Here is a 45037-nt window from a genome sequence, read left to right as displayed (position 1 = left end):
GGGGGGGGGGCGGGGTGGGGGGTGTCCGTCCTCGGAACGTCGCGGAATCGGTTTCTTGGGAAACTGGCGGTGTTGACGCGACAACCGCTGCGGGCGGACACCCCCGACCCGTCCCCTTCGCGCCGTACGCGGGTGCCGCGACCCGTCCCCTTCGCGCCGTACGCAGGTGCGGCGACCCGGGCCCTTTGTGTGCCGTGGGTGGGTGCGGCGATCCGGTCCCTGTGTGCCATGGGCGGGTGTGGGCGGGAGGAACTGGTTATCCACAGGTACCCACATGGCAGGTTCTGGCCAGTAATCTCGGCGTTCATGGAGCAGAGGCATCTCGGCCGCACCGGCCTGCGTGTGTCCCGCATCGGGCTCGGCACCCTGACCTGGGGACGGGACACCGATGAGCATGACGCCGCGGACCTCTTGAAGACCTTCTGGGAAGCCGGCGGGAGTCTTGTCGACACGGCGGATGTGTACGGCGACGGGGAGGCCGAGTATCTGCTCGGACGTCTCATAGAAGGGCTGGTGCCTCGTCGGGACCTGGTCATCTCCACGAAGGCCGGCAGCGTGCCGGATCCCGACCGTCGGTTCGACGGGTCGCGCGGGCATCTGCTCGCCGCGCTGGACGCCTCGCTGGCCCGGCTGGGAACGGACTACGTCGATGTGTGGCACATCCACGCCTTCGATCCGGACACGCCGATGGAGGAGAGCCTGCAAGCGCTGGATCTGGCGGTCAGCAGCGGGCGGGCCCGGTATGTCGGGGTGTCGAACTTCTGTGGCTGGCAGCTCGCCAAGGCGGCGACGTGGCAGATGTCGGCGCCGGGTACCCGGACCCGGCTGGCCAGTACGCAGCTGGAGTACTCGTTGCTCCAGCGCGGTGTCGAGCGGGAGGTGCTGCCCGCCGCGCTGGACCTCGGGATCGGCATGCTTCCCTCGTCGCCGCTCGGGCGTGGGGTGCTCACCGGCAAGTACCGGCACTCGACGCCAGCCGACTCGCGGGGCGCCTCGGAGCATCTGGCGCCGTTCGTCGCGCCGTATCTCGACGACACGGCGACGCGGATCGTGGACGCCGTGACGACGGCGGCGGACGGGCTCGCTGTGACGCCGCTCCAGGTGGCCCTCGCCTGGATCCGGGACCGGCCAGGAGTGGCCGCGCCGATCGTGGGCGCGCGCAACGCGCAGCAGCTCACGGCGGCGTTGTCAGTGGAGGCCCTTAGTCTTCCTGACGAGATCTGCCGGGCGCTCGACGATGTGTCGGCGCCTGTGCACCGCTATCCCGATCACGACTGGAGCACGCTGTGAGCACGGAGCCGGAGCCCGCTGAGGACCTGGAGGAGGGCGTCACGGGTAAGACACCGGATGCCGCGGACGCTGGTGAGGACGCGGGTCAGGTGTCGGAGGCCGCGGCCGAGCTCGCCGCTCAGCGGCTGGAGCGGGAGCGGATCGCGAAGCGGAAGGCCGAGAAGGCGCCGATCGCCGCCGGGACGAAGCTCAGTGGCCCGGCCGCCGATCTGCTCGCGGCCGTGCGGGCCGTGGAGAGTGGTGAGAAGCCGGTGGTGACGGCTGCGGCGGTTGTCGAGGAGCCGGTGCCTCGTGGATACGTGCCGGGGCCGAAGCCGCAGGTCCGCGTGGAGGCTGCCGTCCCGGCGGCGGATGTCGTTGAGGCCGTGCGGGGTGTGCTGGTCCAGGGGGGTGCGCCGGACGGGCTCGCGGCTCAGGTCGCGGCGGTGCTCGGCGAGGGCGCCGGTGAACGGCTGCGGGCGGACCCCTGGCAACTGTTGCGGGTCGGCGGGGTGCGGCCCGAGCAGGCCGACGGGTTCGCGCGGGCACTGCTGGGCGCGGAGTGCGGGCCGGACGACGAGCGGCGCGGGCGGGCCGTCACGGTGTGGCTGCTGGAGCAGGCCGCCCTGGCGGGGCACACCGTCCTGGAGATGCCCGCCCTGGTCGCGGCGCTCTCCCAGCGGGGCGTGCCGGATCCGGACGCGGCCATCCAGGAGACCCTCGCCGAGGGCGACGCCCTGGCCTTCCAGGACGCCCTGGAGGAGCCTGGAGCGTCTGTCCGGGGGGACAACGAGGAGAACGAGGAGGACGAGGAAGAGGAGCGGCCGGTCCGTGTCCTCGTGGGGCTCGAGCGGTACGCCCTCGCGGAGGAGAGCCTCGCCGATGGTCTGGCCCGGCTGATCAACTCCGTGCCGAAGAAGGATGGTTCGGACGGGGAGTGGGAAGACGAGGAGTGGGAGCGGATCGCGGAATCGGTCGGCGGGTCAGCCGGAGAGCTGATCCGTGCGGTGGCCGGTCATGGGCTCGTGCTGCACACCGGCGGCGAGGCCTCGCTGGCCGAGCCCGCGGCGCTGCTGCGCGCTGCGGGGGAGCTCGGGCTGCGGGCCTGGGCCGCCGCCCATGGTCCGCTGGGGCGTGACCGGTTCGCGTCCCTGTCGGGCGGGGTGGCGGGGCGGGAGGAGTCGTCCGGTGTCGTGACTGTCGCGGGGCTGCTGTCCGGTGCCGAGGGGCCTGGGCGGGACGCCGAGGGCGCGTTCGACCTCGATCTGCTCGTCGTCCTGGACGCGCCTCAGCTGGACGTCGAGACGGCGGCCCTGCTGTCGGAGTCGCTGGCGGACGGTGCCCGGCTGGTGTTGGCCGGGGATCCCGCGGTGCTGTGGTCCGTCGGTCCCGGGCGGGTGTTCGCGGACCTGCTGGCCGCCCGGGTCTGCCCGCAGGTCGCCTCGCGGCGGCCGGATCCCGGGCCGCTGGGCGAGCTGGTGTCCGGCATCGGGATCGGTGAGCTGAACCAGGTCGAGGCCCCGGGCAAGGAGGTCGTGATCGTGCCGGCGCGGGACGCGGGTGAGGCCGTGCACCGGACCGTGCAGCTCGTCGCGGACTCGGTGCCGAGGGCCATCGGCGTGCCTGCCGAGGACACTCAGGTGATCACTCCGGGCCACGGCGGTGCGGCCGGCACCCGCGCGCTGAACGTGGTTCTCAAGGAGCGGCTCAACCCGGGCCCGGGCCGCTTCGGCGGTTTCGACCCCGGCGACCGGATCGCCTACTCCCCCACGCCCGGGCGTACGGTGCCCGGCCACGTGGTCAAGGCCGACGCCGACGGGCTGCACCTGTCGTGCGCCGGCGAGACGGTCGTCGTACCGAAGGAGCGGGTGGAGCAGGATCTGCGGCACGGGTGGGCGCTGACCGCGCATCAGGCGGTGGGAGGCCGGTGGCCGGCGGTGGTCGTGGTGCTGCCCGGTGACGCGGCGCAGGCGCTCAGCCGACCGTGGGTCTACACGGCGTTCGGGCGGGCGGAGCGGCATCTGTCCGTGGTGCACGGCGCGGAACAGGCTCTGCCCAGGGCGGTCGCCGAGGTCCTCGCCAAGCCTCGTACCACTCGGCTGCCCGTTCTGCTGGCGCCGCAGGTTCCGGTGGCCGGCTGAGCAGGTGGCCGACTGAGCACGATGGCAGCAGAAGGGCGGCGGTCCTGGAGGGTCAGCCTCCGGGGTCCGCCGCCCTGGTTCTCAGACGTCGTCCTCGCCTGTGGGGGCGCTCAGCGGTCAGCGTCCAGGGGTTCCAGGTCTTCGTCCTCGTCCAGGTCCGCGTCGAGGTCGTCGGGCTCGTCGTCGGGTTCGTCGTCGATCTCGTCGTCGAAGACCGCGCTGACGTCGAAGCGGCAGACCACTCGCTGGGCGTCGGCCTGCTCGAACGGGGCCTCCAGCCACTCGCCGGGCTCGGGCGCTTCGTCGGCGGCCGTCACCCAGAGGGTGGAGTCGCCCTCCTCCAGGCCGAACTCCTTGTGCCGGGAAGCGATCTCGTCCGGTTCGAACTCGCCGAACAGCAGCCCCAGGGCTCCATGGACCGTGCCGGATGCCCCCGCGCCGCTGCCGGCCTCCTCGTCCGCCGCCTCGATCCGCTGGGCCTGTGCCAGCAGTCGCTGCGGCTCTACGACGGCGTAGTCGCGGCGAATCAGCACACTGAGGGCGCTCGGTTCCTCGGGGCCCGTGTACGGCGGGAGCGAGTCGTCCGCTCCGGGGATCTCGAAGGGTGTGACCTCGTCGTATCGGTCGTAGAGCAGTTCGTCGTAGGTTTCGGCGGCCGCGGCCAGCTCGTTGAACGCCTCGTAGACGGCCGGGTCGTCCTCCCCCGACCTGCGTTCGACCGCGGCCAGGTGGCGGTCGAGCGCGGTCTTGACCGCCTCGGCGGCGGCTCGTACCTCGGCAGCGGTGGGCTGCGCAGCATCAGACATAGTGCAGACGCTATCCGTACCGGGCCCCAGCCCGCACAATAGATGCGATGCCGGAATACGAATTTGTCGACGTCTACGTACCGCGCGGGGTCTCCCGCAAGGACGCCACACGTCTGCTGACGGACCATGCCGAGTACGGTCACTGGGAGTTGGACCGCCTGAGCCTGATGCGCGACGGCAGCCGCAGGGTGCGGTTGCGGCGGAGGATCATCCGTCAGGTCCGCGCCACCTGGTGAGCTGAGGCGACGGAAACGGTGCGGGCCCCACCGAGGCAGGGCCCGCTCCGTCGTGCGCACCGCCGGGGAGAGATCGCGGTGCTGGTCTCCCCTCCGCGCGGCTTGTGTGTGTCTACGCGGAGGCGCGGGCCTTCCGGTAGATCAGGGTGCCTGCCAGCAGCGCACCCGCGCCCATCGGCAGGGCGAGGCCCATCGGCAGGTCGCTGCCGGTGTGCGCGAGCTGGGCGGTGCCGCCCACCGGCTGGGTCGATACGAACCGGGCTCCGGGCTGGTTGCCGTGCGTGGAGCCGACCTGCGTCCCGCCGTGCTGGGTGTTCGGGGCGTGCGGGGTGTTGGGGTTGGTGTTCGGGGCACTGGGGCGGCTGGGCTCCACCGGGCCGTTCGAGTCGCCCGGGTGACCGGGGTGGCCCGGAATGCCCGGGTGGCCCGGAGTGCCCGGGTGGCCCGGGTGCTGGGAACCGCTGGGCGGGGTCGTCCTGTCGCCGCCGCCCGGAGGCGTGCCCGGGTGTCCGCCGCCGACACCGTCGCCGTTCTCGCACTCGCCGGCCGCGGTGGCGTTGCCGATCCCGATGAGGCTGACGTTGTTGCCGCAGACATTCACCGGTGCGTCGATCGGCACCTCGACGTGATTGCCGGATCCGACGCCCGGCGAGCCACCGGTGTGACCGCCGGCGTGCGAGCCGCCAGGCCCGTCATGACCGCCGTGGCCGCCATAGCCGCCGTGGCCGGAGTGACCGCCATGGCCTCCATGACCGGAGTGACCGCCATGGCCTCCGTACCCGCCCGAGTCGTCACCGTAGCCGCCCGAGTCGTCGCCGTGACCGCCCGAGTCGTCGCCGTGACCGCCCGAGTCGTCGCCGTAGCCGCCCGAGTCTCCGCCCCCGGTCCGGACGTCGGTGTTGACGCACTTGTTGCCCATCGCCGGGTTGAGGAGCCCGACGACGTTGACCGTGTTGCCGCAGACGTTCACCGGTGCGTGCAGCGGCGCCTGCACCGAGTTGCCCGACAGCACGCCGGGCGAGCCGACGCTCGACCCGCTCGCGCCCGAGCCGGCGTGCGCGGCACCGCCGGTGGCGGCGATCACACCGGTCGCGGCGGCCACGGTCATCAGGCCCTTGCGGGTGACCTGTCGCATTACTGAATCCCTGCCTTCGACATTGTCCCGGAATCTCGACGTTCAGAAAGAACGCATAACCGTGAGGGGCTGTTTATGGCCGGTCGGCCTCGGGGCACAGGGCGTGCGCTCCGAGGCCGACCGGCTCAGCCCCTCACGGGGCGACGCACAACGTCACTTGTTGATGCAGGTGTTGCCGAACGCGGGGTTCAGCAGCCCGATCACCGAGACAGTGTTGCCACAGGCGTTCACCGGGACGTGGACCGGAACCTGGACGACGTTGCCGGACAGGACGCCCGGGGAGTGCACGGCTGCACCCTGGGCACCGGAGTCGGCAACGGCCATGCCCGCACCCGCGAGAACCAGACCACCGGTGACAGCGGCGGCAGTGAAGATGTTCTTGATCATTATTCCTCCTCGTTGGCAATGCGATCCCATTAGCGGATCGCATCACCTGTAACGAGGAAGGAGTAATCGAGCTACGAGCCTATCGTCGCATTCACTCTTCTCAGTCGATTCCGTACGGGCGCCCGAATGCTGAAGTTTCGTTTCAGTGGGCGAATTCAGGACGCATCGATGAACCTGTCGAGCACCCGCACGCCGAACTTGAGCCCCTCCACCGGGACGCGCTCGTCGACTCCGTGGAACATGCCCGCGAAGTCCAGCTCGGGCGGCAGCTGGAGAGGTGCGAAGCCGAAGCCCCGGATGCCCAGGTCGTCGAAGGACTTGGCGTCCGTCCCGCCGGAGAGCATGTAGGGGACCGCCTGCGCGGTCGGGTCCTCGGCCAGCAGCGAGGACTGCATCGCCTCCACCAGCGCCCCGTCGAAGGTGGTCTCCAGGGCCTTGTCGGAGTGCACGTCCTCGCGTCGCACGTTCGGACCGAGGAGGCGGTCGAGGTCGGCGAGGAACTCCTCCTCGTGCCCCGGCAGGAACCGTCCGTCGACGTGCGCGGTGGCTTCGCCCGGGATGACGTTGACCTTGTAACCGGCGCCCAGCTGGGTGGGGTTGGCCGTGTTGCTGAGGGTCGCGCCGATGAGCTTGGCGATGCCGCCGAGCCGGGCCAGGGTCGACTCCATGTCCTCCGGGTCGAGGGGGGTGCCGAGCGCGTCGCCGAGTTCGTCGAGGAAGGCCCGGGTGGTCTTGGTGACCCGCACCGGGAAGGTGTGCCGGCCGAGCCGGGCGACGGCCTCCGACAGTTCGGTGATGGCGTTGTCCCGGTGGATCATCGACCCGTGTCCGGCGGTGCCGGCCACGGTCAGCTTCATCCAGTGCATGCCCTTCTCGGCCGTCTGGATCAGATAGAGCCGCCGCTGCTCGCTCACGGTGAACGAGAACCCGCCGACCTCGCTGATCGCCTCGGTGACGCCGTCGAAGAGGGCGGGGTGGTTCTTGACGAGGTGCTTGGCGCCGTACGTGCCGCCCGCCTCCTCGTCGGCGAGGAAGGCGAGGACGATGTCGCGCGGGGGCCTGCGCCCGCTGCGCAGCCGGTCGCGGACGACCGCCAGCGTCATCGCGTCCATGTCCTTCATGTCGACCGCGCCGCGCCCCCACACGCACCCGTCCGCGATCTCGCCGGAGAAGGGGTGGTGGGTCCAGTCGTCGGCGTTGGCCGGTACGACGTCGGTGTGGCCGTGGATGAGCAACGCGGGCCGGGACGGGTCCTCGCCCTCGATCCGGGCCACCGTCGAGGCGCGCCCCGGGTGCGATTCGAAGATCTCCGGTTCGAGCCCCACCTCGGCGAGCTTCTCGGCGACGTACTCGGCCGCCCTGCGCTCACCGGGTCCCGAGTGGTCGCCGTAGTTGCTGGTGTCGATCTGGATCAGTTCGCGGCAGAGGTCCACGACCTCGTCCTCGCCGGTGACGCCCCTGGCGCTGTCCGTCTCGCTCACGCTGCTTCCTCCCGCACTGTCGCCGCTGGTGGTCCCTGTCATCCTCCCCCTCTCCCCGGTCACACCCCAAGGGCGCTCCCGGCCCGTCACACCCCGTTCACGCACGGAGGGGGGTGCGCTCCGTGAGCCGGGGGGTGATCAGGGGCCTGTCGGAGCCTGGTAATGTTTCCTCTGTCGCCGCGGGGTCACCCCGCATGCGACGTACACCTTGTCCGGGTGGCGGAATGGCAGACGCGCTAGCTTGAGGTGCTAGTGCCCTTTATCGGGCGTGGGGGTTCAAGTCCCCCCTCGGACACTGACGGAAGCACCTCCCGAAGACCCCTGTTGACCAGGGGTCTTCTGCTTTTCTGGGGTCCCGTCCCCGCTCCTGGCCACGTCGCCGCTGGCGGGGCAGCCGGTGGGGCAGCCGACGACTGTGCGCGATCTCTCCTTCGGGCACGAACCTGCTGGTCAGCGCCGTTCGCCAAACTGCCCGGCCGCCTCGAACGGCCGACCCGGGTGGCCGTTCTGGGCGGTCGAACCTAGCTTCGTACTAAAATTTCCGGCTTGTTACGTGAGCTGGACCGGACAATCCCAGGCAGACCTGCGGACCCGCCGGCGCCCCGGGCTTCCGGGAACGAGACGCGAGGACCCGATGGCAGCCACACACGAGAGCAGCGCTCTCGGTCTGCTCGACGAAGAGATCCGCGAACGGTTCGGCGACACGGCACGTTTTTCCGGGGGTCCGGCGGCCTCCCCGCGCACGCTCGTCGACGTCTTCGACGCTTCCGTACGCTCGTATCCGAACGAACTCGCCCTGGACGACGGCACGACGCAGCTCACCTACCGCGCACTGGCCGCGGAGGTGGAGAGGCTGCGGCGGCGGCTCGCGCACGTCGGGGTGGGTCTCGGTGACCGCGTGGGCGTCCGGGTGCCGTCCGGGACCAATGACCTCTACGTGGCGGTCCTCGCCGTGCTGGCCGCGGGTGCCGCCTATGTGCCCGTGGACGCGGAGGACCCGGACGAGCGGGCCGAGTTGGTGTTCGGGGAGGCGGCGGTGCGGGCCGTCGTCGGGGGCGGGCACGAACTGACCGTGCACGGCCGGTCCGAGGCTCCCGCCGCGCGTCCCGGTGTCGAGCACGACGCCTGGATCATCTTCACCTCCGGGTCCACCGGGAAGCCCAAGGGTGTCGCCGTCAGCCACCGCAGCGCCGCCGCCTTCGTGGACGCCGAGGCCGCGCTGTTCCTCACCGAGGACCCGATCGGGCCCGGGGACCGGGTCATGGCGGGGTTGTCGGTCGCGTTCGACGCGTCCTGCGAGGAGATGTGGCTGGCCTGGCGGTACGGGGCCTGTCTGGTGCCGGTGCCGCGCGCCCAGGTCAGGAGTGGAGCCGACCTCGGGCCCTGGCTGGTCGAGCAGGAGATCACCGTGGTGTCGACGGTGCCGACGCTGGCCGCGCTGTGGGAGCCCGAGACCCTCAACGACGTACGGCTGCTGATCTTCGGTGGTGAGGCGTGCCCGCCCGAGCTGACGCAGCGGCTGGTGACGGAGGGGCGCGAGGTGTGGAACACCTATGGGCCCACCGAGGCGACCGTGGTGGCATGTGCCTCGCTGCTGAGCGGCGAGGAGCCGATCCGGATCGGGCTGCCGCTGGACGGCTGGGAGCTGGCGGTCGTCGACGACGCCGGGGAGCCGGTGCCGATGGGCTCCAGCGGTCAGCTGGTGATCGGCGGGGTCGGCCTCGCCCGGTACCTCGACGCCGACAAGGACGCGGAGAAGTACGCGCCGCTCAAGTCCCTGGGCTGGGAGCGGGCGTACCGCAGCGGTGACTTGGTCAAGGCGGAGCCCCAGGGACTGGTGTTCCTCGGGCGGGCCGACGAGCAGATCAAGCTCGGCGGGCGGCGCATCGAGCTCGGCGAGGTGGACGCGGCGCTGCAGGCGCTGCCCGGTGTCGCCGGGGCCGCCGCCGCGGTACGGACCGCCCGCAGCGGCAATCAGCTCCTGGTCGGGTATGTCGTCACCCAGGACGGCTGGGACCACGCGACCGCCGTCGAGAGGCTGCGCGCGGAACTGCCCGCGGCCCTCGTACCGCTGCTCGCGCCGGTCGCCGAGCTGCCGACCCGGACCAGCGGCAAGGTCGACCGGAACGCCCTGCCGTGGCCGCTGAAGGAACTGGGGGGCAACGGTCCCGTCGAGCAGCTCTACGGCACCGAGGCCTGGCTGGCCGAGCAGTGGAGCGAGGTGCTCGGCATCCCCGTGACGAGCGCGCGGGACGACTTCTTCGCCATCGGCGGCGGCAGTCTCGCCGCGGCCCAGCTGACCACCCGGCTGCGCACCCGCTACCCGAGCGCCGCCGTCCTCGACATCTACCAGCAGCCGGTGCTGCGAAAGCTGGCCCGGCACCTGGCGGAATCGGCCCAGGACGACGGCGCCGCGCGGGTCGTCGCTCCGGTTCCGGTGCGCGCCCAGGTGGCCCAACTCCTCCTGTTGCTCCCCCTGTTCACCGTGCTCGGGCTGCGCTGGAGCGTCGTGCTGGCCGCGTTCGGGAACCTGCTGCCCGGGTACTCCTGGCTGCCGACCGGCCCGTGGTGGCTCGTCGGCGGCGGGGCACTGCTGTTCTTCAGCCCGCCGGGGCGCCTCGCGATCGCCGCGGGCGGGGCGCGGCTGCTCCTCAAGGGGGTCAGGCCGGGGCGGTATGCGCGCGGTGGCGACGTGCACCTGCGGTTGTGGGCCGCCGAACGGCTGGCCGAGTTCAGCGGGGCGACCTCGCTGACCGGGTCGTGGCTGGAGCGGTACGCGCGGGCGCTGGGCGCCAAGGTCGGACCGGAGGTGGATCTGCATTCGCTGCCGCCGGTCACCGGCATGCTCAAGCTGGGCCGGGGCGCGGCGGTGGAGTCCGAGGTGGACCTGTCCGGCTGGTGGCTGGACGGCGACCGGCTGGAGATCGGCCCGGTCAAGGTGGGCGCGCACGCCGTGGTCGGCACCCGCAGCATCCTCTTCCCGGGGGCCCGGGTGGGCAAGCGGGCCGAGGTGGCGCCGGGTTCCGCGGTCACCGCTCAGATTCCGACCGGGCAGCGGTGGGCGGGTGCCCCCGCGGTCAAGCTCGGCAAGGCCAAGCGGAACTGGCCCAAGGAGCGGCCGGCGCGGGGCACGTACTGGCGGGTGATGTACGGCCTGTCGGGCTTCGCGCTCGGTGCGCTGCCGGTGCTGGCGGGCGCGGCCGCGCTCCTGGTGGGCCGCTGGTTCGTCACACCGGAGGTGACGGCCTCGGGTGTCGCGCTCGGCCTCGTGCCGGCGACCCTCGCCTTCGGGCTGGCGTACGCGCTGCTGCTCCTGGTCGCGGTACGGCTGCTCAGTCTGGGCCTGCGCGAGGGCACGCATCCCACGCACAGCCGGACCGGCTGGCAGGCGTGGACGGTCACCCAGTTGATGGACCGCTCGCGGGAGATGTTGTTCCCGCTGTACGCCGGGCTCATCACGCCGGTGTGGTTGCGGCTGCTGGGGATGCGGATCGGGCGGGGTGCGGAGGTGTCGACGGTGCTGGCGCTGCCCAGCCTGACGACGGTCGGTGAGGGCGCGTTCCTGGCCGACGACACGCTGACCGCGCCGTACGAGCTCGGTGGCGGCTGGATGCGGATCGGACGGGCGGAGATCGGACGGCGGGCCTTCCTCGGGAACTCGGGGATGACCGCGCCGGGACGGTCCGTGCCGGACGGCGGGCTGGTGGGGGTGCTGTCGGCCACGCCGAAGAAGGCGAAGAAGGGCAGCTCGTACCTGGGGCTGCCGCCGATGAAGCTGCCGCGTGCGGTGTCCGGCGGCGACCAGAGCCGGACGTACGACCCACCGGCCCGGCTGCTGTGGGCGCGTGGGCTGGTGGAGCTGTGCCGGCTGGTGCCGGTGTTCTGCTCGGCGGCGCTGGCCGTGCTGACGGTCGCCGCGCTGTGCGCGCTCGGGTCGGCCGGCGTGCTGGGCGGGTGGGCGCCGCTGCTGTCGGGGCTGGTGCTGCTCGGGGCGGGGTTCGTGGCGGGACTGGTGTCCGTCGTGGCGAAGTGGGTGCTCGTGGGGCGGCACCGCAGCGGGGAGCATCCGCTGTGGAGTTCCTACGTGTGGCGCAACGAGCTGGCGGACACCTTCGTGGAGGTGCTGGCGGTGCCGTGGCTGGCGGGTTCGGTGCCCGGTACGCCGGTGCTGACGGCGTGGCTGCGTGGGCTGGGGGCGCGGATCGGCCGGGGTGTGTGGGTGGAGAGCTACTGGCTGCCCGAGACCGACCTGGTGACGCTTGAGGACGCGGCGACCGTGAACCGGGGCTGTGTGCTGCAGACGCACCTCTTCCACGACCGGATCTTGCGGACGGATACTGTGGTCCTCCGTGAGGGCGCCACCTTGGGCCCTGGCGGAATCGTCCTGCCGGGCAGCACCATCGGCGCCCGTACGACGCTGGGGCCGGCGTCGCTGGTGATGGCGGCGGAGTCCGTTCCGGACGACACCCGCTGGCTGGGCAACCCGATCGAGTCATGGCGTTCCTGAGCGCGGACCGGCCGGGGTCGGGCGCTGTCCGGCGGATCAGCGCGCGTGCAGGGCGGCGTCCGGCGAACGCCGGTGAGCGGTGGCGAACGCGCGTGCCGGTCCCCGCTCCTGCGGCATGATCTACGGGACAGGTTTTCCGTACGGCACACCGGCACCACGTCCGAGCACAGCGCAGGGAGCAGACGCAGCAGTGACCGTTCAGCAGTCAGTGGGTCCGGACCCGTACTTCCCGGCGAACGGCGATGCACGCTACCGGGTGCACCGCTACGAACTCGCGCTGGACTACCGCCCGGCTCCCAACCGGCTGTCGGGGACGGCGCGGATCAACGCCATCGCGGGACGGTCGCCGCTGGCCGAGTTCCAGCTGAACCTGGCCGACTTCAAGATCGGCCGGGTCCGGGTGGACGGCCGGCAGCCGCACTACACGCACCGGGGCGGCAGGCTGCGGGTCCGTCCGGCCAAGCCCGTGCGGCCCGGCGCCGCCTTCACGGTGGAGGTGCACTGGTCGGGGAACCCCACGCCGGTGAACAGTCCCTGGGGCGGGCTCGGCTGGGAGGAGTTGGAGGACGGGGCGCTGGTGGCGAGCCAGCCGATCGGGGCGCCGTCCTGGTACCCGTGCAACGACCGGCCCGCCGACAAGGCGTCGTACCAGATCTCGGTCACGACTCCGTCGGCGTACGCGGTGGTGGCGGGCGGGCGGCTGCTGACCCGGACGACGAAGGCCTCGACGACCACCTGGGTGTACGAGCAGGCGGCGCCCACGTCCAGCTATCTGGTCGGGCTGTCGATCGGCAAGTACCAGACGGTGCTGCTGGGCGATCCGGGGCCGGGCGGGGTGCCGCAGCACGGGCACATTCCGGCGCACCTGCTGCCGGAGTTCTCGCGGGACTTCGCGCGCCAGCCCCAGATGATGGACCTCTTCCAGGAGCTGTTCGGTCCGTACCCGTTCGACGAATACGCGGTGGTGGTGACGGAGGAGGAGCTCGATGTCCCGGTCGAGGCACAGGGGCTGTCGCTGTTCGGCGCCAACCATGTGGACGGGGCGCGGGGGTCGGAGCGGCTGGTGGCACACGAGCTGGCGCACCAGTGGTTCGGCAACAGTGTGTCGATCGCCGACTGGCGGCACATCTGGCTGAACGAGGGGTTCGCCAAGTACGCCGAGTGGCTGTGGTCGGAGCGGTCGGGTGGCCGTACGGCTCATCAACTCGCCGCGGCGGCCCACCGGTTGCTGGCGGGCCGGCCCCAGGACCTGCGGCTGGCCGATCCGGGGCGCAAGTCGATGTTCGACGACCGGCTCTACCAGCGGGGCGGGCTGGCCCTGCACGCGGTGCGGTGCGCGACCGGCGACGAGGCGTTCTTCCGGATACTGCGCGGGTGGGCGACGCAGCACCGGGGCGGGGTGGTGAGCACGACGACGTTCACGGCGCACGTGGCCCGTTTCGCTCCGGAGCCGCTGGACGAGGTGTTCGAGGCGTGGGTGTACGGCACCGCGCTGCCGCCGTTGCCGGTGCCGGGCGCGCGAATACCGGCCCGTCCGACGCATCCGCCGACCAACGCCGGGCCCGCGTAGGGACGCCCCAGCGACGGTCCGGTGGCCTCGCGTAGTGGGGGCGGCGGCACAATGGGCGCATGTCCCGACGCAGTTCCCGCCCCGCCCGACCCGCCCGCTTGGCCGGTACCTGCCCCTGCGGGGGGCCCGAGCCGTACGACGCGTGCTGCGGACGGTTCCACGCGGGCGCGGCCGCTCCCACCGCCGAGGCGCTGATGCGGTCCCGCTACTGCGCCTTCGTGAAGGGTGACTCGGCGTATCTGCTGCGGACCTGGCATCCGCGGACCCGGCCCGCGCGCATCGACCTCGATCCGGGGCAGCGGTGGACGGGGCTGGAGATCCTGGGGGCGACGGAGGGGTCCGCGTTCCACACCACGGGGACCGTGACCTTCCGGGCCTCGTTCCGGGGCGGATCGCTGCACGAGCGGAGCCGGTTCGAGCGGGTGGAGGGGGCCTGGGTGTACGTGGACGGGGAGTTCCTCGACCAGTAGGAGACCGGTGGCGGACCGACCGGCGGCCGTCGCGGCCGACTGGGGGGGGGCAGTCGCTGACCGGTTGACGGCCGGTCGGGCTACGGCGCCAGTATGTCCAGTTCGTGGAGCGCGCCCACTGTGATCTGGCGGGTCAGTTCCTCCGCGCGCCACGCGTCGCCCTCCCGGACCGCCTCGGCGACCTGGACGTGCAGGGTGACGGCCGCCGGGTCGGGGTCCTCGAACATGACCTCGTGCTGGGTTCGGCCCGCGAGGACCTCGGCGACGACGTCGCCGAGACGGGCGAACATCTCGTTGCCTGAGGCGTTGAGGATCACCCGGTGGAAGGCCATGTCGTGGACGAGGTAGCCCTCCAGTTGGTGGCCGCGCGAGTGGGCCACCATGCCCAGGGCGCACTCGGTGAGTTCGGCGCACTGTTCCGCCGTGGCATGTCGGGCGGCGAGGCCCGCGGCGACGGGCTCGACGGCCGAGCGCAGCGTGGTGAGTGAGCGCAGTTGCCGCGGGCGGTCGGCGCCGGCCAGACGCCAGCGGATGACCTGGGGGTCGTAGACGTTCCACTCGTTCTTGGGCAGCACGGTCACGCCCACCCGGCGGCGGGACTCGACCAGGTGCATGGACTCCAGGACCCGCACCGCCTCGCGCATCACGGAACGTGAGACGTCGAAGCGCTGGGCGAGTTCGTCCGTACGCAGGACGCTGCCCGGCGGGTACTCACCCGCGGTGATCTCGGGGCCGAGGGCGTCCAGTACCTGGCCGTGCAGTCCCCGGCCCGATGTGCTCATGGACTCAGCCTACGGGGCACGCCGCACACCACCCCCCGAAAAAGTCAGACTTATTTGTCACGAGGTCTTGAATTCGTCGTACCTAATGGGTTTCAGTGTGGCGGACGTCAGATGTCGACGTCGGATGTCGAGGAAGACAGCGAGGCACTGATGCGTACCCCTCACGTCGTCGTGGTGATGGGCGTCGCGGGCACGGGCAAGACCACGATCGGTCCCCTGCTCGCGTCCCGGCTGGGCGTCCCGTACGCCGAGGGCGACGACTTCCACCCGCCGGCCAACATCGCCAAGATGTCGGCCGGCACCCCGCTCGAGGACGCGGACCGGTGGCCGTGGCTGGACGCCATCGGCGACTGGGCGCACCGGCGGGCCGGGCTCGGCGGGGTGGTGAGCTGCTCGGCGCTGAAGCGGTCGTACCGTGACCGCCTCAGGGCCGCGGCGCCGGGTGTGGTGTTCGTGCATCTCGCGGGTGAACGGGCGCTGATCGAGGACCGCATGGCGCATCGACAGGGTCACTTCATGCCGACCGCTCTGCTGGACTCCCAGTTCGCCACGCTCCAGCCGCTCGGCGCGGACGAGGCCGGGGTCGTCGTGGACGTCGCCGGCGGCCCGGAGGAGATCACCGAGCGGGCCGCGAACGCGCTCGACGCCCTTCCCGAGACATCGCGGTAGTCACTCCCCCACAGCACCCCCCACGTTCACTCGCAGTACCACTCCCCCAATCCCCGTACCTGCAAGGGAAATCCCCGTGACCAGACTCAGTGTCGAGATGCTGGCAGCGGACGCACCCGAGCCGATCACCTCGGCCGGCCACGCTCAGCTGGGTATCGCCGCTCTGGCGGGCATCGCCGTCATCGTCCTGCTCATCACCAAGTTCAAGCTGCACGCCTTCCTGTCGCTGACCCTCGGGACGCTGGCGCTCGGCGCGTTCGCCGGGGCCCCGCTCGACAAGACGATCCTCAGCTTCACCACCGGACTCGGGTCGACGGTGGCCGGCGTCGGCGTGCTCATAGCCCTGGGCGCGATCCTCGGCAAGATGCTCGCCGACTCCGGGGGCGCCGACCAGATCGTCGACACGATCCTGGCTCGGGCGGGCGGCCGCACCATGCCGTGGGCGATGGTGCTGATCGCCTCGGTGATCGGGTTGCCGCTGTTCTTCGAGGTCGGCGTGGTGCTGCTGATCCCGGTCGTCCTCATGGTCGCCAAGCGGGGCAACTACTCGCTGATGCGGATCGGCATCCCGGCTCTCGCGGGCCTGTCCGTGATGCACGGTCTGGTCCCGCCGCACCCCGGCCCGCTGGTCGCCATCGACGCGGTCAAGGCCAACCTCGGCGTCACCCTGGCGCTCGGCGTGCTGGTCGCCATCCCGACCGTGATCATCGCCGGTCCGCTGTTCTCGAAGGTCGCCGCCCGCTGGGTGGACGTCCCGGCGCCCGAGCGCATGATCCCGGCCCGCGCCTCGGGGGAACTGGAGCGGCGTCCCAGCTTCGGCGCGACCCTGGCCACGATCCTGCTGCCGGTCGTCCTGATGCTGGCCAAGGCGCTGGTCGACATCGTCATCGACGACCCCGAGAACACCGTGCAGCGTGTCTTCGACGTCGCCGGCTCCCCGCTGATCGCGCTGCTCGCCGCGGTGCTGGTGGGCATCTTCACCCTGCTGCGGCCCGCCGGGTTCGCCAAGGACCGGGTGTCCGAGCTGGTCGAGAAGGGGCTCGCGCCCATCGCGGGCATCCTGCTGATCGTCGGCGCGGGCGGTGGCTTCAAGCAGACGCTGGTCGACTCCGGCGTCGGCCAGATGGTGCTGGACATCTCCAAGGACTGGTCGATCCCGGCGCTGCTGCTGGCCTGGCTGATCGCGGTGGCGATCCGGCTGGCGACCGGTTCGGCGACGGTGGCGACCATCTCGGCGGCCGGCCTGGTGGCCCCGCTCGCGGCCGACATGTCGACGACCCACGCGGCCCTGCTCGTCCTGGCCATCGGCGCCGGCTCGCTGTTCTTCAGCCATGTCAACGACGCCGGGTTCTGGCTGGTGAAGGAGTACTTCGGCCTCAGCGTGGGTCAGACGGTCAAGACCTGGTCGGTCATGGAGACGATCATCTCCGTGGTCGCGGGCGGTCTGGTTCTGCTGCTTTCCCTGGTCATCTAGGAGTACGACGATGAGTCACCCCCTGTTCGACATCAGCGGGCGCACGGCCCTGGTCACCGGCTCCAGCCGGGGCATCGGACTGGCGCTGGCCCGGGGCCTCGCGGAGGCGGGCTGCCGGGTCGTCCTCAACGGACGGGACGGCGAACGGCTCGCCGAGGCCGCCGCGAAACTGCCCGGCGACGTCCACACGGCCGTGTTCGACGTGACCGACGGCTCGTCGGTCGCCGCCGGCATCGCGGATGTCGAACAGCGGGTGGGCCCGCTCGACATCCTGGTCAACAACGCCGGGATGCAACTGCGCGCCCCGCTCCTGGAGTTCGCCGAATCCGACTGGCACCGGATCCTGGACACCAACCTGACCAGCGCCTTCCTGGTCGGCCGGGAAGCCGCCCGTCGGATGACGGAACGCGGCCACGGCAAGATCATCAACATCTGTTCGCTGCAGAGCGAGGTGGCCCGGCCCGGCATCGCGCCCTACGCCGCCACCAAGGGCGCGCTGAAGATGCTCACCAAGGGCATGTGCGCGGACTGGGGACCGCACGGCGTCCAGGTCAACGGCCTGGGCCCGGGCTACATCGAGACCGAGTTGACCCGACCCCTCGTCCAGGACGAGGAGTTCAGCGCCTGGGTGCGGCGGCGCACCCCGGCCGGGCGCTGGGGCCGTACCGAGGACCTGGTGGGCGGGGTGCTGTTCCTCGCCTCGCCCGCCGCGGACTTCGTGGGCGGGCAGGTGCTGTATGTCGACGGCGGCATGACGAGCGTGCTGTGAACTCGGAGGAGACGGCGATGCTGGGATGTGTGATCCACGGCCAGGACGATCTGCGGGTCGAGGAGGTGCCGGTGCCGTCACCGGGCCCCGGCCAGGCGCTGGTCGCCGTCCGCTACGGCGGTGTGTGCGGGTCCGACCTGCACTACTGGCGGCACGGCGGGGTCGGTGACTTCCGGCTCAGGGAGCCGATGCTGCTCGGCCACGAGGTGGTCGGCACGGTCGTCTCGTACGGTGCCGGAGCGTCAGGTCCCGCCGTGGGCAGCGCCGTCGCCGTGCACCCGGCGAGTCCCTGCGGGGTGTGCCCGGAGTGCGTGGAGGGGCGTCGGAACGTCTGCCGGGACACGCGTTATCTCGGCAGCGCGGCCCGCTTCCCGCACGTCCAGGGTGGCTTCGCGGCCCAAGTGGTCGTACCGGCTGATCAGTTGCGGTCGCTTCCGGCCGGCCTTCAGCTGCGTCGGGCGGCGCTCGCGGAACCGCTGTCGGTGGCGCTGCACGCGGTGCGGCGGGCCGGGGACGTGCGCGGACGGCACGTCCTGGTCACCGGCGCGGGTCCCATCGGGTGCCTCGTGGTCGCGGCTGCCAAGGCCGCGGGCGCCGCGCAGGTGACGGTGACGGACCTGCTCCCGGCGGCGCTGCGGTACGCGTCGGCCGCGGGCGCCGACACCGTCGTACGGGCGGACGATCCGGACGATGCCGGGTGGCCGGTTCAGGCGGATGTGGCCGTTGAGGCGTCCGGGGTGGCGGCAGGGCTCGACGCCTGTCTGCGGCGGGTGCGGCGCGGTGGGGTCGTCGTGCAGCTCGGCATGCTGCCGTCCGGGCCGAGCCCCTTCGCGGGCAACCTCGTGGTGAGCCGGGAGATCGAGTTGCGGGGCGCGTTCCGCTTCGACGGGGAGTTCGACGAGGCGCTGGAACTGCTCGCGTCCGAGCCGGCGTTCGACGAGCTGGTCAGCGCGGTACTCCCGGTCGAGGAGGCGGAATCGGCGTTCGCGCTGGCCGCCGACCGGAGCCGCTCGTGCAAGGTGCTGCTGGACTTCGGCGTCCTCGGCACACCCTGAGACAGCACGGCGGCCGGCGACCGGCGACCGACGCGCCCGCTACCCCCGCTGCTGCGGGATCAGCGCCGACGCGGGGGCCAGTGCGCGGCCGCCGTCCTGGTCGTCGGGGCGCGCTTGGTCGTGGACCGGCATGTCGTCCCGTATGAGGTTCTCGCGGATGAGGACGGCCGCCGTGGCGCCGCCGCTCGCCGAGGAGCGCAGTTCGACGCTCAGGCTCTGCCGGGCGGCGATGCGGTTGACCACGAACAGTCCGATCTGCTTGGCGTCGAGCAGGTCGATGTTCTCGGACTGGATCTTGCGGTTGGCCTCGGCCAGCGCCTCCTCGTTCATGCCGAAGCCGCTGTCCTCGATCTCGATGAGGAGGCCGTCGCGCACCCGGGCGGCCCGCAGCCGGACTCGGGCGCTGGGCGGTGAGAACGAGGCCGCGTTCTCCACGAGTTCGGCGAGCAGGTGGATGACGTCGGCGACGGATCCGCCGTGGACGGAGACGGGCGGTACCGGCCAGATCTGGACCCGCCCCGGCTGCTCGATCTCCGCGACGGCGGCCCGTAGGACGTCCGTCAGCGGGATGGGGTCGCGCCAGCCGCGTCCGGGCGCGATGCCGGAGAGGATGAGCAGGCTCTCGGAGTGCCGGCGCATCCGGGTGGCGAGGTAGTCGACCTGGTAGAGCTCCTGCACCTCGGCCGCCTCACGCGGGCGCTGCTCGAGTTGGTGGAGCAGGTCGAGCTGCCGGTGCAGCAGCACCTGGCCGCGGCGGGCGATGCTGACGTACACCCCGGAGATGCCGCTGATCAGTTCGGCGCGTTCGGAGGCGGCCTTGAGCGCGGCCCGCTGCACGGCGGTGAGCGCGGTGCCCACCTGGGCGAGTTCGTCACCGACGAGGCGGCGCATCGGGGCCTCCGCGTCGATGTCCACGCCCTTCCCGGCGTGCAGTCGGCGCATGGCCTGCGGCAGCCGGCGCCCGGCGACTTCGAGGGCGTCGTCGCGCAGGTCGAGCAGTTCGACGATGAGTCCCCGGCCGACGCCCACGGACACCAGCAGCGACAGCAGCACGCCCACCAGGCCGAGGATGACGGCGACGCCGGAGGCGCCCAGGGTGTCCCAGCCGAACGGGTTCGTCCTGGCCATCGCCCTTGTGCCGGCGTCCGCCTGGGCGTCGCCGAGCCCCTTCAGCGCGTCGTCGGCGCTCTTGTCCCAGGTGCGCAGGAAGCCCGCGGAGATGACCGAGGCGCCGGGCCCGGCGCCGCGCACCTTGTCCTCACCGGCGGCGAGCTGGGCGTAACTCGCGCTTTGCAGCACCGCGTTGTACACCGCCCGGTGGGCCGCCTTCAGGTCGGCGATCGCGGGCTCGAGCAGCTCCCGCTGGGTGGCGACGGCGCCGACGAACTGCGTGTACTGCTGAGTGGTGAGCTTCCCGGCCGCGCTTCCCCCGGCGAGGAGGGCCTGTTCCTGGGCCACGGCGTCGCGGGCGCGGGCGAGTTCGAGGACGACCCGCGCGTCGGATGCGGCGTCGGTGCCGTTCTCGCCGGTGAGCGCCCCGGTGACGGCGAAGGCGTGCTCGATGACCGTCGAGTACCCCGTGAACGCCGTCTGGGGGGCGTCCTTCTCCTCGGCCTTTGTGCGCAGCGCGGTGAGTCCGCGCGCGTCGGCCTCCAGCCGGTCGATGCGGGTGGGCAGCCCCGCGTCGAGGAGCTCGGCGTCCGCGGTGGCGGCGTCGGCGCCGTTACGCAGGGCGGTGACGGCGGCGTCGGTGGCTTTGCCAGCGGCCTTCAGGGCGTCGAGGTCGGCCGCGCTCCGGGATGCCGCGTGACGCGTCGCGGCGGTCCGCTCGGTCTGCAGTGCGCTGACGAACTCGTCGACGGGAGCGAGGAGTTGGGCGTTGACCTTCTTGACCCGCTGGGTGTCACCGACGTTGGAGGCCGTGGTCACCGCGGCGAAGCCCCACAGCGCCATGAGGGACACGATGGGCAGCATGAGCAGGGCGACGATCTTGGCCCGGACCGATCTGGGGCGCAGCCGAGCCATTGGAGGGGGGACACGCATGGGGGACCTCTTCGGGGGTGTGTGCGGTGCGGTGGGGCCGGGGGTACGGCTCAGACGGTCACGGTGGTGGGGGCGGCGGGCTCCGTGGCGGTCGCGGTGGACAGCTCGACTTCGCGCAGCAGTTCGGTGGCGGCGGACTCGGCGCGCTTGCCGGTCGGGGAGAGCGCCACGTACGCGGAGGCGAGGAAGAGGAACGAGCCGAGCAGCACCGCGAGCGGGAAGAGGAACTCGGTGGCGGTGGCTCCGGGCAGCTCCGCGCTGCTGGGCGCGAGGCTGACGTGGACGGCGAACATGGCCGTGTAGTGCATGCTGCTGACCGCGAGCCCCATCACGAGCGCGGCGACGACGGTGAGGACCGGGCCGCGCACGACGAGGGTGAGGGTGAGCGCGGCGGTCGCGGCGACGACGGCGATCGCGACGGAGGCGGCGACGAGGAGCGGGTCGTAGCCGACGGAGCCGTGCAGGTTGAGCGCTGCCATGCCGGTGTAGTGCATGGCGGCGACACCCAGTCCGGTGCCGAGCCCGCCGAGCACCACCGCCGTCACGCGCGAGCGTCCGTACCCGGCGGTGAAGACGCCGGCGCTGACGACGCCGATGGACATGGCGAGGCTGAGCACGGTGAGCGGGACGTCGAAGCGGATGGGGGTGCCCTCGACGCCGAAGCCCATCATCGCGACGAAGTGCATGGTCCAGATGCCGGAGCCGATCGCGAACGAGGCCAGCAACAGCCAGTTCCGTTTCGAGGCGCCGTCGGCCTCACGGGCTCTGACGGTACATCGCAGGCCGAGCGCCGAGCCGACGCAGGCCATGACGTACGACAGGACGGGTGTGACCCATCCGGCGCTGAAGTGGTCCATGTGTCCCACGGAAAAACCCCTCTCGCCCGCCGGGCGGACAGCGCAGCGCGCACGGTGGTACCCCCGGCGGACAGGGGCCTGAAGGAACGAGATCAAGCCACTGCTTTCCGGAGGCCGGTGAGCATCAAAGTACTGCGGTGTGGGTTACATCCCCATTTGCATGCGAGTGCTTCACATTCCCCTTACCTTGCCCATACTTTCCACTGTCGGTGCGGGTGGTCCGGCCGCCGAGGGCCGCGGGACCGGGCTCGGGAGGGCCGGGGTCGGCGGGATCCGCCCGTGGCGAGCGTGGCCGAAAGGTGTTGCTGGAAGGCGTTCTGAAGACCCGTCGGCGGCGACGATCTCCGCCTCACGATGCGTCAGCGGGAAACGCAGCAGAGGCGACGCGGCAGGGGCGACGCGGCAGTGCGACGAACCAGACGCGCCGAGCAGGAGCGATCAGCTACGGCCGCCACAGCGGGTGTTCCCGCTCGGCCCATTCCCGGCTCACCTTCCCCGTGCGCAGGCCGCGGCGGGCCTCCGGGTCCCCGAGTGCCATGCCGATGTGGCCGCCCAGGACGATGCCGACGGTGAGGGCGAGCCAGTCGTGGACGAAGGTCGCGCTGGTGCGCCACTGGATGGGGGTGAGGTGGGTGAACCACATCAGAAGGCCCGTGCCGAGCATCACCAGGGTGGCGCCGGCGATCCAGGCCGCGTAGAGCTTCTGTCCGGCGTTGAACTTGCCGGCCGGGCGGGACGCGGTCCGTTTGTCGCGGCGCAGGGCGGCGCGCAGCCAGACGCGGTCGTGCGGGCCGAAGCGGTTGAGGAAGCGCAGGTCGGCGCGGAACGCGCGGGAGGCGAGGCCCGCCAGGACGGGCACGGGCAGGGCGAGCCCGGCCCACTCGTGGACGCGGACCACCAGCTCGCGGCGGCCGACGAGTTCGGCGAGCTGAGGGACGTAGAGGCAGGCGGCCGTCAGCACGCACACGCCCATCAGCGCGGCCGTGGTGCGGTGCACCCACCGCTGGGTGCGGCCGAAGCGGCGGACGCGGGACGCCTGCGGCGTCGGGGTGTCGGTGGGCAGGCTCATGGTCAACTCGTGGGCTTGTCGTCGCGGCCGTTGGAACGGCCGACCCAGGCGTCGACGTCGTAGCCGCGCTCCTCCCAGTAGCCGGGCTTCACGTCCTCGGTCACGGTGATGCCGGACAGCCACTTGGCGGATTTGTAGAAGTACATCGGCGCCACATAGAGGCGGACCGGGCCGCCGTGGGAGTGGCCGATGTCCTTGTCCTGCATGCGCAGGGCGACCAGGACGTCCGCGCGGCGGGCCTGGTCGAGGGTGAGGCTCTCGGTGTACGCGCCGTCGAAGCAGGTGAAGCGCACCGCGCCCGCCGAGGGGCGCACCCCCGCCGCGTCCAGCAGCCGGGACAGGCGTACCCCTTCGAAGGGGGTGTCCGGGACCCGCCAGCCGGTGACGCACTGGACGTCCTTGACCATGCGGGTCTGCGGCAGGTCACGCAGGTCGTCCAGCGTGTACGACCGCGGGTGGTCGACGAGGCCGCCGACGGTGAGGCGGTAGGTGGCCGCGTTCTTCTTGGGTACGGAGGACGTGACGGAGTAGTAGCGGAAGCCGCCGCCGTTCGGGAGCAGACCGGTCAGGCCGGTCGGGTCCTTGTCGGCGGCGCTGCCGAGGAAGGCCTCCAGGCCGCGTTGCAGGGTGGGGGCGGCGACCACGCCGAGCGCGCCCAGGCCGAGGGTGCCGAGGAAGACCCGGCGGCCGATCGGCGCGCCCCGTTCCTCGGGGCGTTCCGTGCCCGGCTCCTCGGGGCGGCTCATGCCGGGGTCCCCAGGGCGGTTCGTACCGGGTCGCTGGGCGCGGTTCGTGCCAGGTGCCCCGGCGCGGTCCGTGCCGGGTTCTTCGGCGGGGTACGTGCCGGGTTCCTCGGGCTGCTCGGAGTTCACCTTCTCATTCGAACACCCGCGGTCCCCGTCCTGCCAGGGATCCCGGGTGCCCGTCAGAGTTCCGTAACCACTTCTCACCCTGCTCTCAGGGTCTACGGCGTCCGCTCCGCCGCCTTCTCCAGCTGGAACGCCTCGTTGCCGAGCCCGATGCGGGCGTGCGCCTCGGGACGGCGGGCCCGCAGGACCACGCCCTGCAGCAGGCCGACGATCAGGGCGAGCGCGATGCTGCCGGGCAGGATCCAGCTCAGCGAGGAGTCCGGGCCCGCACCGACCAGGACGTCGAAGTCCTTGACCGTGTAGCCGGCGATCACCAGCAGGGCGACGCCCGCGACGGCGGAGGTGAGCAGCCGCCAGGCCTGGGCGCCCACCGCCCCGCGCCGGGCGAAGAACACCACGACCGAGAACGAGGCCGCCGCCATCAGCACGATCACGCCGAGCGCGCCGATGTTGCCGAACCAGGTGAACAGGTGCAGGACGGGTTCGGTCGGGTCGCCGGCCGGCTTGTCGTCGGCGACCGCGAAGGCGACGACGATCACCACGGAGACAGCCGTCTGGAGCAGCGACCCGGTGCCGGGGGCGCCGCTCGCGCCGGTCGTACGGCCGAACGCGGCCGGCAGCAGGCCCTCGCGGCCCATGGCGAAGGCGTACCGGGCGACGACGTTGTGGAAGCTGAGCAGGGCGGCGAACATGCCGGTCACGAACAGGACATGCAGGACGTCGGTGAAGGTGGCGCCGAGGCGGGACTCGGTGAGGGAGAACAGCAGTCCGGCGCTCTGCTTCTGCGACTCGCCGACGATGGCGGAGGGGCCGGCTGCCACGGTGAGGGCCCAGCTGCTGAGCGCGAAGAAGACGGCGACCCCGCCGACCGCGAGGAACATCACGCGCGGAACCAGGATGTGCGGTCGGCTGGTCTCCTCCGCGTACACGGGTGCCTGCTCGAAGCCGAGGAACGCCGCGATGCAGAAGCACAGCGCGGTGCCGACCCCCGCGCCGCTGAGGGTGTCCGGATTGAAGGCGTGCAGGGACAGTCCCTCCTTGGCTGGATCGGCGACCGCCGCGATGTCGAAGATCACGACCAGGGCGACCTCGACGACCAGCAGGACGCCGAGCACGCGGGCGTTGACGTCGATCTTCAGCCAGCCGAGCGCGCCGACGACCAGCGCGGCCAGCAGGGCCGGTATCCACCAGGCGATCTGCAGATCGGCGTACGTGGAGAAGAGGCCGGAGACCTCGAAGCCGAAGATCCCGTAGATGCCGACCTGGAGGGCGTTGTAGGCGACGAGGGCGACGAGGGCCGCGCTCGCCCCCGCCGTGGCACCGAGGCCCCGGGAGATGTACGCGTAGAACGCGCCCGCGTTGTGGACGTGCCGGCTCATCTCCGCGTACCCGACGCCGAACAGGACGAGGACCACGCCGAGGACGACGAAGAGGAGCGGCTGCCCGACGATACCCATCACCGCGAACGTGGTGGGCATGACACCCGCGACGACCATGAGGGGCGCGGTGGCGGCCAGGACGGAGAGCAGCAGGCCCCCGGTGCCGAGACGGTCGGCGCGCAGGGCCCGCTCCTGGCCCTTGAACGTACTGATGCTGTTGTCGCCGGTGGTTCTTCTGGTGCTGGAGCTGTCCGTTGTCACGGGAGGACCGTCCTGTTCGGGGACTGTGGGGCTGTTCGGGACTGTGTGGGGCTATTGGGGAAGCGGCTGCGAGGGTGGGGCGTCATGCCGTACCGAGCGCGTGGTCGCGCGCGGCGCGGAAGGCCGTGTACGGCTCCCGGTCCGGGTACGACCAGGGAGCCGGGGCGGGGTGTTCGCCGATCCGGTGGAACAGGGCGGCGGCCTCGGCGCCCCGGCCCTCGTAGACCTTGGCGTGGGCGAGGAAGTTCAGGTCGACCAGCCGACGGGGGTGGCCCTCCTGCTCCCACTCCAGCCACCAGTCGAAGGCGGCCTTCAGCACCTGCCGGGCCCGGCGGCCGGCCCAGTGGCGGGAGGCGGCCGGGTCGGCGGGTTCGTGGCCGGTGGCGGCGAGGACGCGGTAGCGCTCGGCGTGCGCCACGACCGGGAGGATCGCGAGCGGGGAGTCGGCGGGTGCCTGTTCGGCGGCCCAGGCGGCGAAGTCGTAGACCTTGTGCAAGGGGTCCGGTCCGGCGTCGGAGCGGTGCTCGGCGAGGTGGGCGACCATCAGATGGTGGGCGTGGTGGTGGTCGGAGTGCCGGTCTCGGACCTCGTCGAACAACCGGCCGACCTCGTCAGCTGAACCCTGGGAACGCTCCAGCAGGAGCAGCCCGAGCCACGGGGTGGGGTCGGCGGGCGTGCGCGAGGCGGCGGACCGGCAGGCCTCGCGGGCCCGGGACGGGTCCTCCTTGCCGCGCAGGGCGCGCCGGACCTGCGCGAGGGCGAGCAGGACGGCGGCGTCGGCCGAGTCGGGCTCGGCGAGCAGCCAGTCGTTGGCCCAGGCGGCGCAGTAGGGCTCCAGGGCGAGCACGGTCACCCGGTGTCCCCGGCGGTCCCAGTCGTCGCCCGTGGCGGCCAGGAGCGCACGGGCCACCTGCCATCGCCCCTGCGCGAGCGCGGCGCGCGCGGACACGAGGTCGGTGTCGTCCAGGGCGGCGTCGAGCGCGTGGGCGGCGGCACGCCTGCGGCTGAGTCCTGTCTTTCGGATCACGTCGGCTCCGCGGGACGGCGCCTGGAAGCGCGGGTGAGAGGGGTCATGGGGACTGCCCGTGCCCGAGCGGAGCCGCGGGCCGCGGGGAGGGCGCGGTCGCGGTGCGCGGGGGGCGGCGACGCGATGCCGGTCACGGTTCCTGGTGAGCGCTGGCCGCCCTCCTCGGGCACGGTGTGATCGGAACGGCAGGCCTCGGGGCCGTGGGGCGGGGGTGGGGACACCGCGGGGACTTCCTCACGCGACGCGGCTCGTGGTCGGTTGCGCCGACGGGTCGGCCGGTCGTCCGGTCCGGACGTCGCGGCTTGTCGTCGACTGATCACGCACAGCCAATCCCCAGCCAACGGTTTCCGTCAAGGGCCGCCAGCACGTTACACGCGTCAACTCCTCTCATTCACAACGGACTTGTGAATCACAGCAGGGGTGCGGGCCCCGGTCGGCGGCGGCGTCTGTGTCGTACGCCATGGCGCGGGCCCGCCCGGCATCGCACCATGGCAGGACGGACGCGGTCCCGCCTTTGATCGATCGGGCGGCGTGACCGGGTCGACCGCTCGAATCCGGGTACTCCCAGGGGCAAGCCGGGCCCTGGGCCACTACAGTCAGCTCCTACGCATCCCGTTACCCGGCCGGATGATCGAGGTACGCAGCGTGTCGGTACTGGTTCTTGTTCTCGCCGTGAGCGCGGCCTGCTGTCTGGGCTTCGGGTTCGTGCTCCAGCAGAACGCTGCCCGCCAGGCGCCGATGAGTGACTTCCTGTCGCTCCGGCTCCTCGTGGACCTGATGAAGGTGCCACGCTGGCTCGGCGGCATCGGACTGATGGTGGCCGGCATGGTCCTCGGCGCGATCGCGCTGGGCAAGGGCGAGATCTCCCTGGTCGAACCACTCCTCGCGACGAACCTGTTGTTCGCCCTCGCGCTGTCCCGCAGGCAGACCCAGCAGCCGCTGGGCCGCCAGGGCTGGGCCGGGCTTCTGCTGCTGGCCGGCGGGGTGACCGCGTTCATCGTGGCGGGTCAGCCACGCGGCGGCAACGCGGTCAGCGACCCACTGCGGCACTGGCTGATCATCGGCGTGATGATCGGCCTCGCGCTGCTGCTCACGACGTACGCGAAGCGCTCCCGGCTCAGCTCCGGCCCGGTGTTGCTGGCGCTGGCGGCCGGTCTGCTGTACGGCGTGCAGGACGCCCTGACCCGGGTGAGCGGACAGCGGTTCTCGGAGGGCGGCCTCCTGGAGGTACTGACCGGCTGGCAGCCGTACGCCGTACTGGCACTCGGGGTCACCGGCCTGGTCCTGGTGCAGAGCGCGTTCGAGACGGCACCCCTGCGCATGTCGCTGCCCGCGCTGACGGCGGCCCAGCCGCTGGCCGGGATCGTCTGCGGCGTCGGCTTCCTCGGCGACCGGCTGCGCACCGACACCGGCGCGCTGGCCTGGGAGGCGGCGGGACTCGCGGCGATCGTGACCGGCATCGTCCTGTTGGGCCTGCACCCGGCCATGCCACGCGGCATGGCACGCCCCGAACGGGCACGGGACCTGCAGCCGCGCTGACGTCTTCCTGTTGTGCTGACGGCTTCCTGTTGTGCTGATGGCTTCCTGTTGTATGGAGCCATGAGCGCTGCTGACGAGATCCTCGACATCGTCGACGAGAACGACCAGGTCATCGGCCAGTCCCCGCGCGGCGAGGCCTACGCGCGGGGCCTGCGCCACCGCTGTGTCTTCATCCAGGCCCGGGACGCGGCGGGCCGGCTCTTCGTCCACCGCCGCACACCGACCAAGCTGGTCTTCCCCTCGCTGTACGACATGTTCGTCGGCGGCGTGGTCGGCGCGGGCGAGTCCTACGACGACGCGGCCCTGCGCGAGGCCGAGGAGGAACTGGGGGTGACCGGCCTTCCCCGCCCGGAACACCTCTTCCGGTTCCTCTACGACGACGGGTCCGGGCGGACCTGGTGGTCGGCCGTGTACCAGGTCCGCTGCGAGCTCCCGGTCAGCCCCCAGGCCGAGGAGGTGGCCTGGCACGCCTTCCTGCCCGAGGACGAGGTGGAGCGGCGCCTGCGGGAGTGGCAGTGGGTACCGGACGGGCTGGCCGCGTACGAGCGACTGAAAGCGCACCGGTCGGCGGGCTGAGCCCTTGAGGTCCTGAGTCACGCGGCCCGTGAGCCACAGTCGCCCCGAGCCGAGCGCGGCGGCAGCTGCGGGTAGGGTCCTCGGCGTGATCGGTTTCGCACAGAACGTTCGGTTGTGGTTCGCACCGCAGGACCTCCGGCAGGAGGGCGGCACCCCCGACTACCGCTTCTCGCTGGCGAACGAGCGCACCTTCCTCGCCTGGCTGCGCACCGCGCTCGCACTGATCGGCGGCGGCTTCGCCGTGGACCAGTTCCTGCCGGACCTGCGCTGGGGCTGGCGGGTCGGGCTCGCGCTGGCGCTGCTCGCGGCGGGGGTGCTGTGCTCGCTGCGGGCGGTCAACCACTGGGTGCGCTGCGAACGGGCCATGCGCCGTGGCGAGGACCTGCCGGTGTCACGGTTCCCGGCGCTGCTGAGCATCGCGGTCGCGGTCGTGGCCGTGGCGATGGTCTTCGTGGTGCTCGTCGGGTGGGCCGGGTGAGCGGGGCGGCCCCGTCGGAGGGTGCCGACCGGGATCCCGGGCTCCAGCCGGAGCGCACCCGGCTGGCCTGGCGGCGTACGACCCTGTCCAGCACCGTGGCCGCCCTGCTGGCCATGAAGAGCACGCTGCACGGCGGGGCCTCGGCGGCCGCGATCACCCTCTGCGCGCTGTGCGGCGTCCTGTGGCTTGGCTTCCTGCTCGTCGCCCACCGCCGTATCCGCGTCCTGTCGGCGACGAGCGGCCCCACCCCTGCGCTGGCCCCGCGGCACGCGACGACGGGGGCGCTGCTGACGGTGGCGCTGGCCGTCTGCGCGGCGGCGCTCGTCTACTAGCGCGTCGGCGCAGGCGCCCGTCGGTCTCCTTCGCTCTTAGCCACACGGCCAGGTCGCGCCCTTCGGCCTCCCTCGCCCGCACCCACCCGGCCAGGTCGCGCCACCGGAACCCCGCCCTCCCGGATCACACGGCGGCGCTGACCCGGTCGGCCCACCGCACCGCAGGCCCGCGAGCCGACCGTCACGCGATCGAGCAGACTCGACCTCGTCCCCTCCTGCGAGCAGCCGCCCACCCCCACATCCGAAGGCGACACCATGAGCACCCTTCACCGCGCACACGCCTCCCACGCCCACACCCACGGCCCGGACTGCGGGCACGCCGAGGTGCCGCACGACGATCACCTCGACTACGCGCACGACGGGCATCTGCACCGCGAGCACGACGGTCACTGGGACGAGTGCGAGGCCGCCGGACACGTCCCGCACGAGGACCACGAGCATCCACACGGGCAGGACTGCGGGCACGAGAGCGTGCTGCACGGCGACCACGTCGACTACCTCCACGACGGGCACCGGCACGCCCGGCACGACGGCCACTGGGACGATCACTGAGCCGGCCCGCCCGTCAGGAGGCGGCCCACCGACAGCTCCCCGCCGCCCAGCGCGGGGAGCTGTCGGCCTATCGTGGCTCCGATCACGTTCCGTTCCGACTCTGGACGACATACCGACCGGTCGGCATCATGGAGCAGTCCCGTTCACGCGCCGCGGACCCGTGCACAGCACTCGTAAGGAGCACCGATGAGCCCCGACCACCCGCCAGGACTCGATCTCGACCGGCTGCGCGCCCTGCTCGACCGAGAGCGGCCGGGCCTGGTGCAGGGCCCGCTGACCGGCCGGCTGATCGAGGGCGGACGGTCGAACCTCACGTACGCGCTCTCCGACGGCAGCGCGAACTGGGTCGTCAGACGGCCCCCGCTCGGCCATGTCCTGGCCACCGCGCACGACATGAAGCGCGAGCACCGGGTCATCAGCGCGCTGCACCCGACCGACGTGCCGGTGCCGAAACCGGTGCTGCTGTGCGAGGACGAGGACGTGCTGGGCTCGCCCTTCTACGTCATGGAGTTCGTGGCGGGCACCCCGTACCGCACCGCCGAGCAGCTGGCCCCGCTCGGCCCCGCGCGTACCCGGGAGGCCGTCCTCGCGCTGGTCGACACGCTCGTGGAGCTGCACGCGGTGGATCCCGGCGCGGTGGGTCTCGCCGACTTCGGCCGGCCGGAGGGCTTCCTGGACCGGCAGCTGCGGCGCTGGGGCAAGCAGTTGGACGCCTCCCGTAACCGCGAGCTGGCCGGGATCGAGGAGCTGCACGCGGCGCTCGGCCGCGACCTGCCCCGCTCCCCCGCCCCGGCGGTCGTGCACGGCGACTACCGGCTCGACAACGTGCTGATCGGCGACGACGACCGGATCAAGGCCATCCTCGACTGGGAGATGTCGACGCTCGGCGATCCGCTGACCGACCTGGGTCTGCTGGTGATGTACAGCATGCCGCTCGGTACGCCCGACTCGCCGGTGTCGACGACCGCCGAGGCCCCCGGGCACCCGGACCCGGCCGAACTGATCGAGCGGTACGCGACGCGCTCGGGCCGTGACGTGTCGGCTGTCTCCTGGTACACGGCGTTCGCCTGGTTCAAGCTCGCCGTGATCCTGGAGGGCATCCACTACCGCTACACCCTGGGCCAGACGGTCGGCCGCGGCTTCGACCGCATCGGCGACCTGGTCCCGGTCTTCATCGAGCACGGCCTGACCACCCTTCAGGAAGGCTGACAGACATGGACTTCGCGTTCGACGCGCGCACCGAGGAACTGCGCGGCAAGCTGCTCGCCTTCATGGACGAGTACGTCTACCCGGCCGAGGCGGTGGTGCACGAGCAGCGCGAGCGGCTCGCCTCGCCGTGGGACACCCCGGTCGTGGTCGAGGAGTTGAAGGCCGAGGCTCGCAGGCAGGGCCTGTGGAACCTCTTCCTGCCGGACTCCGAGTACGGCGCAGGCCTGACCAACCTCCAGTACGCGCCCCTCGCCGAGATCACCGGCCGTTCCCCGCAGCTGGCGCCCACGGTGACGAACTGCGCGGCTCCGGACACCGGCAACATGGAGGTGCTGACTCAGTTCGGCGACGAGCAGCAGAAGAAGCAGTGGCTCCAGCCGCTGCTGGCGGGCGAGATCCGCTCGGCGTTCGCGATGACCGAGCCGGACGTGGCCTCCTCGGACGCCACCAACATCACCACGCACATCCAGCGGGAGGGCGACGAGTACGTCATCTCCGGCCGCAAGTGGTACATCTCCGGGGCGATGAATCCGGACTGCAAGATCTTCATCGTGATGGGCAAGACCGATCCGGACGGCGACGACATCCGCCGTCAGCAGTCCATGGTCCTGGTCCCGCGCGACACCCCGGGCGTCACGGTGAAGCGCGCCATGCAGGTCTTCGGGTACGAGGACCACTACCACGGCGGCCACGCCGAGGTGGTCTTCGACGGGGCGCGGGTGCCGGTGTCGAACCTGATCGGCGAGGAGGGCGGCGGCTTCGCCATCGCCCAGGCCCGTCTCGGTCCCGGCCGCATCCACCACTGCATGCGACTGATCGGCATGGCCGAGCGGGCGATCGAGCTGATGTGCAGGCGGGCCGTCTCACGCGACGCCTTCGGCAAGGCGCTGGCCCAGCAGGGCGTGGTGCACAACTGGATCGCGGACGCGCGGGTCGCCGTGGAGCAACTGCGGCTGCTGGTCCTCAAGACGGCCTGGATGATGGACACGGTCGGCAACCGGGGCGCCCACGCGGAGATCCAGGCCATCAAGATCGACACGCCCCGCAGGGTCGTCGACATCATCGACCGCGCGATCCAGTTGCACGGCGCGGGCGGCGTCAGCCAGGACTTCCCCCTGGCCGAGCTCTACGCCGGCGCCCGCACCCTGATGATCGCCGACGGCCCGGACGAGGTGCACCAGCGGTCGCTGGCGCGGCGGGAGTTGAAGAAGTACCTGTGAGACACGGGGCAGGACGAAGGCGGCGCGGGCGTCCCCACCCACGCCGCACGGTCCCACCCACGCCGCACGGCCCGGCCCCTGCCGCGCGGTGCGTGCCCGTGCCTTCGTGCGCCGTTGAGAGCGCGGCCGGCCTGTGGTGTCGTACGTCGTGAGGACCGGCCGCGCGAGGCCGGTGGCGCGTGCGGAATCGGGGGACGATGACGGACCTGGATGAATCGCCGGGATGGGGCGTCGCGGCCCAGTCGCAGGTGACTCTGGAACAGCTGCTGTCCGTCGTGGGCTCGGGGGCCCTGGAACTGGACACGGCTCCCGGCGGCCTGGCGGTGCCCGTCGTCGGCGTGACCGTACTCGATGTGCTGGACCCGGAGATCCGGCCGCGGGAGTTGCTGCTCGCGGTCGGGGTCGACGCGGCATCGGCGCACGCGGTGGATCTTCTGCGTCGGGCGGGCGACGCGGGCGCGACCGGCGTGGTGTTCGGCCCGGGGCGCCCCGAGCGGGCCGACGCGGCACTGCGGGCGGTCGCCGAGGAGAGCGGTACCGCGGTGCTCTCCCGCACCGCCTGGTGCACCTGGGCCCAGTTGGTCGGCGTCCTGCGGGCCGGGCTGTCCTCGGCGGGTGCTCCGCCGTTGCCCGCCCACCGCGGGCTGTCGCCGGGCGATCTCAACGGACTGGCCGACGCGGTGGCCGCGCTGGTCGGGGGCGCGGTGACCATCGAGGACACGGAGTCGCGAGTGCTGGCGTACTCCTCGACCGAGGAGAACGTGGACGAGCTGCGCCGGCTGACCATCCTCGGTCGGCGGGTGCCCCCGTGGCGCGTCGCCGCCATGCGCGAGGCCGGGTTCTTCCGAGCCCTGTGGAGTACGGACGACGTGCTGTACCGACGGGCCCAGGGGGAGAACCCGGAGCGTCTGGTCGGGGCCGTCAGGGCGGGCGGTGAGGTACTGGGGTCCATCTGGGTGGCCGCGGTAGGCGGCCGTCCCCTGGCTCCCGGGGCCTCCGAGGCCCTGCGCGCGGCGACCCGTACGGCCGCCGCGCACCTCCTTCACGTCCGCACGCGCGGCGCCGACGGCCGACTGGCGGAGGACGCGGCTCGTGCGCTGCTGGAGGGACGCGGCTCCCCCGACGTACTCGCGGAGCGCGCCTCGTTGCCGGCCCGGGAGCCGTGCGCCGTGTTGGCGGTGGACGCGGGCCCCGGCGCCCCCGACGACGATCCGTCGAGGCTGGACGCGCTGCTCAGCCTGCACTGCGCCGCGTTCGGTCACCGGACCGTGGTCGTGCCGGCGGGCGGCCGGATCCTGGTGCTGGTGAGTGCGCTGGACCACGATCCGCGACGGGCCGACGATCAGGTGACGCGCCTGGGCGAGTCGCTGGCGAGACAGCTGCGGGCCGCCACCGGCGCGCCGGTGAGAGTCGGGCTGGGCGACGTGGCCCCGGGGCTCGCGCGGGCGGCCGAGTCGCGCCGGTCCGCCGAACTGGCTCTCAGAGCGCTCACTCGGGCCGCGGGAGCGCACACCGTCGCGCGGGCCGAGGACGTCGCGGACGCGGTCGGCATCATGCAGGTCGTCGACGCCCTGCGTGACGTGGTGCTGCCGGAGGGGACGTCGGTGGCGCGGCTCGCCGCGTTCGACGCGGAGCACAGTGGAAGTTGCCTCGTGGAGACCCTGCGCGCGTACCTCGACCGCTTCGGTGACGTGGCGGGCGCCTCTCGTGCGCTGGGGGTGCACCCCAACAGCCTGCGGTACCGGTTGCGCAGGATCACCCAGGTCTCGGGGCTCGACCTCGACAGCCCGGACGCCCGCCTGCTGGCCGAGTTGCAGTTACGGCTGCGGGACCGCGGCGACGGGACGGCGCCTGGAACGCCGACGGGGCGGTGACACCCAGGGCCTGTCGTTTGGGTCAGGCCGCAGGAAACTGACGGTGCTGGTCGATGCCGGTGAGCGGGGTCTGGCGCGTGCAGCTGCAAGGCGGAGGAGGGCGTCGACGCGATGGGGGTCCCCCCGCGCGAGCGCAGCCGAGCGTGGGGGAGTCGGCAACCGACGACAACGCGGCAGATGTGCGTGCCAGACCCCGCGTCTGCGGCGTGATCCAAACGACAGGCCCGAGGGCGACGGGCCCGTCACTTGGCCGTCCGCACCATCGAGCGGCGCCGTTGTCGTCGTGACGCACAACGGCGTGGGCCGCCGCGTCCGGTGTTGGCCCCCACCGCTGCTTCGGCGGCTAAGCCTTTGACGACCCGACGAAGACGGCGTCAGGTGGCCGCGAGCAGCCTGGGATCGCGCCCGGAAGTTCCCCGGACGCGATCCTGACACCGGAGGGCACACCATGAACGGTCCGACCCCCGCCGCCGCGCGGCGTGAACGCATTCTGCGAGAGGCGGTCCGACAGGGACTGCTGGACCCGGAGCAGTCGCTGCTGGCCGCCTTCGTCGACCTCGACGGCGTCACCGCGACCGTCGGGAGTCTGCACCGCGCCTTCGGCCGGGTCCTTCCCGCCCCGGGCTTGGTCCTGCACGCCTTCGCCGCCAAGGCGAACTGCCTCGTGCCCGTCCTCGCGGAGCTGGCACGCGACGGCATGGGCTGCGAGGTCGCCACGGCGGGCGAGCTGGCCCGGGCACTGGCCGCCGGTTTCCCGCCGGATCGGATCGTCTTCGACTCGCCGGCCAAGACCCGGGGGGAGCTCGACCGTGCGCTGGCCCTGGGTGTGGCCGTCAACGCGGACAACTTCCAGGAGCTGTCGAGGATCGACCGGGCACTGGCCGGCCGTCGTCCCCGGTCGAACATCGGGGTACGTGTCAACTCCCAGGTCGGTTCAGGCACCATCGCCGCGATGAGCACCGCCAGCACCACCTCGAAGTTCGGTGTCCCACTGTCGGATCCGGGCACGCGACGGCAGTTGCTGCGGGCGTTCAGGGATTATCCGTGGCTGACGTGGGTCCACACGCACGCCGGATCACAGGGCTGCCCGCTCGACCTGATGGCCCGTGGGGTGGCGCAGGCGGTGGAGTTCGCCGAGGAGGTCAACGCCTCCCTCGGAGAGCGCCGGGTGGTCGGCATCGACATCGGCGGTGGGCTGCCCGTCAACTTCGCCGACGACGAGATCGATCCGACCTTCGACACCTACGTCGAGTACCTGGGCACACACGTCCCGGCCCTCTTCGAGCGCGGGTACCAGGTCGTCACCGAGTTCGGACGCTCCGTCCTCGCGAAGAACGGATTCATGGCGGCGTACGTCGAGTACACCAAGAGCGCGGGAGGCCGGCCGATCGCCGTCACCCACGCCGGTGTACAGGTCGCCACGCGGACCGTGTTCAACCCCGAGGCCTGGCCGGTACGGATCGAGGCACACGACGCGAGCGGCGCGGCCAAGCGGGGGCGGTCCCTGCGCCAGGACGTCGCGGGTCCCGCCTGCTTCGCCGGCGACCTGCTGGCGCGCGACCGCGCGCTGCCGCCGCTGGAGCCCGGCGACATCATCGTCGTCCCGGACACCGGCGCCTACTACTTCTCGACGCCGTTCCACTACAACAGCCTGCCGGAACCCGCCGTGCACGGTGTCCGGGTGGGCGAGGACGGGCGGATCGCGTTCACGCTGCTGCGTCCCGCCCAGGACGCGTGGGCCCTGCCGGACCACGCCCCGGAGGTCACGGTGATCCGGCGGCCGGTGGACGTCGTCGACCGTGCGGCCAGGTAAGGAGCACCGAGGTGTTACGAGACGACCAGCAGCAGTCCGACCGGGACGGACCGCTGCTCACCCAGCGAGCCGCGATCGTGTTCCTGCTGGGCGCCCTCGTCGGCATCGGCGCCACCGTCCTCGCGGCACTGGGCGGCAACGCGTGGCCCGTCGCGGTGAGCGTCGGCGGTGGCGCGGCGGCCACGGCCGTGCTGTTCTTCAGGGAGATCATCGGCTAGCGGCCGTCCCGCAGCCGGTGTGGCGGGCGGGACGGCGGCGTCCCACCCGCGTGGAGGGCCTACGGCCGCAGCGCCCGCAGCAGCAGGTCCGCGAGGTGGTCGGCGACCTCCTGCGGGCTCATCGGGCCGTCGGGGCGGTACCAGGTGGAGAGGTGGTGGACGGAGCCGAAGTGGTAGTCGACCACCAGATCGGCCGGGGTCGCCTTGGAGAAGACGCCTGCCTGCTGGCCCTCCTCGACGAGCGCGCGGAAGCGTTCGTGGTAGCGCCGGCGCTCGGCCCGCACCTGCTTGTTCTTCTCGGGGCTCAGGTGGTGCATGGAGCGGAAGAAGATCATCGCGTCGTCGAGGTTGTCGATGGTCGTGACGACGACGTCGGCCGCCGCGCCCCGCAGCCGCTTCTCGATCGGCTCGTCGGCGCCCGCGAAGGCGTCGAGTCTCTCCTGCTGGACGCGCAGCACGCGCGCGTACACCTCGTGCAGCAGGTCGTCCTTGGAGCCGAAGTAGTGGTACAGCGCTCCCTTGGTGACGCCGGCCGCCTCGACGATCTCCTGCACCGAGGTGCGGTCGTAGCCCTGCTCGGCGAAGAGCCGGGTGGCGGCGGCCAGCAGCCGCTGCGGCACGGGGATCCCGTCACCGTCCGTCGTCCTGGGCACTGCCGCCACCTGCCTTCCGGGTCATGTCTTTCGGCTGCCGCTTCTAGCTCTGCGGGCGGGAACGCAGTTCCCGCCGGAGGATCTTCCCACTCGCCGTCTTCGGCAGGTCGGGCAGGATCTCCACCTGCCGCGGGTATTTGTAAGCGGCCAGTCTCTCCTTGCAGTACGCGGCGAGCGCACCGGGGTCCGTGTCGGCGCCCGGACGCAGACTGATGTACGCCTTGACGGTCTCCCCGCGGTACCCGTCGGCCACTCCGACGACGGCCGCCTCGCGCACCGCGGGGTGCGTGTAGAGGACGTCCTCGACCTCGCGCGGCCACACCTTGAAGCCGGAGGCGTTGATCATGTCCTTCTTGCGGTCGACGACGTACAGCCAGCCCTGCGGGTCCATGAAACCGATGTCGCCGGTGCGCAGCTCGCCGTCGGGGAAGGTCTCGGCGGTGGCGTCCGGGCGCCGCCAGTATCCGGGCACGACCTGCGGCCCTCGTACGACGATCTCGCCCTGTTCCCCGAAGGGCACCTCCGCGCCCTGGTCGTCGACGATCCTCACGACCGTGTCGGGGCCCGGCACGCCCACCGCCAGCGTCCCGGAGACCGGGTCGACCGGGGCCTCGAGGGTGGGCGGCACGGACGCGCAGGGCGCGCTGCACTCGGTGAGCCCGTAGCCGTTGCGGATGTACGGCCCGAAGCCGGCCCGGAACTTCTCCACCAGGGCGGGCGGCAGCGGGGCGCCGCCTGAGGAGATGGTGACGAAGGACGAGAAGTGGTCCGGGGTGACGTCGGGGTGGGCGGCCAGGGCCATGAAGGCGGTCGACGGGCCGACCGTGTAGTGCGGCCGGTGCTCGGCGAACGCGTCGAGCACGACCCCGGACTCGAAACGGTAGGCCAGCACCAGGGTGCCCGCGCTGTCGAGGCACGCCCCGAACTGGCAGACCATCCCGGTGATGTGGAACAGCGGCGCCAGCGCGAAGTAGACGGGTGCCTCGGGCAGACCCAGGCCGGTCCGCTGCCGCTCGGCGTTGTACATGATGTTGGCGTGCGTGTTGGTGGCGCCCTTGGGGGTGCCGCTGGTGCCGGAGGTGTAGCTGATCAGCGCGATGTCGGACGGAGCCGGGTCGCGGTTCTCGGGTGCCCGGTGGCCGGCCCGGGCCACCTCGGTGAGGTCGTCGGCGTCGTCGGCCCGCGGCAGCCGCTCAAAGGTCAGTACGCGCGCGTCCTGGCGGGTCTGGAAGTCCAGCTCGCAGGCGGTGAGCGCGATCCGTACCGGCGAGTCGGCGGCGGCGTCGCGCAGATACGCGTCCCAGGCGCGGTCGGAGCAGATCAGCGCGGCCACCTCACCGTCGTGCAGGACGTGGCCGACCTCCCCCGACTTGTACATGGGGTTGACCGGCACCACGGTGGCGCCCGCCTTCCAGGCGCCGAGCAACGCGAGCACGAAGTGCGGGGAGTTCTGCAGCAGGACGGCGACCCGGTCCCCGCGTTCCAGGCCGCGGGCGGCGAGGTGACCGGCGACCGAGTCGCTCAGTTCGTCGGCCTCGCGGTAGGTCAGGCGGCCGTCGAAGTAGGCCAGGAAGGTGCGGTCGGGAGTCTCGGCGACGGCCCTGCGCAGGGCGTGCACGAAGGAGTCGGCGGGGTCGACGGGGGCACGCTGGGCGTCGTCGAGCAGGCCCAGCCACGGCTTGTCGGCGTAGCGGGAGTCGGTCACCGGGTCGTCTCCCACTTCTGCTGGATGTGGTTCATGTTCGTCAGCCAGCGGTCCGGATCGGCGGCCCTGGCCTGGTAGTAGCCGGCCACCTCGGGGTGCGGCAGGATCAGGAAGCGGTCCTCCTCGATGCCCTTGAACAGGGCGTCCGCCACCTCCTCGGGGGTGATCGCGGTCTGCTGGAGGACCAGGGCGCCCGCGCTGCCGGTGGCGGCCAGCATGTCGGTGCGCACGCCCTGCGGACAGATCGCGTGGACCTGCACACCACGGTGCCGGTACGTCAGCGACAGCCACTCGGCGAAGGCGTAGGCGCCGTGCTTGGTGACGCTGTAGGAGGGCGCGCCGATCATCGTCAGCAGCCCGGCGGCGGACACGGTGGACACGAAGCGGCCGCTGCCGCGCTCCAGCCAGGCGGGAAGAAGTTCCTCGGCGGCACGCACATGGGCCATGACGTTGACGTCCCAGGCCACGGCCCAGGACTTCTCGTCGGCCGACAGTCCGTCGGCCCCGTCCTCGAAGGCGACACCGGCGTTGGCGCAGTACACGTCGACGGTGCCGCCGAGCGCGTCCCGGGCGTCGGACACGATCGCGGAGGCGTCGCCGGGTACCGCGATGCCACCGATCTCCGCGGCGACCGCCTCGGCCCGCTCGGCGTCCAGGTCGTTCACTACGACCCGGGCCCCTTCGGCGGCGAACCGCCGGGCGAGGGCGGCGCCGATCCCACCCCCGGCCCCCGTGACCACCACACCGGCACCCTGAACGGCTTCCACCATCGGTCTCCTTCGACGCGACACGGCTCTGTCCCCGCAGCGGCCAGACTAACCGGTCGGTATGTTCGAAGGAAGGGTGACTGGAGCAAGTCAGGGGCGCGGGGAACTGCGCGACCAGCCACATCCGGCCCGCAGCCTCCTCACATCCGGCGGAAGCACATAACGTGCCCATGCCGACGCCCCCGTCCAAGGAGGTCACATGCACCTACCCAGACGAACCCTGCTCGCAGCATCCACCGCAGCCGTATCAATCACCGGCGCACCCCCGGCCTCCGCGGCCCGCCGCAGCCGAACCGGCTTCGAGAACCTCGCGGCGACCGGTTACTCCTCCCTGCGGGGGCAGCGCGTCGGAATCGTCACCAACCCCACCGGCGTCACCCGGGACGTCCGCCACATCGTGGACGTCATGCACGCCGATCCCCGCGTCGAGCTGACGGCGGTCTTCGGCCCCGAGCACGGATTCCGCGGCACCGCCCAGGCGGGCGGCTCCGAGGGCCGCTACGACGATCCGGCGACCGGCCTGCCCGTCTACGACACGTACCTCAAGTCCGGCCAGGCCCTCGCCGACATCTTCACCGCGTCCGGCGTGGACACCGTCGTCTTCGACATCCAGGACGTGGGGGCGCGCTTCTACACGTACATCTGGACGCTGTTCGACTGCATGGAGGCGGCGCGGCTCGCGGGCAGGCGGTTCGTGGTCCTGGACCGGCCCAATCCGGTGACCGGACGGGCCGCCCTGGGGCCGGTGCTGCACCGGGAGTTCGCCACCTTCGTCGGCCGGCAGCCGATCTCCCAGGCGCACGGGATGACCGTCGCGGAGCTGGCGCGGCTGTTCAACGGGGAGTTCCTGAGCGCGCCGGTGGAGCTGGACACCGTACTGATGAGCGGGTGGAAACGGTCCGCGTGGTACGACGCCTCAGGGCTGCCCTGGGTGCCGCCGAGCCCGAACATGCCGACGCCCGACACCGCCCTCGTCTATTCGGGGACCTGTCTGTTCGAGGGGACGAACCTGTCGGAGGGGCGCGGGACGACCCGGCCGTTCGAACTGCTGGGCGCGGAGGGCGTGGACGGGAGATGGGCCGCCGCGATGAGTGAACTCGGGCTGCCCGGCGCGCACTTCAGGGAGGCGTACTTCGCGCCCACGTTCTCCAAGTTCCAGGGGAGGACGATCGGCGGCGTGCAGATCCACGTGCACGATCGGGACGTCTACGACCCGGTACGTGCCGGGATCGCGCTCCTGGTGACGGCGAAGAAGGTGTGGAACGGCTTTGCCTGGCGCCCGGACAACTGGATCGACAAGCTGACGGGCTCCACGCTGGTGCGCACGATGATCGACGCGGGCGCGGACACCGACGAGGTGGTGGCGGGCTGGGAACGGGAACTGGCGGCGTTCCGGCGGATGCGCCGGGAGTACCTCCTCTATCGGTGAGAACGCCGACGCGCCGGAGGTCGTCGGTGGTGACGGCGGGCCTGGTGCGCAGGCCCGCCGTCACCGATGCCTCACCGATGTGACGTGAACTCCACCACCTGCTGGAAGGTGGGCCGGTTCTGCCAGCTGATGTTGCCGTGCTTGATGCCGCCCAGGGTGCGCTGGACGATCGAGTCGGCGCACCACTGGTCGCCGGCCGAGCACAGGTCGTCGCCGGGGTAGACCTGGGCGGCGGTCTTGCCGGCCGCCTCCTTCAGGGTGCTGATCAGGACGTCCCGGCAGGCGCCGAGACTGCCGCCGCCGCAGTACTTCCGGGCGAGCGGCCCGCGCACCGACTCACCGAGCACCGCCCGGATGTCCTTGTCGACATAGCTCCACCAGCCGTACTGGAAGGAGCTGCCCGCGTGTGCGCCGGTCGGGCCGTGGGCGGCCGAGGGGGCCTCGTCGACGGGCAGGTTGGCGGTGAAGGCGGTGTACAGGTCGTTGCCGAGGCCCGGGGCGAACTCGGCCTTCACCAGCAGCGGCCACCAGGCGTCCAGGATGCGGATCGCGTCGGTGTCGGCGTACTTCTTCGAACCCGCCGACGTCTCGGTGCGTTTGGCGCCCGCCGTCAGCCACGCCTGCAGCTTGCTCACCGCCGCGGCGGCCGTCGAGTCGGTCACCGTGGAGCTGTTGACCACCTTGAGGAGGTCCGGCAGCACGTCCTCGGCCCGCAGGTCGGCCAGGGCCGCGTCCGCCATCGCCTTGGTCAGCGCGGCCCGGGTGACCCCGCCGGCGGCGACCAGCTTCTTCACCCGGTCGTCGAGGAGGTTGCCGCGGTGGACGGAGCCGTCGCCCCAGGAGGCGGTCGTGTAGTCCTTGGCCTGCTTGTTGTTCCAGGAGACGTAGTAGTCCTGGTCCGTCGAGTGGGGGTGGGCCGAGGCCGGGGTGTAGTCCGAGGTGTTCGTCGTCGGGTTCCAGTCGCGCCACTCGTACGCCGGCCGCGCCCACACCGGGAACTCGGCGTCGACGCCACTCGCCCGCACCGGGTTGTCGCCGCTGTTGTAGTAGGCGGTGTGCTCGGAGTCGGCGTAGAACCAGTTGAAGGTGTAGTTGATGTGCTGCACCGCGGACTGGAAGTCGGCCGGGCCCTTCACGTAGTCGGGGTCGTTCAGCATCTGGAAGCCGATGATCGAGTCGGCCTCGTGCAGGAAGGAGGAGCGCAGGGTGGTGTAGGCGACCTTCTTGCCGCCGACCGTCGCGCGGTACTCGACGGGGCCGTACGCGGTGCGCCATGCCCGCATCGTGTAGGAACCGGCCGCGGTGCCGTCGGCGGTGGTCGGCTTCCAGGCGTTCTTCTGCTCGACCTTCTCCATGGCGGTGCAGGTGCCGCGGTACAGGTAGTGGTAGTCGTCCTGGCACAGCTCGACGGCGTATGTGTCGATGATGTCCTGGCCTGAGGTGGTGGCGCTCCACGCGTAGTCCTGGCCGCGACCGAGTTCCACGTACATGCTCAGGCCCGCGAAGGAGGCGCCGCGGGCGCTGAGACCGGGGCCCTGGATCTCCTGGAGCATCAGCAGCTGGGGCGCGAAGTAACCGGTCTGCGGACCGAAGACGGCGATCGGGTTGCCGCTCGCCGTGTGGTCGCCGCTCACCACGAGGGCGTTGGACATGCCCCGCCTGGCCGAGGTGACGGCCGTCTTCGCCGCTGTGGTGGAGGCGCCGGTGGCGTCCGCGGTGGCCGCGCTGCCGGTGCGGTCGTAGACCAGTGGTTCCCGGGTCACCGAGCCGGCGTCGGGCAGGGCCTCGCCCTGGGCGTCGGCGGGCTTGGTGGCGTACGGGAAGCTGCCGTCCTTGACGGTGAGGACCGCCTCGGGGTCGTTGCGCTCCCGGAAGGACTCCCAGACCTGGGTGCCCTGCTCCACGCCGTACTTCTGCTGAGCGGCGAGCAGCGATATCGCGTTGTTGACCTCGCCGCCGCCCCCGGAGCCGAAGAGCGAGCCGATGACGGAGGCCAGCGCGACCAGGTCGGTGGTTTTGAAGTGGTCGATCGTGCCGGCGTTGGTGATGGAGTCCTTGTGGCCGGTCAGGACGTACTCGCCGGGGAAGTTGCGGGCGCTGTCGGAGGCGTCGATGTAGGCGTTGATGCCGGCGACGTAGGCGTTGACGTCGCCGAGGGCCTGCTTGCCCCGGTCACCGGCGGAGGCGACGGCGTTGTCGATCTGGGCCTGGAGGTCGGCCTCGGTGTAGGGGGCGTTGCGCCAGAACTCCTGCTCCAGGCCCTGGTTGGACGGGGCGCCGCCCGCGAAGCCGGTCAGCTGGCCGCGTCCGACGTGCCGGAAGACGTCCATGAGCCACAGCCGGTCCTGGGCCGCCGCATAGCCGGCGCCGAACTCCGTGCCGTATCTGGTGGTACCGGTGATGTGCGGTACGCCCGTCTTCTTGTCGCGGACGATCGTCACGTCGCTGCGACCGGCGGGCTTGACCGTGGAGGCGACCTGGTCGGCGGGGACCCCGAAGGACGCGTCGTTGAAGAAGTTGTTGATCGTGGTGTTGGTGAGGGAGGGGTACCCCTTGGTCAGGCCTGCGTACGGGGCGAGTTGGTCCTCGGCGTGCTCGGGCTGGCTGCCGAAGGCCTGGTTGAGCAGGATCTGCGCGAGGGTGGCGTTGCCGTTCTGGCCCGGCGGCAGGATGTCGGAACACTGTCCGCCGCAGTGGTCGTTCGCGGCGATCGCCTCGGCAGCCGGTGTCTGAGCGGCCGCTGCCGGGGCAAGCGGGGACAAGAGACCGGCAACCAGGACGCATAGGGAAGCGGACTTCAGGAACCCGGGGAATCTGCCGGGAGTTCTCAGTCTGTGGAGGACGGTGCGTGGGGTGCGCCGTGGCATGGCAGCTCCTACCGACGGGGGTGGGCCGGACGTTACCGCCGGTATCCCCGGGATTGAAGATGAACATGCGTCAAGTTTTGGAGTGGCGTCGGTCGGCTTATGGAGGCCATCGGAAATCAGATGGAGCCAAATCGCTTGTCGATACGTCTATTCGGCGACGTCCGTTGGACGACGCCGAAGTGACCGAAGTACAGGTGCAGGTGTGACGGAGGTGCAGGGCGATGGCCGGTTTCCGGAGTCTGGCGAGACAGGTGCGCGACCCACGGTGCGATTTGGCGCTGCGGCGTTACTCGCTCCGCAAGTGCCTTGAGCGGTTCGCCCCTTACGGACACAGGGCGACCTGGGACCATTTGTGTTCCCGGGCCGGTTTCGGTCCGGAGGACCGCTCCCCCGACCCGGCGCGGCTCGTGGCCGCACTGGAGGAACTGGAGGAGGCGCGTTCGGTCTGGCTGGCCTACGAGGTCGAGTTCGCCGAGCGGCGCAAGAAGGAGAAGCACGACGGGCTGCGCAGGCCGGGCAGCGTGGACGACTGGCACCGGCTGACCTGGGGCGGATTCGGAGTCGCCTGGTGCGACGACCCGCGGGTCCATCCCCATGAGCCGTTGGCGGAGGTACTGCGCCGCCTGATCTCCGCACTGGAGCGGGAGCCGGGCGCAGAGTGTCCGGCGTGCGGCGGGGAACGCCTCGTCTGGAAGTACGAACTGGACCACGAACCCTCGACCGGCCCGGTCTGCACGGGCTGCGGGATTCTCGTACCGCGACCCGTGCTCACGCCCGACGCCCTGGCGGACGCCAGGCGCGGACGGCTGCTGATACCGGCCTGACCGAACCGACCAGAGCGATCCGAACGCGGACAGAGCAATCCGAACGCGACCAGAGCGATCCAAGCGCGACCAAAACCACCCGAGCCGACGAAGCTACCCAAGCCGCCGAAGCTACCTAGGAATCGTGCGTCGCAGGGGTGCGCCGGGGATGCCGCACCCCTGCTTGTTCCCTAGCGGCGGTCCAGTCGGCGCCGGGGCGGAACCGGGCGGTTCGGATGGAGCGGATCCGATCCGGAACCGGACCGGGCGTGCCGACCGCGCTTCCGCCAACTGGCACGAGCCCAGGGGGTGGCCGCCGCCCTGATCGACCTGGGTGTGGGCGTGGAGGCCGGCGCCTGGTCCGGGACGGACGCGACGGCACGGTTCGCCGTGTCCCCGCTCGGCCCGAAGGTGTACGGGCGCGCGCGGCGGCGGCCGCCGTGGAGCGCGGTGCGCGTTCCGGCACGTGTCGCGAGCGTCGGCCTCAGCTGCAGCTCTGCGGATCCCGTTCCCCCTGTTGGCGGCCGACGGACGTGGGGCGGCCCTTGCCCCGTTCCACCAACAGCCGCGATCCCGCCTGCCGTTCGCCGAACACGTCGTCCGGGTTGGACAGGACGCAGCCCTCCAGGGAGAGACAGCCGCAGCCGATGCAGTCGGTGAGGTGATCGCGGAGGCGGTTGAGTTGATTGATGCGTTCGTCGAGTTCGGAGCGCCAGGTCTCGGAGAGCTGGGCCCAGTCCTCGCGG

General features: G+C 71.8%; 38 protein-coding genes and 1 tRNA gene (1 of these 39 only partly in view). 23 read left to right on the top strand and 16 right to left on the bottom strand.

All coding sequences use genetic code 11. The annotated features are described in order from the left end of the window. Positions 1 to 306: 306 nt before the first annotated feature. Positions 307 to 1290 carry an aldo/keto reductase gene (locus tag ABZ027_RS27650; RefSeq protein ID WP_356772963.1) on the top strand — a complete coding sequence of 328 codons (984 nt, stop codon included), beginning with the start codon at positions 307 to 309 and terminating at the stop codon, positions 1288 to 1290. Positions 1291 to 1316: 26 nt separating this feature from the next. Then, a complete protein-coding gene (locus ABZ027_RS27645) occupies positions 1317 to 3410 on the top strand; it encodes a helix-hairpin-helix domain-containing protein (protein WP_356772971.1) in 2094 nt (697 codons plus the stop codon). Between the two features lie 110 nt (positions 3411 to 3520). Here ABZ027_RS27645 and ABZ027_RS27640 read toward each other — a convergent pair whose 3' ends face one another. After that, entirely contained in the window at positions 3521 to 4216 is a 696-nt protein-coding gene (locus tag ABZ027_RS27640; RefSeq protein WP_356772961.1) for a hypothetical protein, read from the bottom strand. Between the two features lie 47 nt (positions 4217 to 4263). Between ABZ027_RS27640 and ABZ027_RS27635 the strand changes: the two genes are divergently transcribed. Beyond that, on the top strand, positions 4264 to 4452 hold the full coding sequence (locus ABZ027_RS27635) for a DUF5703 family protein (RefSeq protein WP_007380901.1): 189 nt from the start codon (positions 4264 to 4266) through the stop codon (positions 4450 to 4452). 112 nt (positions 4453 to 4564) lie between these two features. Here ABZ027_RS27635 and ABZ027_RS27630 read toward each other — a convergent pair whose 3' ends face one another. From ABZ027_RS27630 to ABZ027_RS27620, 3 genes are all read right to left on the bottom strand, one after another. After that, a complete protein-coding gene (locus ABZ027_RS27630; protein ID WP_356772959.1) occupies positions 4565 to 5587 on the bottom strand; it encodes a chaplin in 1023 nt (340 codons plus the stop codon). 153 nt (positions 5588 to 5740) lie between these two features. Continuing rightward, positions 5741 to 5974 (bottom strand): chaplin ChpH, encoded by a 234-nt coding sequence (chpH, locus tag ABZ027_RS27625; RefSeq protein ID WP_356772958.1) that lies wholly within the window; start codon positions 5972 to 5974, stop codon positions 5741 to 5743. 155 nt (positions 5975 to 6129) lie between these two features. Continuing rightward, positions 6130 to 7455 carry a M20/M25/M40 family metallo-hydrolase gene (locus ABZ027_RS27620; RefSeq protein WP_356772956.1) on the bottom strand — a complete coding sequence of 442 codons (1326 nt, stop codon included), beginning with the start codon at positions 7453 to 7455 and terminating at the stop codon, positions 6130 to 6132. A 210-nt stretch (positions 7456 to 7665) separates the two neighbouring features. Between ABZ027_RS27620 and ABZ027_RS27615 the strand changes: the two genes are divergently transcribed. From ABZ027_RS27615 to ABZ027_RS27600, 4 genes are all read left to right on the top strand, one after another. Then, positions 7666 to 7750, top strand: a tRNA-Leu gene (locus tag ABZ027_RS27615). A 339-nt stretch (positions 7751 to 8089) separates the two neighbouring features. Further along, positions 8090 to 11962, top strand: coding sequence for a Pls/PosA family non-ribosomal peptide synthetase (locus ABZ027_RS27610; RefSeq protein ID WP_356772954.1), 3873 nt, complete (start codon positions 8090 to 8092; stop codon positions 11960 to 11962). 190 nt (positions 11963 to 12152) lie between these two features. Next, positions 12153 to 13532 (top strand): M1 family metallopeptidase, encoded by a 1380-nt coding sequence (locus tag ABZ027_RS27605; protein ID WP_356772952.1) that lies wholly within the window; start codon positions 12153 to 12155, stop codon positions 13530 to 13532. 59 nt (positions 13533 to 13591) lie between these two features. Then, a complete protein-coding gene (locus ABZ027_RS27600; RefSeq protein WP_356772950.1) occupies positions 13592 to 14002 on the top strand; it encodes a YchJ family metal-binding protein in 411 nt (136 codons plus the stop codon). Between the two features lie 80 nt (positions 14003 to 14082). Here the strand turns inward: ABZ027_RS27600 and ABZ027_RS27595 are convergent, their stop codons facing one another. Next, positions 14083 to 14784, bottom strand: a complete 702-nt coding sequence (locus ABZ027_RS27595; protein ID WP_356772948.1) for a FadR/GntR family transcriptional regulator — start codon at positions 14782 to 14784, stop codon at positions 14083 to 14085. 150 nt (positions 14785 to 14934) lie between these two features. On the opposite strand from ABZ027_RS27595, the gene ABZ027_RS27590 reads away from it, so the two are divergent. The 4 genes from ABZ027_RS27590 (at position 14935) to ABZ027_RS27575 (ending at position 18751) form a co-directional block, all read left to right on the top strand. Next, a complete protein-coding gene (locus tag ABZ027_RS27590) occupies positions 14935 to 15453 on the top strand; it encodes a gluconokinase (protein WP_356772969.1) in 519 nt (172 codons plus the stop codon). Between the two features lie 76 nt (positions 15454 to 15529). Then, positions 15530 to 16927 carry a gluconate:H+ symporter gene (locus ABZ027_RS27585; RefSeq protein ID WP_356772946.1) on the top strand — a complete coding sequence of 466 codons (1398 nt, stop codon included), beginning with the start codon at positions 15530 to 15532 and terminating at the stop codon, positions 16925 to 16927. Positions 16928 to 16937: 10 nt separating this feature from the next. Further along, complete coding sequence (locus ABZ027_RS27580; protein ID WP_356772944.1) at positions 16938 to 17696, top strand: SDR family oxidoreductase; 759 nt, start codon at positions 16938 to 16940, stop codon at positions 17694 to 17696. Between the two features lie 17 nt (positions 17697 to 17713). Continuing rightward, on the top strand, positions 17714 to 18751 hold the full coding sequence (locus ABZ027_RS27575) for an L-idonate 5-dehydrogenase (protein WP_356772942.1): 1038 nt from the start codon (positions 17714 to 17716) through the stop codon (positions 18749 to 18751). A gap of 39 nt (positions 18752 to 18790) precedes the next feature. Here ABZ027_RS27575 and ABZ027_RS27570 read toward each other — a convergent pair whose 3' ends face one another. The 6 genes from ABZ027_RS27570 to ABZ027_RS27545 form a co-directional block, all read right to left on the bottom strand. Further along, positions 18791 to 20794 (bottom strand): nitrate- and nitrite sensing domain-containing protein, encoded by a 2004-nt coding sequence (locus ABZ027_RS27570; protein ID WP_356772940.1) that lies wholly within the window; start codon positions 20792 to 20794, stop codon positions 18791 to 18793. Positions 20795 to 20844: 50 nt separating this feature from the next. After that, positions 20845 to 21660 (bottom strand): MHYT domain-containing protein, encoded by an 816-nt coding sequence (locus tag ABZ027_RS27565; protein ID WP_356772938.1) that lies wholly within the window; start codon positions 21658 to 21660, stop codon positions 20845 to 20847. A 433-nt stretch (positions 21661 to 22093) separates the two neighbouring features. After that, the gene (locus ABZ027_RS27560) at positions 22094 to 22720 is read right to left on the bottom strand and encodes a cytochrome b/b6 domain-containing protein (RefSeq protein ID WP_356772936.1); all 627 of its coding nucleotides are present in this window, start codon (positions 22718 to 22720) and stop codon (positions 22094 to 22096) included. A gap of 2 nt (positions 22721 to 22722) precedes the next feature. Next, a complete protein-coding gene (locus ABZ027_RS27555) occupies positions 22723 to 23466 on the bottom strand; it encodes a molybdopterin-dependent oxidoreductase (protein WP_356772934.1) in 744 nt (247 codons plus the stop codon). 218 nt (positions 23467 to 23684) lie between these two features. Beyond that, on the bottom strand, positions 23685 to 25229 hold the full coding sequence (locus ABZ027_RS27550) for an APC family permease (RefSeq protein ID WP_356772932.1): 1545 nt from the start codon (positions 25227 to 25229) through the stop codon (positions 23685 to 23687). A gap of 82 nt (positions 25230 to 25311) precedes the next feature. Then, positions 25312 to 26256 carry a hypothetical protein gene (locus ABZ027_RS27545; protein ID WP_356772930.1) on the bottom strand — a complete coding sequence of 315 codons (945 nt, stop codon included), beginning with the start codon at positions 26254 to 26256 and terminating at the stop codon, positions 25312 to 25314. Between the two features lie 645 nt (positions 26257 to 26901). On the opposite strand from ABZ027_RS27545, the gene ABZ027_RS27540 reads away from it, so the two are divergent. From ABZ027_RS27540 to ABZ027_RS27495, 10 genes are all read left to right on the top strand, one after another. Then, positions 26902 to 27795 carry a DMT family transporter gene (locus ABZ027_RS27540; protein ID WP_356772929.1) on the top strand — a complete coding sequence of 298 codons (894 nt, stop codon included), beginning with the start codon at positions 26902 to 26904 and terminating at the stop codon, positions 27793 to 27795. A 60-nt stretch (positions 27796 to 27855) separates the two neighbouring features. Beyond that, positions 27856 to 28371, top strand: coding sequence for an NUDIX domain-containing protein (locus ABZ027_RS27535; protein WP_356772927.1), 516 nt, complete (start codon positions 27856 to 27858; stop codon positions 28369 to 28371). An 85-nt stretch (positions 28372 to 28456) separates the two neighbouring features. Next, on the top strand, positions 28457 to 28849 hold the full coding sequence (locus ABZ027_RS27530) for a DUF202 domain-containing protein (RefSeq protein WP_356772925.1): 393 nt from the start codon (positions 28457 to 28459) through the stop codon (positions 28847 to 28849). Further along, positions 28846 to 29181, top strand: a complete 336-nt coding sequence (locus ABZ027_RS27525; RefSeq protein WP_356772923.1) for a DUF202 domain-containing protein — start codon at positions 28846 to 28848, stop codon at positions 29179 to 29181. Before ABZ027_RS27530 ends, ABZ027_RS27525 begins: the two co-directional genes overlap by 4 nt. A 255-nt stretch (positions 29182 to 29436) precedes the next feature. Further along, complete coding sequence (locus ABZ027_RS27520; protein ID WP_356772921.1) at positions 29437 to 29733, top strand: hypothetical protein; 297 nt, start codon at positions 29437 to 29439, stop codon at positions 29731 to 29733. A 186-nt stretch (positions 29734 to 29919) separates the two neighbouring features. Further along, positions 29920 to 30942 carry a phosphotransferase family protein gene (locus tag ABZ027_RS27515; RefSeq protein WP_356772919.1) on the top strand — a complete coding sequence of 341 codons (1023 nt, stop codon included), beginning with the start codon at positions 29920 to 29922 and terminating at the stop codon, positions 30940 to 30942. A gap of 5 nt (positions 30943 to 30947) precedes the next feature. Beyond that, positions 30948 to 32162: an acyl-CoA dehydrogenase family protein gene (locus ABZ027_RS27510; protein WP_356772917.1), complete on the top strand. Its 1215-nt coding sequence runs from the start codon at positions 30948 to 30950 to the stop codon at positions 32160 to 32162. 197 nt (positions 32163 to 32359) lie between these two features. Then, the gene (locus ABZ027_RS27505) at positions 32360 to 34036 is read left to right on the top strand and encodes a helix-turn-helix domain-containing protein (protein ID WP_356772915.1); all 1677 of its coding nucleotides are present in this window, start codon (positions 32360 to 32362) and stop codon (positions 34034 to 34036) included. A gap of 448 nt (positions 34037 to 34484) precedes the next feature. Next, positions 34485 to 35849 carry a diaminopimelate decarboxylase gene (locus tag ABZ027_RS27500; protein ID WP_356772913.1) on the top strand — a complete coding sequence of 455 codons (1365 nt, stop codon included), beginning with the start codon at positions 34485 to 34487 and terminating at the stop codon, positions 35847 to 35849. A gap of 11 nt (positions 35850 to 35860) precedes the next feature. Beyond that, positions 35861 to 36067 (top strand): hypothetical protein, encoded by a 207-nt coding sequence (locus ABZ027_RS27495; protein ID WP_356772911.1) that lies wholly within the window; start codon positions 35861 to 35863, stop codon positions 36065 to 36067. Between the two features lie 59 nt (positions 36068 to 36126). Here the strand turns inward: ABZ027_RS27495 and ABZ027_RS27490 are convergent, their stop codons facing one another. From ABZ027_RS27490 to ABZ027_RS27480, 3 genes are read right to left on the bottom strand one after another with little or no spacing between them, the layout of a single operon-like run. Then, on the bottom strand, positions 36127 to 36720 hold the full coding sequence (locus ABZ027_RS27490) for a TetR/AcrR family transcriptional regulator (RefSeq protein ID WP_356772909.1): 594 nt from the start codon (positions 36718 to 36720) through the stop codon (positions 36127 to 36129). Between the two features lie 43 nt (positions 36721 to 36763). After that, a complete protein-coding gene (locus tag ABZ027_RS27485; RefSeq protein WP_356772907.1) occupies positions 36764 to 38425 on the bottom strand; it encodes an AMP-binding protein in 1662 nt (553 codons plus the stop codon). Continuing rightward, a complete protein-coding gene (locus ABZ027_RS27480) occupies positions 38422 to 39195 on the bottom strand; it encodes an SDR family oxidoreductase (RefSeq protein WP_356772905.1) in 774 nt (257 codons plus the stop codon). Before ABZ027_RS27480 ends, ABZ027_RS27485 begins: the two co-directional genes overlap by 4 nt. A 196-nt stretch (positions 39196 to 39391) precedes the next feature. On the opposite strand from ABZ027_RS27480, the gene ABZ027_RS27475 reads away from it, so the two are divergent. After that, positions 39392 to 40621, top strand: coding sequence for a DUF1343 domain-containing protein (locus ABZ027_RS27475; RefSeq protein ID WP_356772903.1), 1230 nt, complete (start codon positions 39392 to 39394; stop codon positions 40619 to 40621). A gap of 71 nt (positions 40622 to 40692) precedes the next feature. Here the strand turns inward: ABZ027_RS27475 and ABZ027_RS27470 are convergent, their stop codons facing one another. Next, entirely contained in the window at positions 40693 to 43488 is a 2796-nt protein-coding gene (locus ABZ027_RS27470; RefSeq protein WP_356772901.1) for a penicillin acylase family protein, read from the bottom strand. Positions 43489 to 43709: 221 nt separating this feature from the next. On the opposite strand from ABZ027_RS27470, the gene ABZ027_RS27465 reads away from it, so the two are divergent. Further along, positions 43710 to 44312 (top strand): hypothetical protein, encoded by a 603-nt coding sequence (locus ABZ027_RS27465; RefSeq protein WP_356772899.1) that lies wholly within the window; start codon positions 43710 to 43712, stop codon positions 44310 to 44312. Between the two features lie 463 nt (positions 44313 to 44775). Here the strand turns inward: ABZ027_RS27465 and soxR are convergent, their stop codons facing one another. Then, on the bottom strand, positions 44776 to 45037 hold the 3' portion of the coding sequence (gene soxR / locus ABZ027_RS27460; RefSeq protein WP_356772897.1) for a redox-sensitive transcriptional activator SoxR. 257 nt of this gene lie beyond the right edge of the window; 262 of the gene's 519 nt are visible here — the last part of the coding sequence; its start codon lies off the right edge, out of view — the gene reads right to left on this strand; it ends in the stop codon at positions 44776 to 44778.

Origin of the sequence: Streptomyces sp. NPDC006332 (assembly GCF_040612855.1) — a bacterium.
Classification (GTDB): Bacteria; Actinomycetota; Actinomycetes; order Streptomycetales; family Streptomycetaceae; genus Streptomyces.
The sequence above is the reverse complement of the archived record's forward strand: the minus strand, read 5'-3'. Positions and strand labels throughout refer to the sequence as shown.

Excerpts from the sequence above, each read along its gene's own strand:
- ABZ027_RS27650 (WP_356772963.1), top strand. The coding sequence starts at position 307 with ATGGAGCAGAGGCATCTCGGCCGCACCGGCCTGCGTGTGTCCCGCATC.
- ABZ027_RS27640 (WP_356772961.1), bottom strand. The coding sequence starts at position 4,216 with ATGTCTGATGCTGCGCAGCCCACCGCTGCCGAGGTACGAGCCGCCGCC.
- ABZ027_RS27635 (WP_007380901.1), top strand. The coding sequence starts at position 4,264 with ATGCCGGAATACGAATTTGTCGACGTCTACGTACCGCGCGGGGTCTCC.
- ABZ027_RS27630 (WP_356772959.1), bottom strand. The coding sequence starts at position 5,587 with ATGCGACAGGTCACCCGCAAGGGCCTGATGACCGTGGCCGCCGCGACC.
- chpH (WP_356772958.1), bottom strand. The coding sequence starts at position 5,974 with ATGATCAAGAACATCTTCACTGCCGCCGCTGTCACCGGTGGTCTGGTT.
- ABZ027_RS27610 (WP_356772954.1), top strand. The coding sequence starts at position 8,090 with ATGGCAGCCACACACGAGAGCAGCGCTCTCGGTCTGCTCGACGAAGAG.
- ABZ027_RS27600 (WP_356772950.1), top strand. The coding sequence starts at position 13,592 with ATGTCCCGACGCAGTTCCCGCCCCGCCCGACCCGCCCGCTTGGCCGGT.
- ABZ027_RS27595 (WP_356772948.1), bottom strand. The coding sequence starts at position 14,784 with ATGAGCACATCGGGCCGGGGACTGCACGGCCAGGTACTGGACGCCCTC.
- ABZ027_RS27590 (WP_356772969.1), top strand. The coding sequence starts at position 14,935 with ATGCGTACCCCTCACGTCGTCGTGGTGATGGGCGTCGCGGGCACGGGC.
- ABZ027_RS27580 (WP_356772944.1), top strand. The coding sequence starts at position 16,938 with ATGAGTCACCCCCTGTTCGACATCAGCGGGCGCACGGCCCTGGTCACC.
- ABZ027_RS27575 (WP_356772942.1), top strand. The coding sequence starts at position 17,714 with ATGCTGGGATGTGTGATCCACGGCCAGGACGATCTGCGGGTCGAGGAG.
- ABZ027_RS27570 (WP_356772940.1), bottom strand. The coding sequence starts at position 20,794 with ATGCGTGTCCCCCCTCCAATGGCTCGGCTGCGCCCCAGATCGGTCCGG.
- ABZ027_RS27560 (WP_356772936.1), bottom strand. The coding sequence starts at position 22,720 with ATGAGCCTGCCCACCGACACCCCGACGCCGCAGGCGTCCCGCGTCCGC.
- ABZ027_RS27555 (WP_356772934.1), bottom strand. The coding sequence starts at position 23,466 with ATGAGCCGCCCCGAGGAGCCGGGCACGGAACGCCCCGAGGAACGGGGC.
- ABZ027_RS27535 (WP_356772927.1), top strand. The coding sequence starts at position 27,856 with ATGAGCGCTGCTGACGAGATCCTCGACATCGTCGACGAGAACGACCAG.
- ABZ027_RS27520 (WP_356772921.1), top strand. The coding sequence starts at position 29,437 with ATGAGCACCCTTCACCGCGCACACGCCTCCCACGCCCACACCCACGGC.
- ABZ027_RS27515 (WP_356772919.1), top strand. The coding sequence starts at position 29,920 with ATGAGCCCCGACCACCCGCCAGGACTCGATCTCGACCGGCTGCGCGCC.
- ABZ027_RS27510 (WP_356772917.1), top strand. The coding sequence starts at position 30,948 with ATGGACTTCGCGTTCGACGCGCGCACCGAGGAACTGCGCGGCAAGCTG.
- ABZ027_RS27505 (WP_356772915.1), top strand. The coding sequence starts at position 32,360 with ATGACGGACCTGGATGAATCGCCGGGATGGGGCGTCGCGGCCCAGTCG.
- ABZ027_RS27500 (WP_356772913.1), top strand. The coding sequence starts at position 34,485 with ATGAACGGTCCGACCCCCGCCGCCGCGCGGCGTGAACGCATTCTGCGA.
- ABZ027_RS27480 (WP_356772905.1), bottom strand. The coding sequence starts at position 39,195 with ATGGTGGAAGCCGTTCAGGGTGCCGGTGTGGTGGTCACGGGGGCCGGG.
- ABZ027_RS27475 (WP_356772903.1), top strand. The coding sequence starts at position 39,392 with ATGCACCTACCCAGACGAACCCTGCTCGCAGCATCCACCGCAGCCGTA.
- ABZ027_RS27470 (WP_356772901.1), bottom strand. The coding sequence starts at position 43,488 with ATGCCACGGCGCACCCCACGCACCGTCCTCCACAGACTGAGAACTCCC.
- ABZ027_RS27465 (WP_356772899.1), top strand. The coding sequence starts at position 43,710 with ATGGCCGGTTTCCGGAGTCTGGCGAGACAGGTGCGCGACCCACGGTGC.